The sequence below is a fragment of the Halomonas sp. GFAJ-1 genome, from assembly GCF_000236625.2.
GTDB lineage: Bacteria > Pseudomonadota > Gammaproteobacteria > Pseudomonadales > Halomonadaceae > Vreelandella.
In genome coordinates this window covers 1-56473 of the sequence record NZ_AHBC01000027.1, presented here as the reverse complement: position 1 = coordinate 56473, position 56473 = coordinate 1, and the positions used below count along the sequence as shown (strand labels likewise).

The following is a 56473-nucleotide window of genomic DNA, read 5'->3' as shown; positions in this document are numbered from 1 at the left end:
TGGGTTGAGTGGGATCTGCCCCGACATATACACCGTATTACCTGCTTTAATCGCCTGTGAATAGGGGCCAATGGCAGCGGGTGCTTTCTCAGTGTTTATAACGGCTTTATTGCTCATAGGTGCTCGTGCTCCTTAATGGTGTGAACATGATTATTTTACCCATCACCAGCGCTGCCAGCATTTAGCCGGCGGCTCACTGATACGGGCTATTAATTCGCCATTCGGGTAATTTTGCCGACGTTGGGCAAGTTGCGGATACGCTTGATAATACGGGCGAGATGGACACGCCCTTTCACCGATAGGGTTAAATTAATGGTGGAGAGGCGTGCGTCACGCTCCTCAATGCCGATGCGCTCAATATTAGCGTCAGCATCGGTCACTAGCCCGGCCAGTTCAGCCACCAGCCCGCGACGGCTTTCAATTTCTATGCGCAGCGCAACGGGGAAGTCATCTTCGATCGTTTCCGACCACTCAAGGGTAAACAGTTTCTCGGGGTCGCTTTTCAGATCAGTGAGATTTTTACACTCGCTGCGGTGCACCACTAAACCTTTGCCTACCGAGAGATGGCCCACCACCGGGTCACCGGGCAGCGGGTGGCAGCAGCGGGCAAAATTAATCACCATCCCTTCACTGCCGCTAATCACGACGGCTTTATCGTTTCCCTCGGTAAGCGTTTGGTCACAGCGGTCGCTGTGGGCGACATCCACTAACCGCCGCGCCACCACGTGGGCCATCCGGTTACCCAGCCCCAGCGACTCCAGCAGCGAATCCAACGAGGGAACATCTAACTCGCTAAACGCCTGGCTAAACACGTTTTCATCCAGCTCTTCCAGGCTGGTTTCAAAGGGCGTCAGCGCCTTATTCAACAGCCGGCGGCCCAGCATAATGGCCTCAGCCTGCTGCTGATGCTTAAGCGCGTGACGAATGGCCGAGCGGGCTTTCGCCGTGGTTACAAAATTCAGCCACGCCAGGTTGGGCTTAGCCCCAGGGGCGGTGATGATTTCCAGGGTTTGGCCGCTTTCAAGCCGGGTGGACAGTGGCGCTAGATGACGGTCGATACGACAGGCAATACAGTTATTGCCAATATCGGTGTGCACGCTGTACGCAAAGTCGATCACCGTGGCGCCCTGGGACAGCTCCATGATGTCGCCTTTGGGGGTAAATACGTAGATATCGTCGGGGAACAAGTCATTTTTAACGTGTTCAATAAATTCTAACGAGTCCCCTGCGTGGCGCTGCATCTCTAGCAGCCCTTTTACCCAGGCGCGGGCGCGGGCATGACTACCTTCGGCAATCGGGTGATCGGTTTGCCCTGCTTTATAAAGCCAGTGGGCGGCAATACCGTTATTGGCCATGGCTTCCATTTCACGGGTGCGGATCTGCACCTCAATCGGCATGCCTCGCTGGCCAAATAGCGTGGTGTGCAGGCTTTGGTAGCCGTTTGCTTTGGGTATTGCGATGTAATCTTTAAATCGCCCCGGCACCGGCTTATATAGGTTATGCACCACCCCTAAAATTCGATAGCAGCTGGCCACGTCCTCGGTAATGATGCGAAAACCGAACACATCCATGATTTCTGCGAAGGGTTTGCGCTGGTCGCGCATTTTCTTATAAATCGACAGCAAATGCTTCTGGCGACCAACCACCGTTCCCGGCAGCGCTTCGTCATCTAGACTCTGCTGCAGCGACGACTGAATTTCCCGCATGGCGCTGCGGCGATTACCGCGGGCGCTGGCCACGGCACGCTTAATACGCTCGGCGCGCATGGGGTGAATGGCCTGAAAGGAGAGGTCTTCTAGCTCAATACGGATGGTATTGATGCCCAGACGCCCGGCAATACGCGCATAAATTTCCAGCGTTTCCCGGGCAATACGGCGCTTTTTATCGGGGCGTAGCGCGCCCAGGGTGCGCATATTGTGCAGCCGGTCGGCGAGTTTAACGATAATGACGCGAATATCTCGCGACATCGCCAACACCATCTTCTGGAAGTTTTCCGCCTGGGCGACGGCTTTGTCTTCGAAGGTGATCTGGGTCAGCTTGGATACACCGTCCACCAGCTCAGCAACCGGTTTACCAAACTGCGCCACCAAGGCTTTTTTCGAGACGCCGGTGTCTTCAATGACATCATGCAGCATAGCGGCCATCAAGCTTTGATGGTCCATGTGCATGTTGGCAAGAATATTAGCCACCGCTAGCGGGTGGGTAACGTAAGGCTCGCCAGAGCGGCGACGCTGGCCATCGTGGGCCTGCTCAGCGTAGTAGAAGGCGCGCTTGACCTGCTGGATCTCATCCGGTGGTAAATAGCCGCCGAGTCGGTCGGCCAGGTCATCAATGGTGAACATTTACCGCGCCCCTAATCGGTTCGTAGCCCTAGTCGTTCGGTTCTTAACCTTAGTCGTCGATATGAGGCGTCATTGCAGGACGCGCACGCACCGGGGCTTCAACCGGCTCATCCAGTACCGTATGGTCAACCAGACCCGCGGCTATTTCACGCAGCGCCATCACCGTGGGCTTATCATTTTCCCAGGGCAGCTGCGAATCCCGAGAACCACGGGCCAACTGACGCGCGCGCTGGGTGGAAATCATCACCAGCTTGAAGCGGTTTTCAACATTTTCCAGACAATCTTCAACGGTTACGCGAGCCATGGGGGCCTTCCTGTAATAACGACGCCGGGCCGGCGTTGTTGGACAACGTCGCCGACCAGCGAAAAAAAGAGTGGTAATAGAACCTGATAGATTACTCGACGCTAGGCGCCTGTGACAAGAGCGCGTCGAGCAGTGGCGCATGACGCTCTTGCATGGCGGCCCGTGTTAAGCGGCGGCTAATCACCAGCGACTGCAGTTCTTGCAGCGCAGTAGTGAAGTCATCGTTAATGACCAAGTAGTCATACTCATCAAAGTGCGACATTTCGCTAACCGCATCGCGCATGCGCCGGGCGATCACCGCATGCTCATCGGTGCCACGGCTGGCAAGACGGCGCTCTAACTCACTGCGCGATGGCGGCAGGATAAAAATCGACACCGCCGAGGAAAACTGTTGGCGTACCTGCTGGGCGCCCTGCCAGTCAATCTCTAAAATAACGTCCTGCCCCGCATCTAGCAGCGTTTGTACTGCTTGGCGCGAGGTGCCGTAGTAATTATCAAAGACCTTGGCATACTCAAAAAAGTCACCACCCGCGATCTTTGCTTCAAAATCGGCCACAGGAATAAAGTGGTAATTGACGCCGTCCACTTCCCCTTCGCGCTTATTGCGCGTGGTGTGCGACACCGACACTTGAATACCATCAAGGCTTTCGATTAGCTCGCGAACCAAGCTGGTTTTGCCAGCACCCGATGGGGCAGACACGATAAAAAGCGTACCCTGGGACATGAAGCGCTTCCCTAGTTAGCAAAAAGCGAGTGAAAAGTTGCTCAAGCTGTTGGCAAAACAGGCGATAAAAATAGCCGCGCCAACGGTTTGTCATTATTGGCAGCGCTGCTACTGTCTGCACTTGCCCTACACAAACATGCATAAAGTAACGTGCAGTATCGCACACCCATGGCGTGGGCTGTAGGGTTTCGCGCAGAGCGATAAGGAGATCAGCATGCGTAGTACGATAATGATTTTATGCTTCATTGCCCTCGGGGTAGCCTTACAGAAGGGAGTCATCGAAGTTCCCCGCCATTGGGCACCTTGGGCGCCGCTTTATGTCGATGACCCCATCACGCCCATCACTCAGCTTAAGCTCAAACGCTTAAACGATAACCGTCAAGCCTGCTTAGCCGCACTGGATACAGTGCCCGAGAGTGAACTTCGCTATACCCCTCTGGCCGACTACGCCCCCACCGACAGCTGCCCACTCAGCAACGTGGTACGCATGCAGTCCAGCAGCGTGCGTTTCAACCAAAGCTTTGTGGCTACCTGCCCGCTGGCCCTGGCTTGGGTGATGTATGAACGCCACGCCCTTCAGCCCGCCGCAGAAGAGATTATGGGTAGCCGAGTGGCCCAGGTGAATCATGTGGGCAGTTTCGCCTGCCGCAATGTGTATGGTCGCGAGTCAGGCAGGCGCAGCGAACATGCCACCGCTGAAGCGTTGGACGTAACGGGGTTTCAGTTTGAGAGTGGCCAGCGCGTAACACTACTTAATCACTGGGAAGATGATGGTGACGTTGGTGAGTTTTTGCGGGCAGCCCGGGATGGCGCCTGCGATACCTTTGGTAATGTGCTGGGGCCAGACTACAACGCCGCACATGCCGACCATTTTCATTTAGGCATGCGCGGCTTCCGGCTTTGCCGATAAGGGGCCTGCTCGTTAATCCAGGCTGATATCGTCTTCATCCGTGGCAGCACCGGTCGCGGCACCTACGCCACCACCAATCACCGCGCCCTGGCCAACGCTTCCACCGGTGGCGGCAGCAGCACCTGCGCCAACAGCGGCACCCACTCCAGCACCGCTGGCAGCACGTTCGCCAGTGGTTGAACCGCAGCCAGCTAGCACCAGCATTAACGCGGCAATGGCACTCAGGGTTAGTACGCGTGAAGTCTTCATTACTTGAGTATGCATAGCGTCACCTCCTTATGAGTTGCACCCTTATACCCTAGAAACGATTAGCCCTTTTTGCCACCTTTTATAAGCAACGCTATTAGCCCTAAACTCTTATTTAAAGAGGCCGAGAATGACAGCTAAGGACACAGCCGTTAGCAAAATTGAAAAAGCCATGGCGGCGCTCGCTGAGGCCGATGCCGATATTGCCCGTGCCTATCCCCTAGTGGGTGCGCCCTTGCCCCGCGAACGCGACCCTGGGTTTGCCACCTTCTTCTCAACCATCGTCAGCCAACAGATCTCCACCGAGGCGGCCCGCGCCATTATGGGCCGGGTCAATACATTACTGCCGGAGTTACACGCCAAGGCTGTGCTGGAAGTGGAGGGCCAAGCGCTGCGCGAGGCGGGGCTCTCATGGCGTAAGATTGAGTACGCTAAGGGGCTTGCTGAAGCGGAGTTGGCAGGCACCTTTAGCGCTGATGGGCTTGAACAGCTAAATGATAACGAAGCCATTGCCGCCATTACCGCGCTACGCGGCTTTGGCCGTTGGAGTGCAGAGATCTACCTGATGTTCTCACTGCAACGCCCCGATATTTTCCCCGCCGACGACCTCGCCCTGCGAGTTGCGCTGGGCCGCTTGAAGGGCATGGATAACAAACCCACGCCCAAGCAAGCCCGCCAGTTGGTAGAGCACTGGGCTCCCTGGCGTAGTGTAGGCTCGCTGTTTCTGTGGCATTACTATCGCGGCGAACCCCTGTAGGAGAGTGGTCTTCAGAGCGTTAGCCCGCCAAATTTGCCGTTCTGATAGTCCTCAACCGCCTGGACGATTTCTTCGCGGGTATTCATCACGAAAGGGCCATGGGAATAAACCGGCTCATCAATCACCTCGCCGTGTCCAAACAGCAGCCGCGCGTTACTGCTGGCGCCGATGTCCAGGCTATCACCGTCGCGATTCACTTCAATCAAATGGTGGGACTTAACGGGCTCGCCGCCTACCGTCACATCGCCATCTACCACATAGAGAAATACCTGCCGACCTGACGCAACGGGCAGTTGCTCGTGGCTACCGGCAGTCAGCCTTAGTGTCGACATAAACACGCCCGTCAGCGTGTCGATAGGGCCCGCGCTTCCCTGCCACTCACCGGCAATCAGGTTTAGCTCCCCGCCGCCCGGCAGCGCGATAGCGGGTATGGATGCTTGCTGCAGCCCCACATAGCGCGGCTCACTCATTTTCAGGTGCGACGGCAGGTTGACCCACAGCTGTAAAATCTCCAGCGAGCCGCCGTCGCGTAAAAACTCCGGCGGCGAAATTTCCGCATGCACAATACCGCTGCCCGCGGTCATCCACTGCACGCCGCCCGCGTGAATCACGCTTTGATGCTGGGCGCTGTCGGCGTGGGCAAGCGAGCCTTCTAAAATAAACGTCACCGTCTCAAAGCCCCGGTGCGGGTGTGGGCCAAACGGCAGACCGCGATTATTGGCCGGGTACGTCTGCGGGCCGTGGTGATTCAAAAACAGAAACGGATCAAGCTGATCCAGCCCTGGCCCCGGCAGTGGCCGCCGGGTGACTAAATCGCCGATATCATCGCGCTCGGCCGGATGCTGGGCGATCACGCGACGTGCTGTTGGGGTAGTGTCTGGTGGCATAATTTACTCCTTATCAACACTGCCCAGCGTAAAACCTACCGCAGCGGATAAGGAGCGAATAATTTGCCGCGCTTCATTGAAGTAAATTGTTATAAACCCAGCCTCACTCCCCGTTACTACTTAGCGACCCCACTACGTTCAGCACCTGCCCCTCTGGGCGTACAACGGCCATATCACCCGAGCGCACTACGCCCCCAATAAGTGCCGTAATATTGACCTGATGCGTTACCAACATCAGATTGCCCGGCCCTTGCCACGCCATAATATTGTCGCGCAGGGCCTGGGTTAGCGCTTCCCGCTCGCCCGGATTGCGAAAGAAAGAGTCTAACCACGGCGTTGGCTCAACGTCTCCCAACGCTAGCTGCTCGGCGGTCTCTAACGCCCGGCACCAGCGCGACGAATATACCGCGTCAATGGGCACTTCCCGCTCACGAAACGCCTGGCCTACCCTCACTGCCTGAGCACGCCCCTCCGCCGATAAATTACGCTGGGTATCGCACTCTTCAAGCTTGAACGCTGGTGGGTCGCCGATTCCTGGCGCCAGCGCATGGCGCATTAAGATCACCAAGCCACCTTCTTGGAGGGCTTGCCAGGTGGCGGTGTTGGCGTGGGTGGTGAGGGGGAGCATGCTCAGCATACCGAGCAGGAGAGCGAAAGAGAGGTAGCGCAAAGTCAGCATGGCAGGGCATCCTCAATCAAGGTAGAAGCACCATTGCCTAGCGTGTTGCTAGTACCAGCGGCAAAGCTAGTTGGGTGCTAAGTTAACAGTAGCACTAGATGCTAGCCTTGCACTGCCTACCTATGGGCCGAGAATACCTCTCCACGGGGCTTTAGCCGTTAGAAAACTCAGCACGACCTACCACCAAGGGATCAGTTGCCCCAATGTTATTAATATCTTTACCTTCATAATCGAAGGCATTTAATACGTAGCGCATGGCATTTAAGCGCGCACGTTTTTTGCAGTTCGACTTGATGACCACCCAAGGGCACTCAGAGTGATCCGTATGGAAGAACATGGTCTCTTTAGCAGCCGTGTACTCATCCCATTTTTCCAGCGATGCCAAATCAATCGGGCTCAATTTCCAACGTTTGAGTGGATGTAGTTCACGCTCTTTAAAACGACGCTGCTGCTCTTCACGACTGACCGAAAACCAGAACTTGATGATATGCACTCCGCTGCCCACCAAGTTGCGCTCAAGTTCAGGCGCTTGACGTAAAAAGTCCTGGTGCTGCTGGTCGGTGCAAAATCCCATGACCCGCTCAACGCCCGCCCGGTTGTACCAGGAGCGGTCAAACAGAACGAGTTCACCGTGCGTCGGCAAGTGTTTAATATAGCGCTGGAAATACCACTGCCCCTGCTCTGTTTCTGTCGGCTTTTCAAGCGCTACGACCCGGGAGCCACGCGGGTTTAGATGCTCCATAAAGCGCTTAATGGTGCCGCCCTTTCCTGCAGCATCGCGACCTTCAAAAATAATGACGACACGCTGACGCGTTTTTTTAATCCACGCTTGAAGCTTTAGCAGTTCCACCTGAAGGTAGTATTTCTGCTTTTCGTACGTTTTACGAGACAGCCGGTGCTTGTAGGGATACGGCGCGGAGCGCCAATCGTCGACTAACGCTTCATCCTTTGAAACCGTGCGACCTTTTTCGAACTGTTTCCAATGCAGCAGCGCTTTTTTCAGCTCAGCCACGTCATCCAATGACGCACCTTCGATAATATCAGCAACCGCTTTTAGCGTTTCTTCATGAGGCTCAGGAAGCGGGCCTTTTAACCCCAATATATCGGCAATGGCAACTGCCTGCGCCTCTTGGGCACCATGAGTCTTCTTCACAACGCTAAATTCATCAACCCATGAGGGTTGCCCTTTGGATAGCGTGTCTGCCGTTTTGTTATCGCAGCTTGTTTTGTCCATTGTACTTCTCTCTTATCAACGTTCACGACAGCGGGGCTAAACATCATATAAAATGCTAATGCGCCCTACCGTGATACGCATCAAAAACGCCAAACAGAACAGCTGTGTAAACCTACTTTTTTTGCACCTGAGCGAGGCCACCTGCTGGCGACGGCAAAAACCAGATAACGCAAGCACGCGGGCAGGTACGCCAAGCCGTGAATACGGCCATGGTGCAGAGCTACTGGGAAGTAGGTCGCTTAGTTGTCGAGCACGAACAGCAAGGCTGTCGTCGTGCCAAGTATGGTAAGAAGCCGCTACAGCAGCTCTCACAACAGCTAAACGAAGTTGTGTAAAAGCTTTGATGTCCGCAACCTACGCAATATCCGCCAGTTTTATCAAAGCTTTCCGAAACGGAACGCAGTGCGTACCGAATTGAGCTGGGTGCACTATCGAACTCTACTACGGGTGGAGAATGCCCAAGCCCACCACTAGTAGTTGCTAGAAGCTATCCATCAAAGCTGAAGCGCCAAACTCTAGGACTATGTTCCCGTAATTCAATTAAAAATAGGAATATAGCCCTATTACTGGTGATTGTATGGCTAAGCGAAATTTACACAGCGTGCTGTTTCCAAAGCAACGCAAAATTCTCACTCATTTTGGTGAGGATTTGTTGCTAGCGACGAAGCAACGTGGGTTAACCAAAAAGATGCTCTGCGAGCGCACGGGCTTTGATCATAAAACCGTGAACAAGGTGTTTGCTGGTGATCCTGGTGTGGCAATTGGCACCTATTTAAAAATTATGGCCGTGCTGGGCATGGAAAGTAACTTCTCTGAAGTGGCCGCACATGACGAGTTAGGCATCAAACTGCAAAATATCAAGCTTCTGGAAGGCTCAAAATGAGCCGTGAATTGGTAGAGGTGTATGCGGATTGGCATCCCATTGAGCAACCACTGTTAATTGGTCAGTTGGCTTATAGTGACTCAAGCCGTGGCGGCGTCCTTATCAATGCAGCAAAACCAATACTTTATCACTCAATATTCTGAATCTGCTCCCGCATCTGCTCAATCAGCACCTTCAACTCCACCGCACAACGCGTTGTCTCTGCCACCACGGATTTCGACGAGAGCGTATTCGCTTCACGGTTAAGCTCCTGCATTAGAAAATCCAGGCGGCGGCCTTTGGGGCCTTTCTGGGCGAGCTGGTGGCGCACTTCTTCGATATGCGCAGTTAGGCGGTCTAACTCTTCGTCCACATCAGCTTTTTGCGCTACTAGTACCAGCTCGGCTTCCAGGCGCTGGGGGTCGAGTTCGGTCTTGGCGATTTCTAAACGCTCTAGAAGCTGAGCGCGTTGGCGCTCTAGTATCTGCGGCAGCAGGCTGCGTACGGTGGCTACTTGCTCGCTGACAGCGTCTAGGCGGGTGGTGATCATCTCAGTGAGCTTTTCGCCTTCCCGGGCGCGGGCGTCAATTAGCCCGTCCAGCGCTTGGTCAAATAGCCCTTTGGCGGCGGCTTTGATGGCGTCTTGGTCTAAGTGCTGGGTTTCCATCACGCCGGGCTGGTTGAGTATCGCCAGCGTATTAGGCGGTATAGCACTGGGTACTTGCTCTTGAATAGCTTCTAAAGCGTTGGCGATCTCTTTGAGCCGTTGGGCGTTTACGGCGGGGGCTAGATTGGCTTCGGCAGCCTCAAAGCGCAGGCTGCACTCTACTTTGCCTCGTGCTAGTCGGGTGCGTAGGGCGTCCCGCAGCAGCGGCTCTAAATCACGCAGCGCATCAGGCAGGCGAAAATGCGGCTCTAAATAGCGCTGGTTTACCGAGCGGATTTCTACCTGCAGCGTGCCAAAAGCGGCTGCCTGCTCGGTGCGGGAAAAGGCGGTCATGCTGTGTACGCGGCTGGAAGTGGCCATAGTGCATCCTGATAGTGGGCAACGGTTATTCACCAGTCTACCCGATAGGCCAATCAGCGTGCGCCTAGACGTGTACAATGGTCGGCTTTTCCCTGAAACGCGTTTATTGAGAGGTGCTATCTGTGAGCAGTGCTAAGCGTCCTGATGTTGTTCGCCCCAGCGGTCGCGAAGCTGGCCAGCTCCGTGAAATTCGTTTAACCCGCGACTTCACCCGCCATGCAGAAGGCTCCGTGCTGGTGGAATTTGGCGATACCAAGGTGCTGTGTAATGCGAGCGTGGAAGCAGGCGTACCGCGCTGGCTGCGCGGTAAAAATCAGGGTTGGATCACTGCTGAGTATGGCATGCTGCCCCGCGCCACTCACTCGCGCAGTGTCCGTGAAGCTACTCGTGGTAAACAGGGTGGCCGGACCTTGGAAATTCAGCGGTTAATTGGCCGCAGCCTGCGCGCCGCAGTGAATTTGAAGAAGCTGGGTGAGTTCACCATTACCGTAGACTGCGACGTTATCCAAGCCGATGGGGGTACGCGTACCGCCGCGATTACCGGCGGCTGCGTGGCCCTAGTAGATGCTATTCGCTATCTACAGCGCGAGAAGAAGATCAAAGGCGACCCCTTTAAACAGCTAGTCAGCGCGATTTCGGTGGGTATTTATAAAGGTGTGCCGGTATTGGATCTGGACTACCCGGAAGACAGCAAAGCCGACACCGACCTGAACGTGGTGATGACCGAAAGCGGCGAGCTAATCGAGGTGCAGGGCACTGCGGAAGCGGGTGCGTTTAATCGCGCTGAGCTAAACGCGATGCTTGATCTAGCCGAGAAAGCAGGCGATGAGCTGCGCGAAAAGCAGCGTGAGGCGCTAGGGATTCGTGGTTAATCACGCAAAGTATTAACGCGCGCATACGCAAACAGGCCAGCTTATAAGCTGGCCTGTTGCTTGTTACCATGGCGGAGCGACGCGGGAAGTAGCTAACGCTTAGAGCGCTAAATCATACTCAACGATTAGCGGTGCGAACTCAGAGAAGGTCGCATCGTAATCAATCCACGCGTCTACCACATGGCGACGGAAGTTGGGGCCGACCAGTTGGTAGTCAATCCGCCAGCCTTCTTGGCGCTCACGGGGCACGTCTTGATTGAGCTTGGGCCACCAAGTGTATTCACCCGCATCGCGATTAATTTCGCGGAAGGTGTCAATAAAGCCCGTTGGGCCAAGCACTTGATCCATCCAGGCGCGCTCTTCCGGACGGAAACCAGAGGTCAGCTGGTTGTCCGACCAGTTAGCCAAATCGACCGTTTTGTGGGCAATATGCCAAGTACCACAGATGATGTATTCACGACGTTTGCGTGACATCTTCGTCAGATACTCTTGGTACTGTTCCATAAACGCTTGTTTGGCTTTTTGATCACTCCCATCAGGCATCAGGAAGGTAGCAATACTGAAGCGGTCATAATCCGCCTGCAGAAAACGCCCTTCGTGGTCGCACTGAGGAAACCCCAAGCCGTACATAATGGCCTTGGGGATTTTGCGGCAATAGAGTGCCACACCAGAGAAACCATCTTCTTCGGCATCCAGGAAGTAGCCTTCGTAGCCTTCCGGATAGAGAATATGATCACCCAGTTCAAAACTTTTTGCCTTGATGTTCTGCACGCAGACCACGTCGGCGTCCTGCTGAGCCAGCCAGTCCAGGAAGCCACGGTCGACGGCATCACGTATACCATTGACATTGATGCTGGCAATTTTCATAAATCGTCCCTTTTGCGTCGCTGCTGTATGATACCCGACGTTTAGACGTTTGGGTAAATAGACAAACAAAATCTTGCTATTTAACCCCGTTTTATTATTGCGTTTGACTTACATTCCTATCGACAAGAGAAGACCGCTGTGGCTACCACTCTACAACCCTACCAACGCGATTTCATTGCCTTCGCTATTGAACAGGGCGTGCTCAAGTTTGGCGAGTTCACGCTTAAGTCGGGGCGAGTAAGCCCTTACTTCTTTAATGCGGGCCTGTTTCAGACCGGCCGCGCCTTGGCCAAGCTGGGCCGATTCTACGCCCAAGCGATTGTCGATAGCGGCCTAAAAGCCGACGTGCTGTTTGGCCCGGCGTATAAGGGCATACCGCTGGCAGCGGTTACGGCAGCCGCTCTGGCCGACCACCACGACCGTGATATGCCCTACGCGTTTAACCGCAAAGAGGCCAAAACCCACGGTGAAGGCGGTAATATTGTCGGCGCGCCGCTTGCTGGCGATATTTTGATCATTGATGATGTGATTACCGCCGGTACCGCGATCCGCGAGGTAATGGGCCTGATTAAACAGAGCGGTGCCCGTGCAGGCGGCGTGATCGTTGCGCTAGATCGCCAAGAGCGCGGCCAGGGCGAGCAGAGCGCCATTCAGGAAGTTCAGGCCCAGTTTGCTATCCCGGTCGTCAGCATCGTCAATCTAGAGCAAGTGCTGACGTACCTGGAAGAGCATGCCGGGGGCGAAATGCTAGCTTACGCCGAGGCTGTGCGGGCCTACCGCGACCGTTATGGCATTTAACATATCGTTATCTACCCCACATTTTTTAGAAGCAACTGTATAGATTAGGAGCAATCGATGCCACGTTGGACACCTCTGCTAGTCGGAGTAACTGCACTGTGGGCGGCAAGTACTGCGCAAGCAGGAAGTTTTGATCTTAACCTTGGCAATAACGCCATCGAGCTTAACCTTGCCGCGCCCATTGCCGAGGGTATCGCCATTGGTGCGGGTGTACTGCATAGTGAATACCGCGAAGATGCCACCATGCTGCATGGTCAAATCATGGGCGTCGAGCGTAATCGCCGCATGGACATCGGTGTAGGGGCGCGCTGGACGCAGTTTAATACGGATTACGGCAATGGTGGCGGGTTAGGCTTAGGCGGCTACGGCTATGTCTATTTACCCAATGCTCCTGCGGTTTCGGTTGGGGGTTACGGCTTTTTTACGCCCAGTGTGGCCACCAGCGGCAAGCTTGATGACAGTTTTCTAGCTGGCGCTCGTATGCGCTACGATTTTACGCCTACCGTTGATGGTTATGTGGGGTATCGTCGTATGACCGCTGATTTTGACGACCAACGTAGCTCGCGCACGCTTGATAATAGCGTGCACGTCGGGGTTAATTTACGTTTTTAGTCGCCTGCGCCAGCAAATTCATGCTGGCGCCACGCTTCATAGCTAACGATAGCCACCGCGTTAGAAAGGTTCAGGCTACGGTTATTGGGCTGCATGGGAATGCGCAGCTTCTGTGCGGCGGGCAACGCTGCGTGCACCTCCGCAGAGAGCCCGGCGGTTTCCGAGCCAAACAGCAGCACATCGCCAGGGGCAAAGGCGGCGTTACTGTGGACTTGAGTCCCTTTAGTGGTAATCGCCCAAATAGTGCGCCCCTGCATCGCGGTTTGAAACGCCGTAAAATTCGCGTGGCGTGTCACGTTGGCTAAGTCGCGGTAGTCTAAGCCCGCGCGACGCAGCTTTTTCTCTTCGAGATCAAAGCCTAGCGGTTCAATTAGGTGTAAACGACAGCCGTTGTTGGCCACCAGGCGCATAATGTTGCCCGTATTGGGGGCCATTCGCGGTTCAAATAGCGCTACTTCAAACATCACCACCTGCCTATTATTGCTCATTGTGCATTCGCCAGCGCCGCTGATTGTAATGGAATTTGCCCAGAAACACTTGTAGAGGTCACCCTTCGCCATGACGCCCCAACCGCCAATGAGCATCCTTAGCCGTATTAAAGGGCTCAACCCGCGCCAGCAGGAAGCGGTGCGCTATATCGATGGCCCCTGTCTTGTACTGGCGGGCGCAGGTTCCGGTAAAACCAGCGTGATCACCACCAAAATTGCCTATTTGGTGCAAGAGTGTGGCATGAGCGCGCGTAAAATTGCCGCCGTGACCTTTACCAACAAAGCCGCTCGGGAAATGAAAGAGCGCGTTGGGCAAATGCTGAAGGGTAAAGAGGGCCACGGGCTAACGGTGTCGACATTTCACAACCTGGGCCTGACGATTATTCGCGGCGAGCTAAAAACCCTGGGTTACAAACCGGGCTTTTCGCTGTTCGACCCGGAAGATGCCAAAGCGCTGCTGCGCGATTTGATGAACAAAGACGCCCAGGTAGACGCCGAGCAGATCAACGCAGTGCAGAGCAAAATTTCCACCTGGAAGAATGATTTAGTGCTGCCCAGCGATGCGCTCTCATTTGCTGCGGATGATGACGAGCACTTTGCCGCCAGGGTCTATGAAGCCTATGTGCGCCACCTAAAAGCCTATAACGCGGTAGATTTCGATGACCTCATTCTATTGCCAGTGGTACTGCTAAGCCGCGACCCGGAAGCGCTTGAGCGCTGGCGGCGTAAAATTCAGTACATGCTGGTAGATGAGTACCAGGACACTAACGTTTCCCAGTACCTGCTGGTGAAACTGTTGATGGCCGAACGGGCCACGTTTACCGTGGTCGGCGACGACGATCAGTCGATTTATGCTTGGCGGGGTGCGCGGCCTGAAAACCTGGTTACCCTTGGAGAAGACTTCCCACGCCTGAAGGTCATTAAGCTGGAGCAGAACTACCGCTCCACCGGCACTATTTTGCGCGCGGCTAACACGCTAATTGCCAACAACCCCCATGTGTACGATAAAACCTTGTGGTCGGATATGGGCGATGGCGCGCCCATTCGCGTGATCGTCAATCGCCATGAAGACGCAGAATCCGAGCGGGTCGCCAGCGAGATGCTCACTCGGCGCATCAAAGAGAAAGCCGAATGGCGTGATTTTGCGGTGCTCTATCGGGGTAACTTCCAGGCGCGCTTATTAGAGCTCAAGCTCCAGCACTATCAAATCCCTTACAAGCTCTCCGGCGGGACGTCGTTTTTCTCCCGCAACGAGATCAAAGACACCATGGCCTACCTGCGGCTGCTGATTAACCCCGCCGACGACAACGCCTTTTTACGCATTGTGAACGTACCGCGGCGAGAAGTAGGCCCCGGCACCGTGGAAAAACTCGCTAACTACGCCACCGAACGCTCTATTTCGCTGTTTGCCGCCTGTCATGAGATGGGGCTAGAGCAAACGCTGCCCACCCGGGCCGTGGAGCGGCTAGCGCGCTTTACCCATTTTATCGACAGTGTCCGCAAGCGCATGGATCAAGACGATGCCATCGCCGCCATTCGTGACATGCTGCGGGATATGGATTACGAAGCGTGGCTCTATCAAAACGCCAGCGCGCCCACGGTGGCTGAACGGCGTATGGCCAACGTGTGGATTTTAATTGATCAGTTGGAGAAGTCGCTTAACCGAGAACCAGAAGATGCCAATGATTCCACGGCTACCGAAACAGACGGCGTGGAAGCAGCAATTTCCCGTTTAGTACTGCGGGATATTCTGGAACAGCAGGCTGAAGAGGATGACTCCGACCGGGTACAGCTACTCACCATGCACGCCTCAAAAGGGCTGGAGTTCCCCCATGTCTATTTAATGGGTTTAGAAGAAGACTTGCTGCCCCACCGCAACGCCATAGAGATGGGCACCGTGGAAGAGGAACGGCGACTAGCTTATGTTGGCATTACCCGGGCGCGGCGCACACTGACATTGACGCTTGCACGCCAGCGCAAAGCCTACGGAGAGCTGATGGACTGCCAGCCCAGCCGCTTTTTAGACGAGCTGCCCAGTGATGATTTGGAGTGGGAGGGTCGCGCGGATAAAGAGGACCCGGAGAAAAAGCAGGCGCGGGGCAAGGATGCTATTGCCGGGCTACGCTCGCTGTTGGGCTAAGTGACCCGTAGCGCTATCAGTAAAAGTGATAGGCAAAAAAATATCCACAGGCGAGTTTAAAACCCGCCTGTGGATAWCGCACTCTACCGCTGGCTGCTATGAATTACTCAGCTTCAGCAACCATGTAATCGACAATGGCCATGACTTCTTCATCTTCAAGACGCATGTTGCCACCTTTGGGCGGCATAGCGCCGATACCCCCAATAGAGTTGGCATACAACGTATCGATGCCTTTATCGAGACGCTCTGCCCACGCATCTGCATCACCTAGCACGGGGGCACCCGCTACGCCGTTGTTATGGCATGCTGCACAACCAGAGGTGCCGTAAAGCGCTTCACCGTCTAAGCCGTTACCAGCACTGGCGACGTCTTCTTCGCTAGCGGCGGTGGCCTCATCAGCAGCTTCTTCGGCAGCAGCTACGTCTTCACTAGCGCCTTCCTCAGCCGTGGTTTCTTCAGCCGCTGCATCATCGGCTGCATCACCACCGCCTAGCTCGGGCACATCCATCACTGGCTCAAGTAGATAGGCCGTTGAGGCTTCCATCTCTTCATCAGAAAGGTTGGGGTTACCGCCACGGGCAGGCATTGCGCCAATACCGTTGATGGAGTGTTCCAGCAGCGTGGCAAAGCCTTGCTCGATGCGCTCAGACCAAGCCGCTTCGTCACCACGAACCGGTGCACCGGCGGCGCCTGTTTCGTGACACGCCATACAGACACGGTCATAGATGCTGGCGCCATCAATACTGTCGCCGCCATTGCTAGCGGCCGCTGGGGCTGCTGCCGTACCACACTCTTGGCCCTGTAAACAGAGCTGGCCTACGGGTGCTAGGCGCTGGGCCATTGCGTCACGTGCGGCATCGTCGGCATAAGCACCGGATGTGCCTGCCATGACGCCAAGGGCTGCCAGCCCGCTCATGATCAGCTTAGATTTCACTCTCACCACCTCTTGAGTATTGTCATAAAACGTTTGTGCTTAACCCCTGCGCGCACCGACCCGTTGCGTCGAAACGCCAAGACATGCGTATCGGGCTAGTATACCGAGAACCCAAAGAGTAAGAAAATGCTACTAAGCGCCGCAATTTAACCTACTTCAACCTTATTCACGAATGCTCTCCCAAAAGTGGCTCATTCCGGCCACTCTTCAGGATGCCAGGCTAATAAACGCTGTTGGGCATAGCACCTAAATCCGCAGCGTTCATAAAGCCGCTTGGCAGGCACGTTGCTAGCATCCACCGTTAATACTAACTCGTTAGCCCCCGTTTGTGCCGCCAGCGCAAAGGCGTGCTTGATGATTGCCTGGCCTAGCCCTTTTCCCCGCCACGCAGGCAGTAGCCCCATCAAGAGTAGTTCACAGCGCGGGGTGGTAGGGTAAGGCGCCAGCAGTAAGACGCCTACACACTGTTTTTCAACCCCTTTTTCACACGCTTCTTGATAGTGCACCTGATACCAATGAGCAGGCGCTTGGGGCGCTTTGGTATAGAAGCCAGCCAGCAGTTCATCTATTGAAAGCAGCTGGTGCAAAGCAGGGCAGTCTAAAGAGTCCTGGCTAACGGCCTCGACTAAGGTTAGCTGCTGTGCGGACGTTAGCGCGCTGAAAGGAACTAGGGTTATCAACGGTGTAGAAGGCTGCTTGCCTCCTGTGCTACACCGAAGATGCTCAAGTTCGGCCATAGGCCGCATACCTTGGGCTACCAACGGCGCTTGCCACGCAAACTGCTGCGGCGCTAACAGGGTATGGCAGAGCGTAATCCTTTGCTGCTTTGCCCATTGGCACGCCACGTTTATTAGCGCAAGGCCCGTGCTATCCAGCATCTTCGGTAACCATAGCTGAGCGGTACGGTTGGCTAACGGTTGAACCCACACCGCCGCTGCAATTCGCCCAGCCTGCTGGGCTATCCATAGGCCTTGCCAGTTAAAAGTAGGGGTCTTCTTCACCTCCGCTAGCGCTTCCTGCAATCCAGGCTGCAAGGCGGCATCGTGTACTGCGGCTAAATGCAGCAGCGCCTCCCGCCGCTGGGCGGCGGGGCATTCGACAAGCGTAGCGTTCAAAAAACACCTCGCTGTGGAACTTGGAGTAATTACTCGACAGTTACGCTCTTTGCCAAGTTACGGGGCTGATCCACGTCGGTACCTTTTAGCACGGCAACATGGTAGCTGAGGAGTTGCAGCGGTAGGGTGTAAAGAAGCGGCGCCAGCGCTTCATGCACTTGGGGCAGCTCCAGTACACGAATATCATCTTGCTCGCTGATACCCACGCTGTGGTCGGCAAACACAAATAGCTGGCCGCCTCGGGCGCGTACTTCCTGCAGATTGGATTTAAGCTTTTCAAGCAGGTCATCGTTAGGCGCAACCGAAATGACCGGCATTTCACTATCTACCAACGCCAATGGCCCGTGTTTAAGCTCGCCAGCGGGGTAGGCTTCGGCATGAATATAGGAAATTTCTTTCAACTTAAGCGCCCCTTCAAGTGCGATGGGGTAGTGGGCGCCACGGCCTAAAAACAGCGCGTGGTGCTTTTCAGCAAACGCCTGCGAGAGTGCTTCAATTTGGCTATCCAGCGCTAAAACCTGTTGGCAAAGCGCGGGTAGCTGACGCAGTGCCGTGACGATCTCAGCGATCAAGTCGGTTTTTTCGGGCTGACCTTTGGCTTTGCTCACCGAGAGCGTCAGCAGCATCAGGGCGACTAACTGTGTGGTGAACGCTTTGGTAGAAGCTACGCCAATTTCCGGGCCTGCCCGGGTCATCAGCGCCATATTGGACTCACGCACCAACGAGCTGCCTGGTACGTTACAAATCGCCAAGGTACCTAGGTAGTTGAGCGTTTTGGCAAAGCGGAGCGCGGCCAAGGTATCGGCGGTTTCTCCCGACTGAGATAGGGTGACAAAGAGCGTGCCTTCGGGCACTACAGGGTGGCGGTAGCGATACTCAGAGGCCACTTCTACCTGCACCGGAACCCCAGCGTAGCGCTCAAGCCAGTAGCGCGCCACTAACCCCGCATGATAGCTGGTGCCGCAGGCAATAATATGAATATGGCGGGTGTTTTCAAACAGCGCCTGAGCCTCTGGGCCGAAGCTTTCCACCAGCACGCTGCTAGCACTTAAACGGCCTTCAAGGGCAGCGTTGATCACCTCCGGCTGCTCAAAAATCTCTTTCAGCATGTAGTGGCGGTAATCGCCTTTACTAGCGGCGCCGTCACCGTGTTCAAAGGTATGAATGGGCCGTTCTACCCCATTGCCCTGGTGATCCACAATGCGAATAGACCCTTGCTCGCCAAGTTCTACTAAATCGCCCTCCTCTAGGTAGATAAAGCGGTCGGTGACCTGCAAAAGCGCCAGCGGGTCAGAGGCTAAAAATGCCTCATCAATTCCCACGCCCACGACGAGCGGGCTGCCCTGGCGTGCGCCAACGACGATGCCCGGCTCAGCAGCACTCATTACGCCCAGTGCATAAGCGCCGCCCAACCCATTCACAACCTGCTGGATGGCCTCAAACAGACCCAACCCGCTTTGCAGTTTATCTGCCAGCAGGTGGGCAATAACTTCGGTATCGGTTTCTGAGGTAAAGGTATAACCGCTCGCTTGAAGCGTTGCCTTAATGTGTTCGTAGTTCTCGATAATACCGTTGTGCACCACGGCAACCTGGTCGCTACTATGGTGCGGATGAGCATTGGCTTCAGAAGGCTTGCCATGGGTAGCCCAGCGGGTATGGGCGATACCGGCGACGCCGGGCAGCGCCGACTTGGCTAGCTGCTCTTCAAGGGCTACCACTTTCCCCAAAGCGCGATGACGGGTTAGCGCGCCGTCATGAAGCACCGTCATGCCAGATGAGTCGTAACCGCGGTACTCTAGGCGTTTAAGCCCTTCTAGCAAGATTCCTTGCACATTACGTTGCGCAACCGCAGCGACGATGCCACACATAGACGATTCTCCTTGGCGTTTTAGCGCGCTTTTAGAACACTAATAAAGTAAATAACCGGCCGAATTAATTGGTCTTTTTCACCGGACGCGGCCAGCCAGCTTTTTCCAGCTGCCGGCTACGGGTGACAGCCAGCGCCTGATCGCTAACGTCTTTAGCGATGGTGGAACCAGCACCCACGGTAGCCCCTTTACCCACGGTGACCGGCGCAACAAGCGCACTATTGGAGCCAATAAAAGCGTCATCACCAATCACCGTGCGGTGCTTATTGGCGCCATCGTAATTACAGGTAATCGTACCTGCACCGATGTTAACGTTTTTGCCTAAATGGGCATCGCCAACGTAGCTTAAATGGTTGATTTTGCTGCCTTCTCCCACCTCGGTATTTTTGGTTTCAACAAAGTTGCCAACCTTAGCTTTGACCGCTAATCGCGTGCCGGGGCGTAGCCGTGCATAGGGACCTATCTGGTTCAGCCCGGCGGCTACCGTTGCTTCAATAACGCTGTGGCTCTCGATCACGCTTTCGGCGCCAATCGTGCTGTTTTTAATCACACAGTAGGGACCAATCCGCACACCTTCACCAAGCGCTACTTCCCCTTCAAACACACATCCCACGTCAATAAATACATCGTGACCACAGGTCAGCTTGCCACGTATATCAAGCCTTGCCGGGTCAGCAAGGGCAACCCCTTGTTCCATCAGCTTATCGGCCAGCTGCTGCTGATAGGCACGCTCTAGCCGGGCCATCTGAGCGCGGTTGTTCACCCCTTCAACCTCTACTGCGGTGGCTGGTTGGGCGGTACATACTTTAATGCCATCTTTAGCGGCCATGGCAATCACATCGGTTAAGTAGTATTCACCCTGGGCGTTTTCAGCGGAAAGCTGGGGGAGCCAGCGTTTTAGCTGGGCGCTGGTCATCGCCATAATACCGGTATTGCATTCGGTAATCGCCAGCTGTGCGGGAACGGCATCCTTTTGCTCAACAATAGCTACCGCGTCACCTGCCTCGTTACGCACAATGCGCCCATAACCGGAAGGGTCGTCTAGAGTGACGGTTAACAGCCCCATATGCTGCTCATCCACCTGGGCTAACAGGGCATTTAACGATTCGCGTCGAATCAGCGGCACATCCCCATAAAGCACCAGCACGTTACCACTACCTAACTGGGGCTGCGCTTGGGCAACCGCGTGGCCAGTGCCTTTTTGCTCAGCCTGAATGGCAAAGGAAACAGCACTTTCAGCGAGCGCTTCGCGCAGCTGTTCAGCGCCATGACCAATCACGACGTGGGTACGCGTTGGGTTAAGCCCAGCCGCCGTATCCAGCACGTGTTGTACCATGGGCTTGCCTGCCAAGGTGTGAAGTACTTTGGGCGTTTGCGAGCGCATGCGGGTGCCTTTTCCCGCGGCAAGGATGACAATATCGAGGTCTTGCATCTTATTCACCTGTGGCCGTTTGGCGTGGGGCAGACGGGTCTTCCCAGGCATCAATACCTAGTTCCTCCACCAGCGCGTCACCGAAATAGTTGATAAATGCGGGGGTGCCAAGGCTTTGCCATTGGCCTTCATCAATTTTAATTAACAACAGCGCATTTAGATCGTGCTCCAGTGCCAGCTGCATACCGGCTTCACTGCCGGTTACGGTTAGCGCGGTGGCCCAGGCATCGGCCCACGCATTAGAAGGGTGAAACACGGAAACAGACGCTAAACGGTTATTGACCGGGCGGCCGGTGCGCGGGTCGATGGTGTGCGAGTAGCGCTCGCCATCTTCCTCAAAATAGTTGCGGTAATCGCCTGAAGTCGCCAACGACATATTGTCCAGTGGCAGTATATGTTGCGCCTCCTGCGGCCCCGTATGAGGTACTTCGATGCCGATACGCCACGGTGTTTGCTCATCAGGATGGCGATAACCACGCGCAATAATGTCTCCCCCTAGGTTCACCAAGTAGTGCTCGATGCCCTGTTGATCAAGGTAGGCAGCTACGCGGTCGACACCGTGGCCTTTAGCAACGCCAGACAGGTCGGCGAATACATCACGCGTACGCCGCGCCTGCATGCTTTGGGTGTCTACGTCGATCGCGTCATACCCTACGATAGCTAAGCGCTCGTTTAGCTCGTCCTCAGAAGGCACTTCTTCCGGGCGGGCTTCTGGGCCAAAACTCCATAAATTGACCAAACCGCCCACGGTAATATCGAACGCACCGCCACTCTCCTCGGATACCGACCGACTAATAGAGAGCACTTCAATCAATTCATTAGAGAGGGGCTGCCACTCGTTGAGGGGTGCCTCGTTAAAGGCAATCAGCTCTGCATCGTCACGATAGGTCGACATCGCTTGATCAACGCTCTCAAGCTCTGCCAGGAACCCCTCTTCAAGCGCGTTAGCCTCGCCTTGGGTCAACGGATCCATCACCGTTACCTGATAGAAAGAGCCAAAGATAGCGCCTTCAAAACGAACGGGAGCATCCAGGGGGCGATCGTTTTCTGAACAGCCTGCAAGTAAGAAAGTGGCTAGCAGCACTACGCCGACAGCACCTGACAAACGGTGGTAGCGATTCATTATATTTCCCTTGAACAATTAGGTATGCGTATTAAAAGTGGAAAAACCACAGTAGCCAAGCACCAAACAGCACCCGGTACACTACAAACGGCTGCATCCCCAGCTTTTTAATAATAACGAGGAAGTAGTGTATGCAGAGGTAAGCACTGATGCCTGATAGCAGAGCGCCCATCAACATAGCCGGCCAATCGATCAGTTCGGGGTTTTGAATCAGCCCGACCACTTCCAAGCCACCTGCCAAAATAATCACTGGAATAGAAAGCAGGAAAGAGAAGCGTGCCGCCCCTTCTCGGCTCATGCCCACCAGCAGCGCAGCGGTAATGGTAATACCGGAACGCGAGGTGCCTGGAATCAGCGCCAGCGCCTGGGCAAAGCCGATAATCAGTACATCTTTCAGGCCCAGGCTATATTCACTACGTGTCCCGCGCTTTTTCCAGTCGGCATACCCTAACAGCAGTCCAAAACCAATGAGACTGATGCCGATAATCAACGTTGAGCGCATCTGGTCTGCTATCAAATCACGGCTTAAAAAGCCTATGACACAAACGGGTAATGTCGCTAGCGCCACCCAGAATCCTAACCGGGCGTCTTCATCGACCCCTTTACCCTGTAGAGCGGTGACGCTGCTTTTGAGCATCCGCAAAATTTCATATCTAAAGTAAAGAATAACGGCGGCTAAGCTCCCTAAATGAAGGGCAACATCAAAAGCTAAGCCTTGGTCTTCCCAGGCAGTGAGCACCGGCACTAGAATTAGGTGGGCTGAGCTTGAAATTGGCAGGAACTCGGTCAATCCCTGAACTACCGCTAATACAACAACTTGTAGCCAATCCATACGGCATCCCAATGTCAGTGAATAGTAAGCGAGAATGGACACAAGAATACACGTCAGATGAGGTGCTGTCCGCCTGCAAATTTTAAAACATTGACATCGTTTGTGGGGGCTTTTAGCATGGCGCTGCTTTTTAGTAGTGTTTTTAAATAAAGCAGTATTAAAAAGCTCATCGCTACAGCGTCTAACTTATAGACGATTACCTTTCTAATTGATTAACGAGGTTACGAGAGCAGCCCATGGAAGATCCCAGTAGTCGATTATGCATGCGTGAGGCAGCCTATAGGCTTGGCCCGTTAGCGCATACGACTAGCCTTTAAGCGCTCTCTGCTCTTTCAGGCTATCGTAGCCTGACACCTCTTATTTTGCCTACCTTACTTGCTGCCTCGCGCTCATCGCGAGGTAACTGTGTTACTCGCCATTACCAATAATTGATCGTACTGCGTTTAAGATGATGCATAGTGATAGTTAAGCCCATGATCACAAGAAAGATCATTGCTAACTATCCTAACACTCCCTTAAGCGCCGTGGATTTATAACACTCTTATAACGCTTGCAAACTTATAAGCGTTATAAGACAGGGTTGTCTCGCCTTTAAAACGGATATTCCGGAGGCGACACATGAGCTATGCCGTATTAGCTGCGTCATTACGCAGCGCTATGCAGCGCAATGACCAAAGCGCGATTTCCCACGTTGTTTCAGAAATGCAGCCTGCTGATATTGCGGATTTTGCCCGCTATGAACCAGCCTATACCGTGCTCTCTCTGCTGATGCTGCTACCCGAGGAGCAGCGTGGCTCTACATTTGGCTACCTAGAGGCCGAACAGCAGCGCGATATTGCTGAAAAAATGACAGATGAGGAGCTCGCAAAATTAGTCTCTTCAATGGATGCAGATGAGCGTGCTGATCTGTTTCACCTTGTGGAGCCTGGCCGTCAACCGGCCATACTTCGCCAGCTCTCTAAACGTGAGCGCGATGATCTGCGCAAACTAGCCAGCTATGAGGAAGGCACCGCTGGTGCGGTAATGACGTCCGAGTATGTAGCTGTCCCTGACAACATTGACGTTGCTGAAGCGTTAAGCCTACTACGTGCTAGTGCGCCGGATGCAGAAACGATCTATCAGATCTACTGTGTGGACACGCTAGGGCGCTTAAAAGGAGCGGTTTCACTGCGCCAGCTGATCTTAGCGGCGCCTCACCTGCCCATCACGGAGCTGATGGTTGAGGATGTAGTCTTCATCACTGCGGATACGCCCCAAGAAGAGGCAAGCCGACTTATTGCGCGTTACGACTTGTTGGCGCTGCCGGTGATTAACGGAGGTGAGCGCCTAGTCGGCATCGTCACCTACGATGATGCGATGGACGTCGCCGAAGAGGAAGCCACTGAAGACATACATAAAGGCGTCTCAGTGGGCAAACTGGAGGGCAGCCTACGCTCAGCTAGTTTTTTTGAGCTCTACCGCAAACGCGTGGTGTGGCTTGTGCTGTTAGTGTTTGCCAATATTTTTTCCGGCGCGGGCATTGCCCATTTCGAAGAAACCATTGAAGCCTATATTGCGCTCGTCTTTTTCCTTCCCCTGCTGGTTGATAGCGGCGGTAACGCAGGCTCGCAGGCTGCCACGCTGATGGTTCGTGGGATGGCAACCGGCGATGTACGCACCCGTGACTGGGCAAAAATGCTAGGCCGTGAAGTAGGCGTGGCACTCGGGCTTGGCTTGACGATGGCGTTAGCAGTATCAGTCGTAGGTGTTTTCCGTGCAGGGACGGAAATCGCCATGGTGGTGGCGCTCTCCATGGTACTGATTGTGATGGTCGGCAGCCTAATCGGTATGATTCTGCCCTTCATTTTGCAGCGGTTTAATGTTGATCCAGCGACCGCCTCGGCGCCACTGGTCACATCTATTGCTGACGCGTCAGGGGTGCTGATCTACTTTGCGCTAGCTACCGCTATCCTGGGCCTGCCCAGCTAATGAATCAGGAGGTCAGCTGATGACCTTATTTGCTCAACTCTCAGCTCAATTACAGCCACTATGGCCGCTAATGCTAGCGGCCGTTCTGGGCGCTTCCGTTGGGCTGGAAAGGCAATGGCGGCAGCGCATGGCGGGGCTGCGCACCAATGCACTGGTGGCGCTAGGCGCCGCCAGTTTTACCCTTATGTCGATGATGGTGGAGGGTGAAATCAGCCCAACACGCATGGCAGCTCAAGTGGTATCAGGCATAGGTTTTCTTGGTGCGGGTGTGATAATGAAAGAGGGTGCCAATATCCGCGGCCTCAATACGGCAGCGACGCTTTGGTGCTCAGCGGCTATCGGCGTCATGGCGGGCGCCGGGTTTTATGTGCCTGCCATCTTCGTTGCCGTCTGTATTCTGGCCGTCAATATTTTGCTGCGCCCGCTGGTTTTGCTGATTAACCGGCAGCCCATTGAAAGCAGTCAAGAGGAGGGAGATTGGCAGTACGAGTTAAACATTACCTGTCATAATGATCACGAAGCGCATATTCGTGCGTTGCTACTTCAGGGGTTACTAGGCGATGCGTTACAATTGCAAAAATTGGAAAGCGTCCATCGAGAAGATGAGCGCACAGTTCGCGTAACGGCCAAACTCTTGGCAACAGAGCGTCACGATGCCTTAGTTGAAAAAGTAATCGGACGCCTGAGCCTGGAACCATCAGTCAGCACGGCTGGCTGGGACATCTCATGACACAAATGATTGAGCAGCACCATAGCCAGGAAGCGAAACGGGTTACGTACATCGGTGCGTGGCTAGACGGTATTCTTAGCGTGGTCAAGGTCGCCATCGGCTTTATGGTGGGTTCAGCGGCGCTGATCGCCGATGGCATTCACTCCCTTTCTGACTTAGTGACTGACGGCTTCGTGCTGGCAGCGATTCATTATGGGCGCCAAGAACCGGATATTGACCACCATTACGGCCATGGCCGTATCGAAACCCTGACGACTCTGCTGCTCGGCAGTGTATTGATCTTCGTTGCAGGCGGGATTGCCTGGTCAAGCTTAGACCGCCTGTTCAGCGGCACCGAGGTGGGTGCCCCTGGTATGCTGGCTATCATAGTGGCCATTTTAGCACTGCTGAGCAAAGAGTGGATCTTCCGCTACACCATGCGGGTCGCCAAGCGTGTCAACTCAAAGCTGCTTGAGGCCAATGCCTGGCACTCACGCAGCGATGCGCTCTCTACAGCAGTGGTGCTGGTGGCACTCATTGGTGCCCAGTTTGGTTTTGGCTGGTTAGATGCGGTGGCCGCGATTGTGGTTGGCTTGCTGGTCGGTAAAGTCGGTTGGGATCTGTTGTGGGAGTCGGCTAGAGAGCTGGTCGACACTGCCTTACCCGAGGATGTCCAGCAGCAAATGCACGATGTCGCCTGCAGTGTCCCTGGCGTTGATAGCGTGCATGATTTACGTACTCGCCAGTCGGCTGGCTGGGTGATGGTCGATTTGCATGTGGTCGTGGGCCCTAAAATCACCGTATCGGAAGCCCATGAAATTGGTAACGAAGTAAGCCGCCGCCTGCGAAATGGGTTTCCACTGCTCACCGATGTTATTTTCCACGTAGACCCCGAGGACGACGCTGGGGAGGGCGACCCCAGCCGTTTACCGGGCCTGCCACTGCGCCCTGAAGTGGAAGCGGCATTGAATGAGCGCTGGTATCGCCATCCTGTATGGCGAACATTAAGTGAGCTACAGCTGCACTACTTGGACGATAAAGTATCGGTTTCTTTGATTATTGGTGACGCGGTGAACCAACCCCCCCAATGCCTTGCCAGCCAGCTTAAAAGCTTAGCCAGCGATATCGAGTGGCTGGGCCATGTAGAGATCCTCTTCATTACTCGCGCTGCGAGTAATGCACCTTAATACGCTTATAAGCAGGTGGCTTAGCCAGTGGCAGCTGCCTCCCTGGCCGGCATTGTTACTACGCGTAGCCTTTTATAGCGGCCTGTGGTGGGTCATCACGGAAGGTAACGGGCATATCGGGTTAGGCGTTGTGTTAGCGCTTCTCATCGCCCTGTGCGCACCGCTCAATATAGCCACTTGGCCGAAGCAGCTACGCTGGTGGAAGCTGCCGGGTTTTATCGGATTTGTACTCAAACATAGCCTTTTGGGTGCGCTTGAAGTGGCACGATTAGCATTAGCCCGACGCTATCAGGCCAATACGCACACCCAGCACTATCGCTTTCGCCGCTTAACGCATCACCCTCAGCAGTTGCTCATGGCCAACCTGGTCAACCTAACCCCTGGCACTCTGACGCTACGGCTTCACAACGATACGCTCGCGATTCACATCCTCCACCATCACCCGCAGGTAGAAGCGCAGCTTCAGGTGCTTGAAAGCCGCATCGCAGCGCTCTATGGTCTGAGTGATGAACCTTGAAACAGGATTTTTAAAGAGGGGTTAACCATCGTTTATTTACTGGCCAGCGCTGTGCTGCTGGCAAACGCTGTGGTATCGCTTTGGCGGCTCTACCGGGGGCCTACCAGCGCTGACCGGATGCTGGCGGTGGAGTTTTTTACAACGTCGGCGCTGGCCATCATACTGCTATTTAGTGCCTACTTTACCCTCCCGGCCTTAGTGGATATTGCCCTGCTGTTTGCCCTACTGGCCGCGCTGGGCACCGCAAATTTCGTTGTGCGGCACCACCCGCCCCAGCGAGAGGAGCCAGATAACGATGCGTGAGCTGCTGGGCGCTGGGTTTATTCTCCTGGGTATCCCCTTTTTTATTGCTAGTACAGTGGGCCTACTGCGCTTTCCTGATGTTTATACCCGCCTACACGCCCTTACCAAGGCAGATAACATTGGTTTAGGGCTAATCTGTTTAGGCCTTGCCCTACAGGCCAACAGTGTCGCCGTCGCCCTTAAGATAGCGCTGATTTGGGGTCTGATTCTGTTAGCATCAAGCACGGGGGCTACCTTGATTGCGACCTCCGCCATACGCCACGGCCCCGCTCCTCTGCGCCGTAATGACGAAGACACCCATGCTGGCCGTTGACCTGCTACTCGCCCTAGCGGCACTCGCCACTGCAGGCCAGTGCCTACTGCTACCCGGTCTATTTCGGGCAGTGGCCAATTTGATGGCGTTTGGTCTTGTAATGGCGCTTATTTGGGTGCGTTTAGAAGCCCCTGATGTGGCGCTAGCCGAGGCTGCCATTGGCGCAGGCATTACCGGCGCTTTGCTGCTCACCGCCCTTGGGCAGCTGCCTGCGTCCCAGCGCAGTATTCAACCTACGCGCGACCGTCCTTTACGCCTACTCATCCCCATAACGCCGTTGGTGCTGTTAATAGCCGGTGTACTCTGGGCAACCGTATTGGCTCTCCCTAAACCCGGTTTGGTTGAAGAAGTAGCAGCGGTACTGCCAAAGAGTGGTGCTGAGCATACGGTGACCGCGATTCTGCTCAACCTGCGAGGAATCGATACCTTACTGGAAATCGCCGTTATGCTTTGCGCGGTTGCCGCTATTTGGTCACTCCAACAAGCGATTCCTCCGCCAGCCCTAGGCGGCCACTACCCAGGCCTGCCGACGCTGGCGCGCTGGCTACACCCTTTGTTTTTATTGATGTTTAGCTATTTTCTCTGGCAAGGAACCCATGCGCCGGGGGGGGCTTTTCCCGCTGGCGCCGTACTGGGTGCTGGAGGCGTGTTGCTGCTGTTAACCGGCAGCATCACCTGGATGCATCAACGAGATTTTAACCTGCTGCTACGCTGGCTGCTGGCGGCGGGGTTATTGCTCTTTCTAGCCACCGCGTTAGGCGGTTTACTAATGACCGGTACGCTCTACGGTTTACCGCCTCAATTAGCGGGCTACTTTATTATGGCGATTGAAGTAGCGACGGCCCTCTCTATCGCGCTCATGTTGATGGCCTTTTATCTTTTTGGGCGGCCAGGAGCCCCGCGATGACACACCTGTTCAGCAACATAGCGCTGACCACCGAAACGCTTTTTGCCTTGGTGGCTTCTCTTCTGGTGGCGCTCGCGCTGACGAGCGTGTTTACCGCGCGGCACCTAATCCGGCGCTTACTGGCGCTTAATATCCTCTCAAGCGCGGTGTTTTTGCTGCTGGTATTAATAGCACGTACCGCCGATGGTACTGATCCCGTTCCCCACGCCTTGGTGCTAACCGGCATTGTTGTGTCGGTTAGCACAACAGCCGTGGTGCTAGCGCTCTATCTGCGTCGCTACCGCATGAAGCCACCATGCTGACGCAGCCTCTTCCCCTAAGCGCTAGCAGCATACCTGCGCTGTTAGTCATCGTCCCTTTATTGCTGTGCATAGCCGCATTTACCCAGCGTTTACGGGTTAAGCATCAGTTGATTATTGGGATATCGCTAATCGCGCTAGGCAACGCCTTAGGGGCCTGGCAGCTTAGCCTTAGCCCCGAGTGGACGCTAGGCGGTTGGGCACTACCCATAGGCATACGTTGGCACCTTGACCCCGCGGGGCTTGCGCTACTTAGCTTAACCACCGTGGTAGCTAGTGTCGCTAGCCTGACGGCCTACGGTGAAAAAGCCAAACAAGGCGAATACTGGACGCTATGGTGGTTAATGTGGGCGGCACTTAATGCCCTATGGCTCACCCAAGATCTGTTTAACGCCTATGTGGCGCTTGAGCTATTAACCTTAAGCGCCGCTGGCTTAATAGCGCTGTCACCCAAAGACCCCTACGGCTTTTCCGCGCTTCGCTATGTGATGGTGGCGCTTATTGCGTCGCTTTTGTACTTGCTGGGGGTGGGGCTTATGTATGGTACCCACGCCACGCTAGACATCAATTTACTCAGCGAGCGGGCGTCTTCTGACATGCTGCATGGAATGGCGGCACTGTGCATGACGCTTGGGCTAATGATGAAAGCGGCGCTGGTGCCAGTGCACAGCTGGTTACCCCAAGCCCACACCCGGGCCACCCCGCCGGTCAGCGCCATGTTGTCCGCAGTGGTGGTCGCGGTCGCGCTTTATTGGCTGTGGCAACTCTGGCAAGGGCCTTTCCAAGGGCTTTCGATGCAGCCACTGTTTGCCTTTTTAGGCGGACTTTCACTGCTCTGGGGAGGGTTTAATGCACTCCAACAAACGCAGTTAAAGCGCTTAATTGCCTACTCGACAATTTCTCAGATGGGCTATGCACTGCTGATCCTGAGCCTTTCCCCTGAGCTGAGCACTTACCCCCTCGCCCAGCAAGGGGCGACCACGCTGCTGGTTGCCCACGGTTTGGCTAAAGCTGGACTATTTTTAACCGCCGGTTTCCTGGTGGCTTATCACCAAAGCGACCAGTTGCGGCAGCTTACCGGCAGTGCCTATCAGCTGCCTTGGCTGTGGGCAGGCTTTGCCCTCTCAGCGGCCAGCTTAATAGGGCTACCGCCCAGCGGCGGTTTTGTCGGTAAATGGTGGCTTTTTATAGGGCTTTTAGAGCAACAACGCTGGTTAAGCGCCATCGCTTTTCTCCTGGGAACACTGCTGACCGCCGCTTACTTAGCCCGTGTGCTTACCATTGCGTTGCGCCCGGCAGCGGGCACTCCAATAACGCTGGCCCCTAGCGTCCTCTCTGCACTCGCTCCCTTACTGCTCGGCGGGTTAGCGTGGTGCGTGGGGATTATTTTATTAATTCATCATGATTACTTTTCACTGCCTCACATTGACCGTACCAACGGTTTTTTTGCGCTACCGGCACTGCTGATTTGGCCGTTAGTGCTCGCTTGGCAGCACTGGCGCCCCTCACCACCCTCACACTTTTTCAGCGTACTGCTGTGGCTAAGCGCACTGCTCCATGCCGTTGCTCTGACTGCTCAAGAGTGGCTGACGTTTTATACCGCGCTGGCTTGGCTGGGAGTGATGGGGTGGCTGTTGATTTTACACGGCACAAACCGTACTGCTGCACAGGTCTATTTGGCCATGATGCTGCTCGCAGAGGTCTTACTGTTTGCCGCGACCGCCAGCCTGGTACTACAGGGAGCGCTCAGCGTTACAAACGCCACCTTTGCCACTCTTTCAACAGGCACAGCGCTGCTCATAGGGGGAGGATTAGCCATTAAAGCAGGCGTGTTAGGCGTACACGGCTGGCTACCCATTGCTCACCCTGCTGCACCTGCGTTGGCCAGTGCGCTGCTGTCTGGTGTGATGATTAAGCTAGGTATTTTAGGGTTACTGCGGCTGACACCCCCAAACGCTGAAGGTTTACCCATTGGCCAGCTGCTGTTTTATTGGGGGCTAATGGGCGCACTTTATGGCGGCATACGCGGCACGTTAGCAACACTGCCTAAAGCGGTATTGGCATGGTCCAGCGTCGGCCAAATTGGGCTATTAACAGCAGGGCTTGGCGCACTGCTCTGGATACCTGAAAGTGATGCCCTGCGTACCGTTCTTATGCTACTGGTGATTAGCCATGGCCTCGCTAAAGCGGCGCTGTTTATTGGCGCAGGGCAATGGCGTTACCTTGCGGGCTACCAGCGATGGTGGGTAGCTGCAGGCATGGTTATCGCTGCCCTTTCACTGGTGGGCGTACCGTTGAGCGGCGGGCTATATATTAAAAGCTGGCTGACATACGCAATGAACAGCCAAGGCTTAGCGGGAGAGCTATTAACCCTGGCCAGTGTGGCAACCGCAGGCGCCATGCTGCGGTTCGGTTGGTTACTTTTAAAACATCCGACTGAATCAACGCTCGACGGCAAAACGTCACCACACCGCTGGCTCTGGGGGGGATGGTTTATCCTCTGCGCCAGCGCTTGGCTAGTGCCGCTTATTTGGTGGTGGTGGCTGCCCTACCCCGGAAGCTGGTTAGCAGCCAACATGAAAGCCCTAGGGATAGTCATGGTTAGTGGAAGCGCTGCCATAGCAATAGCGTACCTGCGTATAACCAGCGCTTTTCAGCTGCCTCCATTGCCGCTGCCGCAACGCATACCACAATGGAGCCAGGCAAGCCGCGTTCGGCTTGCCTGGCGCATTGAGCGCCAGCTACGGCACTGGCCCGTCATCGGTCTTATGCTGCTCATCGTAGCTGGGCTTTTTATAGCGATATATTAACGCATAGCGTTTGAGGTTATAGCGGTTCGCTACATGCTTACATCAGCCAAAATGGCGGTGGCAATACTGAAGTAAATCAGTACGCCCGTGGCATCAATCAACGTAGTGACCAGCGGCGCTGATGCCGTCGCCGGGTCGACTTTAAAGCGCTCTAGCAAAAATGGCAGGCACATACCCATTATGCTGCCAAATATCACAATCGTGATCATACTAAGCGCAACGATCATACCTACTGCTTCACCACCGCGCATAACGCCTATCGGTGCTACTGCTAACGCCATTGTCAGGCCCAGTGACCCGGCTACCAGCAGCTCACGGCCAAGCATTTTGCTCCAATCTTTGACACCCACATCACCGGTTGCCATACCCCGCACCATCAGCGTTGCTGCCTGGGCACCCGCATTACCCCCACTACCAATCAGCAGCGGTAAGAAGAAGACCAGCGCCACTTGAGCAGCAATGGTGTCTTCAAAGTAAGCAATACCCGCGCCTGAAAACAGATTGGCAAACACCAGCAGTACTAGCCAGAAGACCCGTTTACGATAAAGGCTCCATAGCGGTACACGGCTAACGCCATCTTCCAGCTGGCCGATCGACATCCCCTTGTGGATATCTTCAGTGGCCTCTGATTCGGCGACATCCATCGCGTCATCGTGGGTGACAATCCCCACCATGCGACCGTCAGTGTCGACCACAGGTAAAGCGAGTAAGTCGTAGCGGGCGACAATACGCGCGACTTCTTCCTGCTCTTCATCAACGGGGGTGTGGATAACATCTTTAATCATGATGTCATCCACCAGCGCACCAGGGCGTGCCACCATTAGCTGACGCAATGACATCGTACCGATCAGTTGCCCTTCACTATCAAGCACATAAAGCTGATAAACCGTTTCCGCATCGGGGGCTGTTTGGCGCACCCGCATCATGGCTTGCGACACCGTCATGCCACTGGCTATTGCCACATAGTCAGAGGTCATGATGGCGCCTGCGGTGCCCTCTTCATAACTCGATAGACGCTTTAGGTCTTCCCGCTCTTGATGGGCCATACGGCGCAGCAGCGCCTCGCGGCGATCTTCATCAAGCAAGTTGAACAAGTCAGCCCGCTCATCAGAGCCCATCTCCCCAAGAAGCTTGAGCACCTGGGTATCCGACAGCTCACCGACGACTTCAAGCTGGCTTTCACCCGGTAAGTAACCCAGTACGTTGGCTGCTCGCTCGGTGGAGAGGATATCAAGTACTGACAGCGCTACCGGCAACTCCTCATCATCTTCGATGAGCTCTTCAAGCACTTCACCAATATCTGCCGAACGTATTTCCGAGAGCCGTTCGGAAAGCAGAGCTTTACTCGGCTCTTCTTTAACCAACTCGTCTAGAAGCTCATTTTTTAATTCCTGCAAGGTTTCATCATTCAATGACATCGCTATCTCCCTTTTTGCAGGCCCGTTTTAGCCGATAAAGTACTGCAGACAAGCTCAATGACTGCATACGCCGCTTATATTAACAGACAAAAAAAACGCCCCTTAAACCCTAACGGGTTCAAGGGGCGATTTATACACGCCAGAGGCGTGTTTTTAGCCTTTACCAGCCTTTTTACGCAGCTGCTGGATCGTTCGCAGCTGGGCAACGGCTTCGGCAAGTTCAGCAGCAGCACGGGTATAATCCAGCTCCGCTGACTTGTCGTTGAAGGCTTTCAGCGCCTGTTGACGCGCTTCTTCGGCTGCAGCCTCGTTGAGGTCACTGGCACGCGAAGCCGCATCGGCCAAAATCGTCACCACATCCGGTTGGACTTCCATGAAACCACCCGAGACAAAGAAGTTTTCTTCCTTGCCATCATCGTGGATCACGCGGATCGGACCCGGCTGAAGCTCAGTCAGCAGCGGTACGTGACCCGGCAAAATACCCAAGTCACCCATGACCCCAGAAGCCACAACCTGCTCTACCTTGCCCGAGAAGATAGACGCTTCAGCGCTGACGATATTGCAAGTGAAGCTATTCGCCATAGCGAATCCCCCTAATGGACGGGATTACTTCTTCATCTGGTTGGCTTTGTCGACAGCTTCGTCGATGGAGCCGACCATGTAGAAGGCCTGTTCCGGCAGATCGTCATACTCACCCGCGAGGATGCCCTGGAAGCCAGCAATAGTATCTTTCAGAGAAACATACTTACCGGGCGAACCAGTGAATACCTCGGCAACGAAGAACGGCTGCGACAGGAAGCGCTGGATTTTACGCGCACGAGATACGGCCAGCTTATCTTCATCAGACAGCTCGTCCATACCCAAAATCGCGATAATGTCCTTCAGCTCCTTGTAACGCTGCAAAACGTTCTGCACGCCACGTGCTGTGTTGTAGTGTTCTTCACCAACGACCAGCGGGTCCAACTGACGCGACGTCGAGTCCAGCGGATCGATAGCCGGATAGATACCTAGCTCAGCAATCGAACGTGCCAGTACAACGGTGGCGTCCAGGTGCGAGAAGGTGGTAGCCGGCGACGGGTCAGTCAAGTCATCCGCAGGGACGTAAACGGCTTGTACGGAAGTGATAGAACCGGTTTTGGTCGAGGTGATACGCTCTTGCAGAACGCCCATCTCTTCAGCCAGTGTCGGCTGGTAACCTACCGCAGACGGCATACGACCCAACAGTGCAGATACCTCGGTACCGGCCAGGGTGTAGCGGTAGATGTTATCAACGAACAGCAGAACGTCGCGGCCTTCATCACGGAATTTCTCAGCGATGGTCAAGCCAGTCAAGGCTACGCGCAAGCGGTTGCCGGGCGGCTCGTTCATCTGACCGTATACCAGCGCTACCTTGTCGATAACGTTGGATTCAGTCATCTCATGATAGAAGTCGTTACCCTCACGCGTACGCTCACCAACACCGGCAAATACTGAGTAGCCGCTGTGTTCGGTGGCGATGTTGCGGATAAGCTCCATCATGTTAACGGTTTTACCAACACCCGCACCGCCGAACAGACCGACTTTACCGCCTTTCGCGAAGGGGCAAACCAAGTCGATTACTTTGATACCGGTTTCCAGCAGCTCGTTAGAGGCTGCCTGGTCGGCATAGCTCGGTGCTTTACGGTGAATCGGCATGCGCTCTTGCTCACCGATGTCACCCGCTTCATCAATCGGCTCGCCGAGAACGTTCATGATACGGCCCAGCGTTTCCTTACCAACCGGTACGGAAATCGCGGCACCTGTGCTGGTCACGTCCAAGCCACGTTTCAAGCCCTCAGTAGAGCCCATGGCGATGGTGCGCACCACGCCGTCGCCCAGCTGCTGCTGGACTTCGAGGATGGTCTCAGCATTGGAGACCTTCAGCGCGTCGTAGACCTTGGGCACAGAGTCCCGCGGAAACTCTACGTCAATCACCGCGCCGATGATTTGTACGATACGTCCGCTCATCTTGGTTCCTCTCAAAAACCTGCAAATGAAACCTGTCTGCCGGGAGCCACCTAAGCATTGGCTAGCTCCCTAGGCGTTATACGGCAGAAGCGCCGCCGACGATCTCAGAAATTTCCTGGGTGATGGCGGCCTGACGGGCCTTGTTGTATACCATCTCCAGATCGTCGATCAGGTTGCCCGCGTTATCAGTGGCACTCTTCATAGCGATCATTCGGGCGGCCTGCTCGCACGCACCGTTTTCGACTACCGCCTGATACACCTGCGATTCGATGAATCGAACCAACAGGCTGTCTAGCAACGCCTTGGCATCCGGTTCATACAGGTAGTCCCAGCTTCCGGGACGGGCGTTTTCTTCGTCATGCTTCGCTTCAGCGCCCATATCGGGCGATAACGGAAGAATCTGACGTACAACGGGACGCTGTGTCATGGTATTAACGAATTCGTTATATACCACGTACAGACGGTCTAAACGCCCGTCGTCGTACGCTTCGAGCATGACCTTGATACTACCGATCAGACCCTCAACCGTCGGTGCTCCCCCTAACCCGCTTTTGGCGGCAACCAGATTGCCCCCGTAGTTACGGAAAAAGGCACCGGCTTTCGAGCCAAGGGCACAGAAATCCAGCTCAACACCCTCTTGTTTCCAGGCCATGGCATCTTTCAATACCGCCTTAAACAAGTTGACGTTTAAGCCGCCACATAGGCCGCGGTCGGTAGATACCACAATGTAACCGACACGGCTGACGGGGCGCTCCACCATATAACGGTGTTTGTCGTCCTGCTCAATATCAGCATCCGCAATGTGAGCAACCACGTTACGGATCTGATTAGCATAGGGCTGACTGGCCTTCATCAGATCTTGTGCTTTACGCATTTTCGATGCAGCCACCATTTCCATGGCGCTGGTAATCTTCTGCGTATTTTTAATGCTCCCGATCTGGGTGCGTATCTCTTTTGCAGCTGCCATAGCGATCTACCCTTCGTTCGTGGCTCTCAGAAAGCATGCTAGCCCGCCCGCAGGCGGGCCGGACATTACCAGCTCTGAGTCGCCTTGAACTTCTCGAGACCCGACTTCAAGCCGTCCTGAATCTCGCCATTGTAGTCGCCGGTCTGGTTGATCTTGTCGAGCAGGTCGCCGTGCTCAGACTTCATGTAGTCGTGCAGGGCACGCTCGAAGTCCAACACTTTATCGACGCTCACATCATCCAGGTGACCTTCGTTAGCGGCGTACAGAGACAGCGCCATTTGCGCCACAGACATCGGCGAGTACTGATTCTGCTTCATCAGCTCCGTAACACGCTGACCGTGCTCAAGCTGCTTGCGCGTTGCTTCATCAAGATCAGACGCAAACTGCGAGAACGCCGCCAGTTCACGGTACTGAGCCAATGCCAGACGCACACTACCGCCCAGTTTCTTGATGATTTTAGTCTGTGCAGCACCACCAACACGAGAAACCGAGAGACCTGCGTTAATCGCCGGACGAATACCGGAGTTAAACAGGTTAGTTTCCAGGAAGATCTGACCATCGGTGATCGAAATCACGTTGGTCGGAACGAATGCTGATACGTCGCCACCCTGGGTTTCAATGATCGGTAGCGCGGTTAAAGAACCGGTTTTACCTTTCACTTCACCGTTAGTGAACTTCTCTACGTAGTCAGCGTTAACGCGGGCAGCGCGCTCCAGCAGACGCGAGTGGAGATAGAAAACGTCACCAGGGTAGGCTTCACGGCCCGGCGGACGACGCAGCAGCAAGGACACCTGGCGATAAGCCACAGCCTGCTTGGATAGATCATCATAAACGATCAGTGCGTCTTCACCGCGGTCGCGGAAGTACTCACCCATGGTGCAGCCAGAATAAGCGGCCAGGAACTGCATGGGTGCCGGATCGGCAGCGCCAGCAGCGACAACGATGGTATGTTCCATCGCGCCATGCTCTTCAAGCTTGCGGACGACGTTAGCAATGGTCGACTGCTTTTGACCGATGGCTACGTAGACACAGGTAACGCCTTTGCCTTTCTGGTTGATGATCGCATCGATAGCAATAGCGGACTTACCAATCTGACGGTCACCGATGATCAGCTCACGCTGACCACGACCGATTGGTACCATGGCATCGATAGATTTCAAACCGGTTTGGATTGGCTCATCAACGGACTGACGGGTAATAACGCCGGGCGCTACTTTTTCTACCGCGTCGGTCATTTTCGCGTTGATGTCGCCTTTGCCATCGATGGGGTTACCCAACGCATCGACAACACGACCAATCAGCTCAGGGCCCACCGGCACTTCAAGAATACGACCGGTACACTGGGCGGTCATGCCTTCTTCAAGCTGCAGGTAGTCACCCAGGACAACGGCACCTACGGAGTCACGCTCCAGGTTAAGTACCATGCCGAAAATGCTGTTGGGGAATTCAATCATTTCACCAAACATCGCGTCTTCGAGGCCGTGAATTTTCACGATACCGTCGGAAACGCTGACGATGGTGCCCTGATTACGGGCTTCGGATGCGACGTCAAGCTTCTCAATTCGCTGCTTGATGATGTCGCTGATCTCGGAAGGATTCAGTTGCTGCATGCCATGTCCCTCAGACTCAAATGGTCAGCGCTTCGGAAAGGCGGTTCAATCGACCACGCACCGACCCGTCAATGACGGTGTCGCCGGCACGCAGGATGACACCGCCAATAAGCGACTTGTCCACCTGAGTAGTAATGGAGATTTCGCGATTCAGACGTTTCTTGAGCGCGGTTGCTAGCTTGGTCTTCTGCTTGCTGTCCAGCTTGTAAGCTGAAACCACAGTGACGTCGATACGCTTTTCATGCTCTGCGCGTAGGCGCTCAAACTGATCAGCAATAGCATCCAGCGTCGCTAAGCGGCGCTGATCAGCTAAGGTGGTCAGAAAGCGTTTGAACGCATCATCTGCGTTGTCGGTCAGCATTTCTGCCAACAGTTCCACTTTCTTTTCACTGCTGAGTTTAGGGCTACCTAACAGGCCAGCAACTTGACGATCTTTGACGATTGATCCCGCCATTGCCAGTGCCTGTGACCAAGCGTCAAGCGCCTGATGATCGCGCGCGTATTCAAACGCCGCGTTGGCGTAAGGACGAGCGACGGTAGATTGTTCCGCCATGGGTCACCTCCTTACAGTTCAGCGGCAAGCTTATCAAGCAAGTCGCGGTGCGCTTTCTCGTCAACAGAGGCTTCAAGAACACGCTCAGCGCCTACGATCGCAAGGTGGGAAACCTGTGCACGCAGTTCGTCTTTAGCGCGATTAATTTCTTGCTCAATTTCTGCCCGAGCGCCGGCTACCAAACGCTCGCCTTCCGCACGCGCTTGTTCGCGGGCTTCTTCGACCATTTGGGCAGAGCGCTTGTTGGCTTGCTCGAGAATTTGAGATGCCTGCTCTTTGCTTTCACGCAGCGTCTGTTCTGCACGCTCTTGAGCTAGCTCAAGATCACGGGTAGCACGGCTAGCTGCGTCCAAGCCATCAGCAATTTTCTTTTGACGCTCATGAAGCGCGTTGCTGATCGGAGGCCACACATATTTTATGCAAAACCAGACAAAGATCGCGAAGGCGATCGTTTGCCCGATAAGCGTCATGTTGATATTCACAGGGATGTACCTCTGACAAATTCGTGGCGACCGGAGTGAAACAAAACCGAGCGGATAGCCGCTCGGTTAAGCTGCATTAACCGGCAACAACGAAGATCAGGTACATCGCGATACCAACACCGATCATCGGAACGGCGTCAAGCAGACCCGCCATGATGAAGGTTTTGGTTTGTAGCTGGTCGCTTAACTCAGGCTGACGTGCTGTGTTGTCAAGCAGTTTGCCACCCAGCATGGCAAAGCCAAAGCCAGTAGTCAGGGCGCTAACACTGATGATGAAGGCGGCAGCAAGGTAGACGATTTCCATTTTAAAGCTCCTGATAGTGCGTTAGTTTCAAGGGTTAAGGGTATTGTGCAAAACGTTGCTCTGGTTCAGTGATGCTCGTGGGCGGCACTTAAATATACAACCGTCAGCGTTGTAAAAATAAAGGCCTGCAACGAAATCACCAAAATGTGGAAGATGGCCCAAGGCACATCCAACATCCAAATTGCCCAGAAGGGTAACAGGGCGATCAGGATGAAGATAACTTCACCAGCGAACATGGCGCCAAACAAACGGAAGCCAAGGCTGATTGGTTTTACCAACAACCCTACGATCTCAAGGATCAGGTTGAACGGTGCAAGCAGCCAAGTATTGAAAGGTGTCAGCGCTAGTTCTTTCGCAAAACCAGCAACCCCTTTCACTTTGCAGCTGTAGTAAATAATCATTAAGAACACACCGATTGCCATGCCTAACGTGGCATTGATATCAGTGGTCGGTACTATTTTCATATACTCGAAGCCAAGCTTGCCAAACATTTCAGGCAAGTAGTCCACCGGTAGCAGTTTTAAGCTGTTCATGAGCAAAATCCACATGAAAAGCGTCAACGCGATTGGCCCAATATTTTTATTGTGACCATGAAACGTGGAGCGTGTTAGGCCTTCGATGAACTCGACAACCATTTCCACTGCGTTCTGCAGACCGCTGGGGACGCCTGTCGTGGCTGCTTTACCCGCCTTATGAAATAGCCATAGGAACAGAGCACCCATGCCAATAGACCAACCCATCGTATCCAAATGGATAGCCCAAAATCCCATTTCAGTGGCTTCGGCAGAGGTGGACGCAAGCGACCAGCCATTTTCCGGATGCTTACCGAACGTGAGGTTCTGGAGGTGGTGCTGTATGTAATAGATGGCCGATATTTCGTTATCCGCTGCCATACTGCTTCCTCAAGTTTAAGGGGTTGACCGCTCACGTACGAGCCAAGGTGCTAGCCAGTACATGAGTTGGGCCACCACATAGGCGACAAAGAAAAAAGCTGGGTTTGAAGGGGGCACTGATACTAGCACAATCACGAATAGCGCCACCGTCAAACCAAACTTACCTGCAGCTGCCTGATAAAAATTCAGTACATTTTGTTTAGATTGCCGACCTGTGCGGCGTAGACCACGCCACACAAAATAGATGCCTGGCAATATGCTAACCACGCCACCCATCAAGGCTGATAGTGCTGCTTGGCTGCCTGATACGCCGCCAGCAAGTGCCATAATGAGGGCTGTTACTATTAACTGGGCTTGAAATAGCCTTTTAAAATCTAACGTGCGGCGTTTAGCAGTAGAGACATTTTGCACGTTGATCACTACCCCCTACTGCTTTTACCAGCGTTGAGCGTTATTGCCTGACGCCTATCGTCCCACATAACCTTTTAACAAACACCGGCGGATTATAGGGAAGCGCTATCACACCTTCAACCGAAGTTGCACGGATTTGACGCGTTTTAGCAACTACTTGCGACCAAAGGGTTAAAGAAATGGCTATATAACCCGCCTATTTTATAAGCCTGCTATTTAATGTGCGCCAAGATACCGTCTAATTCTTCGAGACTGGTATAGCGAATAGTGACTTTGCCTTTGCCTTTCTGCCCGTGATCTATCGAGACAGGCGCACCTAATAGCTCACCTAAATGAGTTTCTAATCTTGCAACGTCTGGCGTTTTAGCTGTACGTGACTGAGGCGGGATAGGCGCTTGGCTAGTTTGAACCTTTTTGACCAACGCTTCGGTCGCCCGCACAGTAAGGTCATTATTGACCACCTCATGGGCAACCTGACGTTGCTGTGCGCTGTTTAGCGATAGCAGCGCCCGTGCATGCCCCATATCGAGATCACCGCGCTCAAGCAACGTTTGTACTTCAGGATCCAGCGCTAATAAGCGCAATAAGTTAGAGACCTGAGTACGCGATTTACCCACCGCATCGGCTATTTGCTGTTGAGTCAGCTCAAATTCATCACCTAAGCGTTTTAGCGCTAGGGCTTCTTCGATGGCGTTAAGGTTCTCACGCTGAATGTTTTCAATCAGCGCCAGGGCAAGGGCAACTTCATCGGTGACATCGCGAATAACCGCCGGGATTACATCCAGTTCTGCCAGCTGAGCAGCACGCCAGCGCCGTTCACCGGCAATAATTTCGTAGCGCTCCTTCCCTACGGGACGCACCACAATGGGCTGCATAACCCCTTGGGCGCGAATAGAATCCGCGAGTTCTTCCAGTGCTTCGGGCTGGATATCCCGGCGAGGCTGATACTTGCCGCGGGAAAGCTGGCCTAAGGGCAGACGCTCTAGGCGTTCCGCTGACGCATCATGGGAGGCAGCTGGCAATAACGGAGCGCCTGCGCTATCTAGCGTAGCACCACCGGTTAAATCTAAACTGTCACGACGACGGGCGCCCGCACCAATCAGGGCATCCAGGCCACGTCCTAGCGCGCGTTTACGCGTCATTCGCTTCCCCTCGAACTTTTAGCAATACGTAACTGCGACATCGTTATAGCGACAGTCGACGAATCATCTCTTTCGCTAGCACCCGATATGCCTGGCTGCCGCGTGAAAAGCGCGCGTATTGAGTCACAGGAAGCCCGTGACTAGGCGCCTCAGCAACTTTTACATTGCGCGGAATAGTCGTTTTTAACAACGCATCACCGAAAAATTCCCGCAGCTGTTTGTCAACTTCCCGAGTTAAGCTGGTGCGCTTATCGTACATGGTGCGCAAAATGCCAGAAATCGCCAGCTCAGGGTTAACACTCTGTTTGATCTGCTCCACTGTATCAAGCAGTGCTGACAACCCTTCCAGCGCGTAAAACTCGCATTGAAGCGGGATGAGTACGCCATCCGCTGCTGTCAGTGCGTTAACGGTAAGCATATTAAGCGACGGCGGACAGTCGATGAGCACCACATCGTAGTCATCGGCCACCGCGTTAAGCGCTAGCGATAAACGGCTTTGGCGCTGGTCGATGTCCAGTAGCTCTACTTCGGCCGCGGTCAAATCGCCGTTGCCGGGCAACACATCAAACTTTACCGGCAGGTTACGCACGATAACTTCGTTCGCAGTTGCCTCCCCCAGCAGTACATCGAGAACGCTTTTATCCAGCTCATATTTGTCGATGCCGCTGCCCATACTGGCATGCCCTTGTGGGTCTAAATCAACCAGCAGTACACGGCGATCCAGCGCTGCCAAGCTGGCCGCTAGATTTACGGCTGAGGTGGATTTGCCCACGCCGCCTTTTTGGTTGGTCAGGGCAATGATCTGGCTCACTACTCAACTCCTTTTGGGGTCAGAATCAACAGCTGCCGCTCGGCCGTTTCAAAAGGTACGCTCAACAGATGACGCTCTTGGAGCACGATACCTGGAGGTAATTGTTTCAATTCTTCATCGGCGCCGGGGCCTTTCATGGCTAGCCACTGTCCGTCTGCCGCCGGTAATGCTTGGGTGAGCGTGACAAAATCCACCAAGCTAGCAAACGCGCGTGAAATGACTTGGTCAAACGCCTGGCCGTTAAACTGCTCAACGCGCACTTGGGTGGGTGTGACGTTGTTAAGGGCTAACTCCATCACCGCTTGGCGTTGAAAGCGTACTTTCTTACCGTTGCTATCAAGCAGCGTTACCTGCAGTTCAGGCTTGAGAATTGCTAACACTAATCCCGGCAGCCCTGGCCCAGCGCCTACATCAAGCAACCTTGGCCCATGCACATAAGGAGCCACAGCGGCGCTATCAAGCACGTGACGGGAGACCATCTCTTCCACATCACGCACTGCGGTGAGGTTATAAGCCTTGTTCCACTTATGCAACAAAGCCAACAGCGCCAGCAGCTGTTCGCGCTGCAAGGGGGTAGCGCCCACATTAAGCGCGGCCAAGCCTTCATCCAAACGGGGCGCAACGCCAGTGGGTAAGCTCTTTATCAGAGGCTGCAAAGGGTTCATCCGTTAACTACCTCAGAACTACTCACCAAACGACGCTTTTTCAAATGGACTAATAAAATCGATATCGCCGAGGGCGTTACGCCCGAGATGCGTGCTGCATGTGCCAGCGTTTCCGGTCGTGCTTCACTCAGCTTCTGGCGAATCTCGTTAGAGAGGCCCTCTACGCGGTCATAGTCTAGTCCAGCAGGTAGCGGCGTTGCTTCATGACGCTTTAGCTTATCGATCTCGTCCTGTTGACGCTCGATGTAACCCTGGTATTTCGCCTGAATTTGTACTTGCTCAGTAACGGCATCGTCTTCAACGCCAGCCTCTTCCAAACCAGGCAACGTTGAAATATCAGCGTAAGTAAGTTCAGGACGCTTGAGTAGATCGCTTAAGCAGTACTCACGTGGCAATGGCTTGCCGGTTTTTTCAGCAATTTTATCTGCTGCAGGGGTATTTGGCTGCACCCATACGGTGGCTAGCCGCGCTGTTTCACGCTCGATGGCTTCGCGTTTCTCGCTAAAGGCTGCCCAGCGGGTATCGTCTACCAGACCAAGTTCACGGCCTTTTTCGGTCAGGCGAAGATCGGCGTTGTCTTCGCGTAGCAGAAGACGGTATTCCGCCCGAGATGTGAACATGCGGTAGGGCTCTTTGGTGCCCATGGTGATTAAGTCATCTACCAGTACGCCCAGGTAGGCTTCATCACGGCGGGGGTACCACGCCTCAAGCTGTTTTGCGCGCCGTGCGGCGTTTAGGCCAGCCAGCAGCCCCTGGGCACCTGCTTCTTCATAGCCGGTAGTGCCGTTGATTTGCCCGGCAAAAAACAGGTTGTGGATAAATTTAGTTTCCAGCGAGTGTTTCAAATCCCGCGGATCGAAGAAATCGTACTCGATGGCATAGCCAGGACGCGTAATGTACGCGTTTTCTAAGCCTTTGATCGAGCGCACGACCTGTAGCTGCACATCAAAAGGCAGCGAGGTTGAAATGCCGTTGGGATAGAGTTCGTGGGTATCTAACCCTTCAGGTTCGATAAACACCTGATGGCTCGATTTATCGGCAAAGCGGTGCACTTTGTCCTCAATCGACGGGCAGTAGCGCGGACCAATCCCTTCAATCACGCCGGAGTACATCGGCGAACGATCTAAGTTACCCAGAATAATCTCGTGGGTACGCTCGTTGGTGTGCGCGATATGGCAGCTCACCTGCTGGGGATGCATTTCCCGGGAGCCGAGGTAAGACATCACCGGAGTAGGCGTATCGCCTGGCTGCTCTTCCAATTGGGAAAAATCAACCGTCTTGGCATCGATACGTGGCGGCGTCCCGGTTTTCAGCCGGTCAACGTGAAACGGCAACGCACGCAGCCGCTCTGCAAGCGCGTTCGAAGGTGGGTCACCCGCGCGGCCACCGCGGCTTTGATCTAACCCGATGTGGATAACACCACCCAGGAAGGTACCGGTTGAGAGCACGACAGATTCCGCGTGGAAGCGAATGCCTGTTTCGGTCACGACGCCGCGTACGGTGTGATTATCCACAATCAGATCACCTGCCGCCTGCTGAAAAATCGTCAGGTTGGGCTGGTTTTCCAGCATGCCGCGAATGGCTGATTTGTAGCGAATGCGGTCCGCTTGAGCGCGGGTTGCTCGTACTGCTGGTCCTTTGCGTGCGTTAAGCACACGAAACTGGATGCCGCCGAGGTCCGTGGCTAGCCCCATTGCACCACCAAGTGCATCGATTTCTTTCACCAGGTGGCTTTTGCCGATCCCACCAATCGCCGGGTTGCACGACATTTGGCCGAGCGTCTCGATGTTGTGGGTCAGCAATAGGGTTTGACAACCCATACGAGCAGAGGCCAATGCGGCTTCAGTTCCCGCATGGCCACCGCCGATGACAATCACGTCAAAGCGGTCGGGATAGTTCAAGAGACACCTCGTCTTGTGCCAGTTGGCACGGATGATGTGGTCAGTAAATCGATACTGACGAAATAAGCTCGCCAGTATAAACCTCCTGTGGGTAACCGTCAGGTTTTTCCACACCCCAAATAACTACTTCACCTATTATTAATAACAAAATAAAAATATATAAGAGAAGTTCTGTTAATGCTGTAATTACTGGTGTGGACAAAATCTGTGCATAACTAACTTTTTCCCAATAAAAACATTTATTTAAATTGTTGGTATTTAGGCGTTTAAACGGAGGAGTGCCTGCGTAGAAGCGGTGTTTGAGCTGTGGATGAAAAAGTGACTTACACACAGGGCCAGCTAATAAGAGGTTATCCACCTCGCCATACCGAGTTTGTTACCGCACCTGTGAACAAGGCATCAGCCGAACACTAGAAGTGCTGATAGGTGTCCATGGCAAGGGATGTAGAGCCGAAGAGTTACAAAACTAAAAAATAGTATCCACAGGCAAAAAAAATGGCCTGTCGCACTGACAGGCCATAAAACGGGCAGATATTAGTGGTTTTCGGTCCCCCTAATGCTTTAACACGCGTGCTAAAAATGATTGGGTACGCTCATGTTGTGGGGTATCGAAGAGTTGTTCAGGGGAACCTTGCTCGGTGATTTCTCCTTTGTGAATAAAAATAATCCGGTCAGCCACCTCTCGTGCAAAGCTCATTTCGTGGGTGACGATCACCATGGTCATGCCCTCTTTAGCTAGTTCACGCATGGCATCCAGTACTTCACCGATCATTTCAGGGTCAAGCGCTGAGGTTGGCTCATCGAACAGCATTAGCCGTGGTTCCATGGCCAACGCACGGGCTAGCGCAACGCGCTGTTGCTGGCCACCAGAGAGCTGGCTTGGGTACTTATCAGCTTGATCGGCAATGCCCACGCGCTCAAGCAGTCGTTGAGCCGTTTCTTGGGCGTCCTGGCGGCTCCAGCCGCGCACTTTCATCGGAGCAAGGGTGATATTGTCCCGCACGCTTAGGTGGGGAAACAGGTTAAATTGCTGAAACACCATGCCCACTTCGGTACGAATGGTTTGCAGCGCTTTGCCGCTTTTGCCGTGGGGTAGCAGTTCATTGCTATCCACCACTAGCGAGCCAGATTGAAACTCTTCTAGGCCGTTAATGCAGCGAATCAACGTCGATTTACCGGAGCCACTGGCACCAATCACGACGACCACCTCACCAGGAACAATCTCAAGATCAATATTATTGAGTACGTGCAGGCTGCCAAAATGCTTGTTGAGCTGCTGCATACGCACAATGGGCTGTGTTGCGTTATTCATTGCGCTTGTCCTTATTGTCCGACGAGGCCTCTGCGCTCTAATTGACGCAGCAAGATGGAGAGAGTCCAGGTAATGGCGAGGTACATTAGCGCCACCATGAAGTAGACCTCAAGGGCGGTAAACGTGGTCGCAATATAGATCTGGCCTTGGCGTACCAGCTCACCTACCCCGATAACGGAAAACAGCGATGTGTCCTTAATACTGATAATACCTTGGTTGCCCAAGGGCGGGATCATGCGGCGAAACGCTTGGGGCCAAATGACGTAGCGAAACGCTTGGGAGCGGGATAGCCCGAGCGAGAGCGATGCCTCGCTTTGGCCTCGTTCGATGGATTGAACCCCACCACGCACAATTTCAGAGATATATGCCCCTGAATTAATAGCAATGGCGGCAATACCGGCCACCAACGCGTTAATAGGGCTGCCCAGTAGCTGCGGCAAGCCATAAAAAATAAACAGCACCTGAACAAGAATAGGGGTCCCGCGAAATACTTCGACATAGAAAATGGCGGGCCAGCGTAACCAGCGATGGCGGCTGATGCGCAGTAGGCCGAATAAAATCCCGATAAAGAAGCCGATGGCGAGACCGCCAAACGAAATCATAAGCGTCCAGGGGATACCTGGCAGCAAGTGGGGAATTGAGCGAAACGCTGCCGCCCAATCAAACTGAAAAGTGACGTCCACGTGTCTTTCTCCTGAAAGGCAACCAAACAACGCAGGGCCGGGGGCGAGGCCGCCCGGCCCTGTATTAGTCATTCACTGTATAACGAAGGATTAATCGTCGCTGGGCGTTTCACCGAACCACTTTTCGTAGATTTCATCGTAGGTGCCATCTTCGCGCATGGCTGCCAGCGCTTCGTTAGCGGGTTCTACCCACTGGCTGCCTTTATGGAACACGATGCCGTACTGCTGGCCTTCATACAGCGGGCCGACCACTTTAGTGCGGCCTTCGCCCCGGGTTTGGGAGAAGTAGGCAACGTTAGGGGCATCGTAAAAGGCAGCGTCGACGTTACGGCCTAACAGCGCCATATACATATCGCTGTTACCGGGATAGGGGGTGATGTCGGCATCGTCACCCAGCTGCTCTTGAAGGAAGTCGTAGCTGGTGGAGCCGATACGGGTAGCAATGGTGAGGCCGGCGAGGTCTTCGATGGTTTCAACATCATCGTTATCCGCTCGGACAATGATTTGCAGACCTGAGTCGTAGTAGGGGTCGGAGAAATCGACGATCTCTGCGCGCTCTTCGGTAATCGTGACACCTGCAATGGCAATCTCTTGGCTACCGGTTTGCACGGCTGGAATAATTCCGGCGAATTCCATGGTAGTTAGGTTGACCTCAAAGCCTGCACGATCGGCGACTTCATTAATGATATCCATATCGAAACCGATCATTTCACCGGTTTCGGGATCCATCATTTCAAAAGGGACAAAGCTTGGGTCGGTGACCACGTTGACGGTGGGCGTCTCGGCCATGGCGGAGGTAGCCATGCTGGCAAGACCAAAGGTGACAGCAGTGGCAATGACCGACTTTTGAATAGTGAGTTTCATTAGTTTCCCCGTGTTTTATGTTGTTGTTAGCGATATTTAAAGAAGGTGTTTCTTTAAAAATCGGGTTAACAACCGTTATTGACCTTTTAACCTTGGCGAGAAACCGCCAAGGCGTCAAGTCACGGGGAGAGCTTGCTACCAACGTTGGTTAGACCATAAAAGAGGCGCCACAGCCGCAGGTGGTGGTGGCGTTGGGGTTTTGCACCCGGAAACGCGCGCCGGCAAGACCTTCTTCGTAATCGATGGTTGAGCCGACTAAATACTGATAGGAGAGTGGATCGACCACCAGAGTGGCAGTGCCAAACTCGATAAGCGTATCGTCTTCGGCGACGTTTTCAGCGAAATCAAAACCGTATTGAAACCCTGAACAGCCGCCGCCGGTCACGTAAACGCGTAGTTTCAGCGCTGGGTTGCTCTCTTCTTCAATTAACGCGTTGATACGACTGCGTGCGCTATCAGATAAAAGTAGAGGGGTTGGAACAAAAGCTTCTGCACCGCTCATGGGTACCTCCCGCGAGCTTTAAAGAACGAATAATCGGCATTAGAGAATTATTATGGGTAATTCCCAGCAAAAGGGTCAACTATTGCTGGGAATTAGTGAAGGCTTACGGCATTAAGGCGGGGGCTGTTAGGCCGGTATTCTCTTCAAAACCAAACATTAAGTTGAGATTTTGAATCGCCTGGCCCGAAGCGCCTTTGACCAGGTTATCAATTACCGAGAGCACCACGACGGTATTGCCGTTGCCCGGACGGTGGATAGCTAAACGGCAGGTATTGTTGCCTTTCACGCTGCGTGTTTCCGGGTGGCTACCTGCAGGCATTACATCCACAAACGGTTCGTTGGCATAACGCTGCTCAAACAGCGCCTGTAAATCGTCGGGTTCACTGGTGAGTGTGCTGTAGAGCGTCGCGTGAATACCGCGAATCATCGGTGTTAGGTGGGGGACAAAGGTGAGTCCTACCGGATGTTGCTGCATATCCCCCAAGCCTTGGCGAATTTCCGGTAAATGACGATGACCCGCCGCGCCATAGGCTTTCATGGATTCGCTGGCTTCAGCTAAAAGTGACGCCACTTTGGCCCCACGGCCAGCGCCGGTAACCCCTGATTTACAGTCGGCGATTAGCTGGCTTGGGTCGATTAGTCCAGCTTCTAAAAGCGGCAGGTAGCCAAGTTGAACAGCCGTTGGATAGCAGCCAGGTACGGCAATTAAGCGGGCATTTTTAATCGCTTCACGATGCATTTCTGGCAGGCCGTAGACGGCTTCTTTTAGAAGCTCTGGTGCGCCGTGGGGCTGGTCGTACCATTGGCTCCACTCCGCTGCATCGCGCAGGCGAAAATCCGCCGATAGGTCGATGACCCGCGTACCGTTATCGAGCAGTTCCCCGGCAAGGGCGTGGGCCACGCCGTGGGGTGTGGCAAAAAACACGGCATCCATCGCCCCTAGTGCGTTGGCATCGGGTTCGCTAAACGCCAGCGTATCGTAGTGGCCGCGCAGGTTGGGGTACATATCGCACACCTTAACGCCCGCTTCCGATCGTGAGGTAATCGCTTCTACGCTAACGTGGGGGTGCTGGGCGAGAAGCCTTAAGAGCTCTACACCGGTGTAACCCGTACCGCCGACAATACCAACCTTAATCACAAACCACTCCTTGCGCGTTGAGCACGTTATGTCTTAACAATAAAGCGCTAGTCATAAACAGCCTTATTAAATGGAAACAGGCTGTCGAAGCGTATCAAGCTATGATACACAAGAGGCGTCCCCCATAAGAGCGCTCAATGGTACGAACCCTAATAACCACTGTGTTAGCTAACTCGGGTACCCTGATAGAACCCTTCGTAACCTAAGCGCAAGGATGGTCGCTGTGGCACGCTTTTCCCGATCAGATTTCACCTTAGAGAGTTTTCGTCGCCAATTAGCGAACGTGGATGCCCTACCGCAGCTATGCGTGCTGGGGCTGATGTCAGGAGTGATTACTGGCGCGTTGATGGTAGCCTTTCGCTTACTGCTCGAGGCGGGCGCGGCGCTCTATATGCCTGAGGGTGACCCGGAAGCCTTTGAAGGTTTGGCACCATGGCTGCGGGCGCTACTGCCAATAGTAGCGGTAAGCCTCGTGGGCACGCTGCTATATCGTCAAAAAGCCACGGCACGTAAGTTGGGGGTAGGGCATGTCATTGAGCGCCTTACCTATCACCAAGGGCGTTTTCCCCTGCGCAACTGGTTAAACCAGTGGTGGGTGGGGGCAGTGTCTGTTTTAGGTGGGCTTTCTGCTGGGCGTGAAGGGCCTGCTATCCACTTGGGCGCTGCTGCATCCAGCGGCTTAGGTCTTAAGCTTCGCTTGCCTAACAATAGCCTGCGCGTATTAGTTGCCTGCGGTACCGCCGCGGGCATTTCAGCCTCGTTTAACACGCCGATTGCTGGGGTGATCTTCGCCATGGAGGTGGTGATGATGGAGTACACCCTGATGAGCTTTATGCCGGTTATTCTGGCATCGACCATGGGCGCGCTGGTGGCCCAAATGGCTTATGGCAACGAACCCGCATTTCGTATCCCCGAAGTGGCGTTGGGTTCATTGATGAACCTGCCTTGGGTGGTGGTGATAGGGTTGGTGATTGGCCTGTTGGCGGGGCTGTTCATTCACATATCTCGCAGCCAACAGCTGCAGGCGTGGCCACTATGGCTGCGCTTAGCGCTGGTGGGTGTTGCAACCGGCGCCGTGGCCTGGTGGTTTCCCGAAGTGCAGGGCATTGGTTACGACAGCGTTGCCGCGGCACTTAATAATCAGCTTGAACTCAATGTGCTGTTTGCCCTGATGATTGCCAAACTGCTGATTACCGCGATTACCGTCGCGGGGGGAGTACCCATTGGCATTATTGGCCCGGTACTAGTGATAGGCGCTGCCACTGGCGCGTTAGGGGGGATGTTAGGCGGTTGGCTATGGCCAGATAAAGCCGCAGACCCTGGGGTGTATGCCATGCTGGGGATGGCAGCGATGATGGGGGCGGTGCTTCAAGCGCCGCTGGCAGCGTTGATGGCGCTGCTTGAGCTAACCCACTCGCCGAACATTATGCTGCCGGGCATGTTAGTGGTCGTAGTGGCCTGCTTAACGTCACGCCAGCTAATAGGCTGTGAGGGCTTTTTTATTAGCTCGGTACGTTACGGTTTGCACCCCCTTCAGCAGCCGTTGATGCAGGCGCTTTCGCGGGTTTCTGTGCCCGCGGTGATGGAGCGGCAGCTGGTGCGTACTGAGCGCATGATAACGCCAGCCCATGCCCGTCGTTTGTTAGAAACTAGCCCCGTTTGGCTGGTGATTGAGCGCTCAAGCAGTGAAAAACCGGTGCTGGCGTTAAAGGCTGCGGAACTTGCCCGCTGGTTGCTGGAGCACGATAAAGCGCTTGAGGGAGAAACCCCACGAGAAGATGAATTGATCGACTTGCTTGAAGTTCCTGGGCAGCGTCTAGAGATGTCGCCTATCGCTTTGCAGGCAACGCTTTCGGAAGCGTTTTTAACATTGCAGGCGGATACCCTGGATGCGCTCTACGTGGTACACGGCAATCGACCAAAGCATCAGCGTATTTCAGGTATCATTACCCGTGATGCCATCGAGCGTTACTATCACTACGTTGACCCACTCAGTGTTGAAAATCACAGCACTGAAAAAAAGCACTGAATCCCATGCTGCTATTTTCCAGCAATGACCCCACCGCCTAAGGAGAGACCATGTATTTATGGATAAAAGCCATTCATTTAATGGCTGTTATCACTTGGTTTGCCGCGCTATTTTATTTACCGCGCCTATACGTTTACCACGCCATGGCCCGGGACAAAGGCGATGAACAGGCCATAGGCTATTTCAAAACCATGGAGCGTAAGCTGTATCGGGGCATTATGACGCCCTCAATGATTGTGGTACTGATCTTTGGCGGTTGGCTGCTCTATTTGGTGCCCGCGTGGTTTAGCCAAGGCTGGATGCACGCCAAGTTAGCGCTGGTCGCGCTGCTGATCGCTTATCACCATATATGTCTCATTTATTTAAAACAATTTGAACAAGCCCGCTGCACCAAAAGCCACGTGTTTTTCCGCTGGTTTAACGAAGCGCCCGTCATTGCGTTAATCGCAATTATTATTCTTGCGGTGGTGAAGCCCTTTTGATGCGCCAACCTCTTCCTCCCGTGGTATTAGTGCTTGCAGGCCACGACCCAACCGGCGGTGCTGGGCTAGTGGCCGATAGTGAAGCGATTAGGGCCTGTGGCGGTTGGGCGGTGACAATCCCTACCGCGCTAACCGTGCAAAATTGTCACGATGTGATGCGAATTTTACCCGCCGATCCCGGCGCCATGCGCCAAATGGCCGAGGCGTTAGGTGATATGCAGATTGCCGCGATTAAACTTGGCCTACTAGCCGATGAGCCAACGCTGCGTGCGGCAGAGCAAATTATTCGCCGGTTTCCAGGCGTACCGGTGGTGGCTGACCCGGTGCTTAAAGCAGGGGGGGGAACTGAGTTATCCACACCTGCTTTGCAGAAACTGTATGTGGACCGTTTATTACCCCTTGTGGATATTTTAACCCCCAACCGTTTTGAGCTTGCTGCGCTGACACCTGAGGTCACCGCGCCTTTTGACGATACGGCGCGTGCTGTGGTCTTACTATCAAAGGGTTGCCAAGCGATTTTAGTGACGGCAACCGACGACCCTCTGCCGGGCAACACGCAGCAAGTGATACATACCCTCCACTCACCAGATACCACCCGCCAGTGGCAATGGCCTCGCTTACCAGAAATCTTTCACGGCTCTGGCTGCACGCTCGCATCAGCAATTGCTGCACGATTAGCCGTGGGTGAGCGCTTACCATCGGCTTGTGAACAGGCGCAGCACTTTACCTGGGAAAGCCTGTCTCAAGGCTATCAGCCACCCAGTGGTCAGTGCTTGCCCAATCGCTTGCCATACCCTGTACGTTTTTGATCTCATTGGCGGTAAACCATTTATATTGAGGATGCCATGACCACATCTGCTGAACTGTTTGACCTCGCGAGTCGCCATATCCCGGGTGGCGTTAACTCGCCTGTCCGTGCGTTTAAAGGCTTACATCGCCCACCAGTATTTATGGAGCGTGCTCAAGGCGCTTATCTGTTTGATGTGGAGGGTAACCGCTACGTAGATTATGTTGGCTCCTGGGGGCCGATGATTACTGGTCATGCTGACCAAGACGTACTGGCAGCAGTGCGCGCGCGACTGGATAACGGCCTCTCCTTCGGTACGCCAACGGCGGTTGAAACCACCATGGCGGATCTTCTCTGCGAGATGATCCCCACCATGGAGATGGTGCGCATGACCAGCTCGGGCACTGAGGCGACGATGTCGGCCATTCGCCTAGCACGAGGTACGACAGGACGGGACAAGATTGTTAAATTTGAAGGTAATTACCACGGCCACTCGGACTCACTGCTTGTTAAGGCGGGTTCCGGCGCGTTAACTCACGGCGAACCCAGCTCGCCCGGTGTGCCCGCTTCACTTGCTGAACACACCATTACCCTCTCGTTTAACGACCCTGAAGGGGTTGAGGCGTGTTTTGCAGAAATCGGTGAGCAGATTGCCTGTATTATCGTGGAGCCGGTTGCGGGCAATATGAACTGTATTCCCCCCCAGCCTGGTTTCTTGGAAACGTTGCGCCGGGTGTGTAATGAATCCGGCAGCATCTTGATTTTTGATGAAGTCATGACTGGCTTCCGGGTCGCGTTAGGTGGTGCTCAAGCACATTACGGTGTCACGCCCGACCTCACCTGCTTAGGTAAAATTGTTGGCGGTGGCATGCCCGTCGGGGCGTTTGGCGGTAAACGCGAAATTATGCAAAATATCTCGCCGCTGGGACCGGTTTATCAGGCGGGTACGCTTTCCGGTAATCCGCTGGCCATGGCCGCAGGGGTTACTCTGTTAACCAAGCTCCAGATGCCAGGCTTCCATGATGCGCTGACTCAACGGGTGCAAACGCTTTGTACTGGTTTGCAAGAGCGTGCTAACGCAGCGCGTGTTCCGATGATGACCCAATCCGCAGGCGGCATGTTTGGCGTTTTCTTTACGTCGCAATCCCGTGTGGATAACTTTGCTCAGGCCACCGCTTGCAACCCTGACGCTTTCCGTCGCTTCTTTGGCGCCATGCTCGACCACGGTGTGTATCTTGCTCCTTCCGCTTATGAAGCTGGCTTTATGTCTAGCGCTCATACACCGGAAGATATTCAGCTCACCTTGGATGCCGCAGAAAAAGCCTTCTCTGTTATGTAACGCAAAGTAACGGAGGTCTGCTTCTACTGCTACACTGCAAGAGCCGCTCATTGTGAGCGGCTCTTGTGGTTAATGAGGTAGGCAAGCATGAAAGGGCAAACGGCTTGGCATGGTAAATTGTTTAATTACGCACTTTTAACCGCTGTAACTACCCTGGGTGTACCCTTAAGCGCAACTGCTGCACAGGAGCAAGCTATGACAAAGATTCACATTACAATGAGTGGCTCGCCAGGCGCTGAATTTTCCGCCGAGTGGCGTATCACTCATAACGATGAAACCATTGAACACCCCGAAACACGCGGCACAGTTCCTGCTGAATTTACCTTTGAAGGCTCCACCTTAGTAGGCACGGTAAAACTGCTAAGTGATGACGAGCGTTTAGAAGTAGATATCGTTAAAGGTAGTAACCGCTCGCGCTCCTCTACCCAAGGGAAAGGCGGCACCTTAACGGTAATGGTACGTTAACGATTAAATAAAAACACAAAAAACCGCCCCGATAGGGCGGTTTGAGAGCATTGGTTAACCAAGGATTAGTACTGGATGGTAGAAGCCCGGTTGCCACTTCCCATTTGATTAACAGTAGCAGAGGCATTGGCTGCGCTATCTTGGGTTATAGTGGAAATGTTATTCCAACCAGAACCTACGTGCTGTTGAGTAACGGAAGCAAAATGACTGGCGCTGCCGGTTTGTAAAATATGCGATTCATTGATAGTGTTATAGACGCCATTGCCAGATTGTATAACGTTGGCTTCATGGCCGTCACCAAACTGTAGGATGTTTGATGCGTCAAATCCTCCTGATTGAGAAACATCAGCAACGTTATTATCGCCCCGTTGGTAAATAGTAGAAAGTGCATCATTACCACTTTGTGTGACTGTTACTTCGTTACCACCGCCGACTTGGTCTGCGTAAGAGTCGTTATCGCTGCCTGATTGCGTGATAACTGCTGAGTTGCCTGCGCCTGCATTACGACTATCTTGGAAGACGTAAGACTCATTGTCATTGCCAGTTTGCATTAAATATGCATCGTTATCGTTACCACGTTGACGCATCATGTTTAGACCATCATTTCCGTGCTGCTGTGCGTCAGCATAGTTATCTTGGCGGCCTTGTTTAATGAAGCTTTCGTTAGCTGCACCACTTTGCTCTGACCATGCAACGTTACCAGAGGCTCCGCCCGTTAAAATCCCTTGCTCAATAATCGATTTATGATCAGCACCTGTTTGTGAAATTTGAGCACGGTTTTGATTTGCTCCCAACTGAGTTACACGTGCTTGGTTAGCATTGCCGTCTTGGAATACGTTAGCTGTTGCATCATAGCTTAAGTCTTGCTCAACAGAGGAGACGTTGTCGTTACCTTGTTGATCAACATAAGCGCTTAATGCATCACCCGTACCGGTTTTATTTTGCGTTACTGTTGATTGGTTGTCAGTGCCACCGCCCTGCAATACACTTGCAACGTTGCCAGTTGTACTTGATAAAGTTGTTGTCTGATTAATGGTTGACTCATTACCATTAGCTGTACTTCCGGTCATAGCATCTAGATCACCCTGAAAACCACTGAACTCACCGTTACGAGGTATAGGGAAACCTGACGTTGTCCATGCATCATTATCGATGGGGGTGTTCAAGTTATCTAGCCCCCACCCTCCCCCTTGAGCTGGTGATGTAACACTATTGTATTGTAAGTTATTTTGTTCTTGTACCGTTTGTTGAGCAAAAGCAGCACCACTTAAAGCAAGGCTAACAGCAGCGGCGAGTGCGGTCATTTGAAGTTTCATGGTCTTTCCCCTTTTTTCGATCGTCTTGCTTTGGTTGTTTACTGAGAGACTTTTGTCAACTCAGTAGGTATCGATAGCGACTGGCCGTGCCTGCCCCGAGAAGTTCTGTTGTTCGACGCTGATGCTACGTAAGCCGCTGCCCGATTGTGAAAGCGTAATATCACTGCTAAAACCGATTTGGTGAATATTGGCATCTAATGAAAAGCTATTGCCAAGTTGTTTAATGTTAGCAACATGGTTGTTGCCTACTTGCAATATAATGCCGATATTGCTGCCATTCTCTTGTTGAATACTGGCTTGGTTTTGATTTCCCCGTTGATAAATATGAGCAAAGTTACCTAGCTGGT

General features: G+C 53.9%; 61 protein-coding genes and 1 pseudogene (1 of these 62 cut by a window edge). 23 read left to right on the top strand and 39 right to left on the bottom strand.

The genetic code is table 11. The features are described from left to right. From MOY_RS07265 to gmk, 4 genes are all read right to left on the bottom strand, one after another. Positions 1-117, bottom strand: partial view of a RidA family protein gene (locus MOY_RS07265; RefSeq protein ID WP_009098185.1) — the 5' portion only. The gene continues 273 nt to the left of window position 1, outside the view; only the first 117 of its 390 coding nucleotides appear in the window; the start codon lies at positions 115-117; the stop codon falls past the left edge of the window. A 92-nt stretch (positions 118-209) separates the two neighbouring features. Continuing rightward, entirely contained in the window at positions 210-2342 is a 2133-nt protein-coding gene (locus MOY_RS07260) for a RelA/SpoT family protein (protein WP_009098183.1), read from the bottom strand. A 49-nt stretch (positions 2343-2391) separates the two neighbouring features. Beyond that, positions 2392-2646: a DNA-directed RNA polymerase subunit omega gene (rpoZ, locus tag MOY_RS07255; protein WP_009098181.1), complete on the bottom strand. Its 255-nt coding sequence runs from the start codon at positions 2644-2646 to the stop codon at positions 2392-2394. Between the two features lie 91 nt (positions 2647-2737). Continuing rightward, the gene (gmk, locus tag MOY_RS07250; protein WP_009098179.1) at positions 2738-3370 is read right to left on the bottom strand and encodes a guanylate kinase; all 633 of its coding nucleotides are present in this window, start codon (positions 3368-3370) and stop codon (positions 2738-2740) included. 214 nt (positions 3371-3584) lie between these two features. Between gmk and MOY_RS07245 the strand changes: the two genes are divergently transcribed. Continuing rightward, a complete protein-coding gene (locus MOY_RS07245; RefSeq protein WP_009098177.1) occupies positions 3585-4280 on the top strand; it encodes an extensin-like domain-containing protein in 696 nt (231 codons plus the stop codon). A 12-nt stretch (positions 4281-4292) separates the two neighbouring features. Here the strand turns inward: MOY_RS07245 and MOY_RS07240 are convergent, their stop codons facing one another. Next, entirely contained in the window at positions 4293-4544 is a 252-nt protein-coding gene (locus MOY_RS07240; protein WP_009098174.1) for a hypothetical protein, read from the bottom strand. 112 nt (positions 4545-4656) lie between these two features. Here MOY_RS07240 and MOY_RS07235 point away from each other — a divergent pair, with 112 nt between their 5' ends. Further along, on the top strand, positions 4657-5283 hold the full coding sequence (locus MOY_RS07235) for a DNA-3-methyladenine glycosylase family protein (RefSeq protein ID WP_009098172.1): 627 nt from the start codon (positions 4657-4659) through the stop codon (positions 5281-5283). A gap of 11 nt (positions 5284-5294) precedes the next feature. On the opposite strand, the gene MOY_RS07230 is transcribed toward MOY_RS07235, so the two are convergent. The 3 genes from MOY_RS07230 to ppk2 form a co-directional block, all read right to left on the bottom strand. Continuing rightward, positions 5295-6170, bottom strand: coding sequence for a pirin family protein (locus tag MOY_RS07230; RefSeq protein WP_009098170.1), 876 nt, complete (start codon positions 6168-6170; stop codon positions 5295-5297). Positions 6171-6273: 103 nt separating this feature from the next. Further along, on the bottom strand, positions 6274-6849 hold the full coding sequence (locus MOY_RS07225) for a histidine phosphatase family protein (protein ID WP_009098168.1): 576 nt from the start codon (positions 6847-6849) through the stop codon (positions 6274-6276). A 151-nt stretch (positions 6850-7000) separates the two neighbouring features. Next, the gene (gene ppk2, locus MOY_RS07220) at positions 7001-8083 is read right to left on the bottom strand and encodes a polyphosphate kinase 2 (protein WP_009098166.1); all 1083 of its coding nucleotides are present in this window, start codon (positions 8081-8083) and stop codon (positions 7001-7003) included. A 197-nt stretch (positions 8084-8280) separates the two neighbouring features. On the opposite strand from ppk2, the gene MOY_RS17670 reads away from it, so the two are divergent. The 3 genes from MOY_RS17670 to MOY_RS07215 all read left to right on the top strand — a co-directional run bounded on the left by MOY_RS17670 (position 8281) and on the right by MOY_RS07215 (position 8966). Continuing rightward, positions 8281-8418 (top strand): DUF1016 N-terminal domain-containing protein, encoded by a 138-nt coding sequence (locus tag MOY_RS17670; protein WP_009098164.1) that lies wholly within the window; start codon positions 8281-8283, stop codon positions 8416-8418. Beyond that, positions 8411-8557, top strand: a complete 147-nt coding sequence (locus MOY_RS17665; protein WP_250645363.1) for a DUF1016 N-terminal domain-containing protein — start codon at positions 8411-8413, stop codon at positions 8555-8557. The genes MOY_RS17670 and MOY_RS17665 overlap by 8 nt, the downstream gene beginning before the upstream one ends. A 103-nt stretch (positions 8558-8660) precedes the next feature. Then, entirely contained in the window at positions 8661-8966 is a 306-nt protein-coding gene (locus tag MOY_RS07215) for a helix-turn-helix transcriptional regulator (protein ID WP_009098163.1), read from the top strand. Between the two features lie 127 nt (positions 8967-9093). Here MOY_RS07215 and MOY_RS07210 read toward each other — a convergent pair whose 3' ends face one another. After that, on the bottom strand, positions 9094-9972 hold the full coding sequence (locus tag MOY_RS07210) for a YicC/YloC family endoribonuclease (RefSeq protein WP_009098161.1): 879 nt from the start codon (positions 9970-9972) through the stop codon (positions 9094-9096). A gap of 122 nt (positions 9973-10094) precedes the next feature. On the opposite strand from MOY_RS07210, the gene rph reads away from it, so the two are divergent. Further along, complete coding sequence (rph, locus tag MOY_RS07205) at positions 10095-10844, top strand: ribonuclease PH (RefSeq protein ID WP_009098159.1); 750 nt, start codon at positions 10095-10097, stop codon at positions 10842-10844. Positions 10845-10943: 99 nt separating this feature from the next. On the opposite strand, the gene MOY_RS07200 is transcribed toward rph, so the two are convergent. Next, positions 10944-11711: an exodeoxyribonuclease III gene (locus MOY_RS07200; protein ID WP_009098157.1), complete on the bottom strand. Its 768-nt coding sequence runs from the start codon at positions 11709-11711 to the stop codon at positions 10944-10946. A 138-nt stretch (positions 11712-11849) separates the two neighbouring features. Between MOY_RS07200 and pyrE the strand changes: the two genes are divergently transcribed. Next, entirely contained in the window at positions 11850-12509 is a 660-nt protein-coding gene (gene pyrE, locus MOY_RS07195) for an orotate phosphoribosyltransferase (RefSeq protein ID WP_009098154.1), read from the top strand. 57 nt (positions 12510-12566) lie between these two features. Then, positions 12567-13121: a YfaZ family outer membrane protein gene (locus MOY_RS07190; RefSeq protein ID WP_009098151.1), complete on the top strand. Its 555-nt coding sequence runs from the start codon at positions 12567-12569 to the stop codon at positions 13119-13121. On the opposite strand, the gene MOY_RS07185 is transcribed toward MOY_RS07190, so the two are convergent. Continuing rightward, positions 13118-13585 (bottom strand): tRNA (cytidine(34)-2'-O)-methyltransferase, encoded by a 468-nt coding sequence (locus MOY_RS07185; protein ID WP_009098149.1) that lies wholly within the window; start codon positions 13583-13585, stop codon positions 13118-13120. The genes MOY_RS07190 and MOY_RS07185 overlap by 4 nt on opposite strands. A gap of 94 nt (positions 13586-13679) precedes the next feature. Between MOY_RS07185 and rep the strand changes: the two genes are divergently transcribed. Beyond that, positions 13680-15749, top strand: a complete 2070-nt coding sequence (gene rep / locus MOY_RS07180) for a DNA helicase Rep (protein ID WP_009098147.1) — start codon at positions 13680-13682, stop codon at positions 15747-15749. A 103-nt stretch (positions 15750-15852) separates the two neighbouring features. On the opposite strand, the gene MOY_RS07175 is transcribed toward rep, so the two are convergent. From MOY_RS07175 to MOY_RS07150, 6 genes are all read right to left on the bottom strand, one after another. Continuing rightward, positions 15853-16683 carry a c-type cytochrome gene (locus MOY_RS07175; protein WP_009098145.1) on the bottom strand — a complete coding sequence of 277 codons (831 nt, stop codon included), beginning with the start codon at positions 16681-16683 and terminating at the stop codon, positions 15853-15855. 191 nt (positions 16684-16874) lie between these two features. Next, complete coding sequence (locus MOY_RS07170; protein WP_009098143.1) at positions 16875-17798, bottom strand: GNAT family N-acetyltransferase; 924 nt, start codon at positions 17796-17798, stop codon at positions 16875-16877. A gap of 29 nt (positions 17799-17827) precedes the next feature. Beyond that, a complete protein-coding gene (gene glmS / locus MOY_RS07165) occupies positions 17828-19666 on the bottom strand; it encodes a glutamine--fructose-6-phosphate transaminase (isomerizing) (protein WP_009098140.1) in 1839 nt (612 codons plus the stop codon). 64 nt (positions 19667-19730) lie between these two features. Continuing rightward, the gene (gene glmU / locus MOY_RS07160; protein WP_009098138.1) at positions 19731-21098 is read right to left on the bottom strand and encodes a bifunctional UDP-N-acetylglucosamine diphosphorylase/glucosamine-1-phosphate N-acetyltransferase GlmU; all 1368 of its coding nucleotides are present in this window, start codon (positions 21096-21098) and stop codon (positions 19731-19733) included. A 1-nt stretch (position 21099) separates the two neighbouring features. Continuing rightward, entirely contained in the window at positions 21100-22221 is a 1122-nt protein-coding gene (locus MOY_RS07155) for an FAD:protein FMN transferase (protein WP_009098137.1), read from the bottom strand. A gap of 31 nt (positions 22222-22252) precedes the next feature. After that, positions 22253-23053: an undecaprenyl-diphosphate phosphatase gene (locus tag MOY_RS07150; protein ID WP_009098135.1), complete on the bottom strand. Its 801-nt coding sequence runs from the start codon at positions 23051-23053 to the stop codon at positions 22253-22255. Positions 23054-23671: 618 nt separating this feature from the next. Between MOY_RS07150 and mgtE (MOY_RS07145) the strand changes: the two genes are divergently transcribed. Genes mgtE (MOY_RS07145) through MOY_RS07105 form a run of 9 tightly spaced genes read left to right on the top strand, consistent with a single transcriptional unit; the run spans position 23672 to position 32066 of the window. Further along, positions 23672-25021: a magnesium transporter gene (gene mgtE, locus MOY_RS07145; RefSeq protein ID WP_009098134.1), complete on the top strand. Its 1350-nt coding sequence runs from the start codon at positions 23672-23674 to the stop codon at positions 25019-25021. A 19-nt stretch (positions 25022-25040) separates the two neighbouring features. Then, positions 25041-25751, top strand: a complete 711-nt coding sequence (locus MOY_RS07140; protein ID WP_009098132.1) for an MgtC/SapB family protein — start codon at positions 25041-25043, stop codon at positions 25749-25751. Further along, positions 25748-26917 carry a cation diffusion facilitator family transporter gene (locus MOY_RS07135; protein WP_009098129.1) on the top strand — a complete coding sequence of 390 codons (1170 nt, stop codon included), beginning with the start codon at positions 25748-25750 and terminating at the stop codon, positions 26915-26917. Before MOY_RS07140 ends, MOY_RS07135 begins: the two co-directional genes overlap by 4 nt. 52 nt (positions 26918-26969) lie before the next feature. Further along, complete coding sequence (locus tag MOY_RS07130) at positions 26970-27434, top strand: Na+/H+ antiporter subunit E (protein WP_035540371.1); 465 nt, start codon at positions 26970-26972, stop codon at positions 27432-27434. 51 nt (positions 27435-27485) lie between these two features. Next, positions 27486-27737, top strand: a complete 252-nt coding sequence (locus tag MOY_RS07125; RefSeq protein WP_009098125.1) for a monovalent cation/H+ antiporter complex subunit F — start codon at positions 27486-27488, stop codon at positions 27735-27737. Next, positions 27730-28050: a monovalent cation/H(+) antiporter subunit G gene (mnhG, locus tag MOY_RS07120; RefSeq protein ID WP_009098123.1), complete on the top strand. Its 321-nt coding sequence runs from the start codon at positions 27730-27732 to the stop codon at positions 28048-28050. Before MOY_RS07125 ends, mnhG begins: the two co-directional genes overlap by 8 nt. Next, on the top strand, positions 28022-28957 hold the full coding sequence (locus tag MOY_RS07115) for a hydrogenase subunit MbhD domain-containing protein (RefSeq protein ID WP_035540339.1): 936 nt from the start codon (positions 28022-28024) through the stop codon (positions 28955-28957). The genes mnhG and MOY_RS07115 overlap by 29 nt, the downstream gene beginning before the upstream one ends. Continuing rightward, a complete protein-coding gene (locus tag MOY_RS07110) occupies positions 28954-29259 on the top strand; it encodes an NADH-quinone oxidoreductase subunit K (protein WP_009098120.1) in 306 nt (101 codons plus the stop codon). Before MOY_RS07115 ends, MOY_RS07110 begins: the two co-directional genes overlap by 4 nt. Further along, on the top strand, positions 29253-32066 hold the full coding sequence (locus MOY_RS07105; RefSeq protein ID WP_009098118.1) for a proton-conducting transporter transmembrane domain-containing protein: 2814 nt from the start codon (positions 29253-29255) through the stop codon (positions 32064-32066). Before MOY_RS07110 ends, MOY_RS07105 begins: the two co-directional genes overlap by 7 nt. 29 nt (positions 32067-32095) lie before the next feature. Here the strand turns inward: MOY_RS07105 and mgtE (MOY_RS07100) are convergent, their stop codons facing one another. The 20 genes from mgtE (MOY_RS07100) to argC form a co-directional block, all read right to left on the bottom strand. After that, positions 32096-33484, bottom strand: a complete 1389-nt coding sequence (mgtE, locus tag MOY_RS07100) for a magnesium transporter (protein WP_009098116.1) — start codon at positions 33482-33484, stop codon at positions 32096-32098. A gap of 153 nt (positions 33485-33637) precedes the next feature. Next, positions 33638-34066, bottom strand: a complete 429-nt coding sequence (locus MOY_RS07095; protein ID WP_009098114.1) for a F0F1 ATP synthase subunit epsilon — start codon at positions 34064-34066, stop codon at positions 33638-33640. A 24-nt stretch (positions 34067-34090) separates the two neighbouring features. Continuing rightward, complete coding sequence (atpD, locus tag MOY_RS07090; protein ID WP_009098112.1) at positions 34091-35470, bottom strand: F0F1 ATP synthase subunit beta; 1380 nt, start codon at positions 35468-35470, stop codon at positions 34091-34093. A gap of 76 nt (positions 35471-35546) precedes the next feature. Beyond that, complete coding sequence (atpG, locus tag MOY_RS07085) at positions 35547-36437, bottom strand: F0F1 ATP synthase subunit gamma (protein WP_009098110.1); 891 nt, start codon at positions 36435-36437, stop codon at positions 35547-35549. Between the two features lie 65 nt (positions 36438-36502). Next, positions 36503-38047, bottom strand: a complete 1545-nt coding sequence (gene atpA, locus MOY_RS07080) for a F0F1 ATP synthase subunit alpha (protein WP_009098108.1) — start codon at positions 38045-38047, stop codon at positions 36503-36505. 16 nt (positions 38048-38063) lie between these two features. Then, complete coding sequence (locus MOY_RS07075; protein ID WP_009098106.1) at positions 38064-38600, bottom strand: F0F1 ATP synthase subunit delta; 537 nt, start codon at positions 38598-38600, stop codon at positions 38064-38066. 11 nt (positions 38601-38611) lie between these two features. Beyond that, on the bottom strand, positions 38612-39082 hold the full coding sequence (locus tag MOY_RS07070) for a F0F1 ATP synthase subunit B (protein ID WP_009098104.1): 471 nt from the start codon (positions 39080-39082) through the stop codon (positions 38612-38614). A 76-nt stretch (positions 39083-39158) separates the two neighbouring features. Further along, positions 39159-39386, bottom strand: coding sequence for a F0F1 ATP synthase subunit C (atpE, locus tag MOY_RS07065; RefSeq protein WP_009098102.1), 228 nt, complete (start codon positions 39384-39386; stop codon positions 39159-39161). A 65-nt stretch (positions 39387-39451) separates the two neighbouring features. Continuing rightward, positions 39452-40279 carry a F0F1 ATP synthase subunit A gene (atpB, locus tag MOY_RS07060; RefSeq protein WP_009098098.1) on the bottom strand — a complete coding sequence of 276 codons (828 nt, stop codon included), beginning with the start codon at positions 40277-40279 and terminating at the stop codon, positions 39452-39454. Between the two features lie 15 nt (positions 40280-40294). Further along, positions 40295-40699: an ATP synthase subunit I gene (locus tag MOY_RS07055; protein WP_009098096.1), complete on the bottom strand. Its 405-nt coding sequence runs from the start codon at positions 40697-40699 to the stop codon at positions 40295-40297. A 203-nt stretch (positions 40700-40902) separates the two neighbouring features. Beyond that, complete coding sequence (locus MOY_RS07050) at positions 40903-41832, bottom strand: ParB/RepB/Spo0J family partition protein (RefSeq protein ID WP_009098094.1); 930 nt, start codon at positions 41830-41832, stop codon at positions 40903-40905. Positions 41833-41875: 43 nt separating this feature from the next. Next, a complete protein-coding gene (locus MOY_RS07045; RefSeq protein ID WP_009098093.1) occupies positions 41876-42643 on the bottom strand; it encodes a ParA family protein in 768 nt (255 codons plus the stop codon). After that, entirely contained in the window at positions 42643-43308 is a 666-nt protein-coding gene (gene rsmG / locus MOY_RS07040; RefSeq protein WP_009098090.1) for a 16S rRNA (guanine(527)-N(7))-methyltransferase RsmG, read from the bottom strand. The genes MOY_RS07045 and rsmG overlap by 1 nt, the downstream gene beginning before the upstream one ends. Further along, the gene (gene mnmG / locus MOY_RS07035; RefSeq protein WP_009098086.1) at positions 43305-45209 is read right to left on the bottom strand and encodes a tRNA uridine-5-carboxymethylaminomethyl(34) synthesis enzyme MnmG; all 1905 of its coding nucleotides are present in this window, start codon (positions 45207-45209) and stop codon (positions 43305-43307) included. The genes rsmG and mnmG overlap by 4 nt, the downstream gene beginning before the upstream one ends. Positions 45210-45249: 40 nt before the next feature. Continuing rightward, entirely contained in the window at positions 45250-45567 is a 318-nt protein-coding gene (locus tag MOY_RS07030) for a hypothetical protein (RefSeq protein ID WP_035540336.1), read from the bottom strand. A gap of 195 nt (positions 45568-45762) precedes the next feature. Further along, complete coding sequence (locus MOY_RS07025; protein WP_009098085.1) at positions 45763-46521, bottom strand: amino acid ABC transporter ATP-binding protein; 759 nt, start codon at positions 46519-46521, stop codon at positions 45763-45765. A gap of 11 nt (positions 46522-46532) precedes the next feature. Continuing rightward, positions 46533-47204: an amino acid ABC transporter permease gene (locus MOY_RS07020; protein WP_009098083.1), complete on the bottom strand. Its 672-nt coding sequence runs from the start codon at positions 47202-47204 to the stop codon at positions 46533-46535. Between the two features lie 90 nt (positions 47205-47294). Further along, positions 47295-48068: a transporter substrate-binding domain-containing protein gene (locus MOY_RS07015; RefSeq protein ID WP_009098081.1), complete on the bottom strand. Its 774-nt coding sequence runs from the start codon at positions 48066-48068 to the stop codon at positions 47295-47297. Between the two features lie 148 nt (positions 48069-48216). Continuing rightward, positions 48217-48570 (bottom strand): iron-sulfur cluster insertion protein ErpA, encoded by a 354-nt coding sequence (gene erpA / locus MOY_RS07010; RefSeq protein WP_009098079.1) that lies wholly within the window; start codon positions 48568-48570, stop codon positions 48217-48219. Between the two features lie 103 nt (positions 48571-48673). Next, on the bottom strand, positions 48674-49708 hold the full coding sequence (gene argC, locus MOY_RS07005; protein WP_009098076.1) for an N-acetyl-gamma-glutamyl-phosphate reductase: 1035 nt from the start codon (positions 49706-49708) through the stop codon (positions 48674-48676). Between the two features lie 223 nt (positions 49709-49931). Between argC and MOY_RS07000 the strand changes: the two genes are divergently transcribed. From MOY_RS07000 to MOY_RS06980, 5 genes are all read left to right on the top strand, one after another. Continuing rightward, a complete protein-coding gene (locus MOY_RS07000; RefSeq protein ID WP_009098074.1) occupies positions 49932-51737 on the top strand; it encodes a chloride channel protein in 1806 nt (601 codons plus the stop codon). 50 nt (positions 51738-51787) lie between these two features. Beyond that, the gene (hemJ, locus tag MOY_RS06995; RefSeq protein WP_009098072.1) at positions 51788-52219 is read left to right on the top strand and encodes a protoporphyrinogen oxidase HemJ; all 432 of its coding nucleotides are present in this window, start codon (positions 51788-51790) and stop codon (positions 52217-52219) included. Next, on the top strand, positions 52219-53028 hold the full coding sequence (thiD, locus tag MOY_RS06990) for a bifunctional hydroxymethylpyrimidine kinase/phosphomethylpyrimidine kinase (RefSeq protein WP_009098070.1): 810 nt from the start codon (positions 52219-52221) through the stop codon (positions 53026-53028). Before hemJ ends, thiD begins: the two co-directional genes overlap by 1 nt. A 36-nt stretch (positions 53029-53064) precedes the next feature. Beyond that, positions 53065-54345, top strand: coding sequence for a glutamate-1-semialdehyde 2,1-aminomutase (hemL, locus tag MOY_RS06985; RefSeq protein WP_009098067.1), 1281 nt, complete (start codon positions 53065-53067; stop codon positions 54343-54345). A gap of 195 nt (positions 54346-54540) precedes the next feature. Next, positions 54541-54810, top strand: a complete 270-nt coding sequence (locus MOY_RS06980; protein WP_235803678.1) for a hypothetical protein — start codon at positions 54541-54543, stop codon at positions 54808-54810. Positions 54811-54875: 65 nt separating this feature from the next. Here the strand turns inward: MOY_RS06980 and MOY_RS06975 are convergent, their stop codons facing one another. Both MOY_RS06975 and MOY_RS06970 read right to left on the bottom strand, forming a co-directional pair. Beyond that, positions 54876-56126, bottom strand: a complete 1251-nt coding sequence (locus MOY_RS06975) for a curlin-associated protein (protein WP_009098062.1) — start codon at positions 56124-56126, stop codon at positions 54876-54878. 60 nt (positions 56127-56186) lie between these two features. Next, positions 56187-56473: pseudogene (locus MOY_RS06970) on the bottom strand (hypothetical protein); the annotation flags it as partial.

Bases quoted from the DNA above. Each gene is read 5' to 3' on its own strand.
- MOY_RS07260 (WP_009098183.1), bottom strand. From the start codon at position 2,342: ATGTTCACCATTGATGACCTGGCCGACCGACTCGGCGGCTATTTACCA.
- rpoZ (WP_009098181.1), bottom strand. From the start codon at position 2,646: ATGGCTCGCGTAACCGTTGAAGATTGTCTGGAAAATGTTGAAAACCGC.
- gmk (WP_009098179.1), bottom strand. From the start codon at position 3,370: ATGTCCCAGGGTACGCTTTTTATCGTGTCTGCCCCATCGGGTGCTGGC.
- MOY_RS07245 (WP_009098177.1), top strand. From the start codon at position 3,585: ATGCGTAGTACGATAATGATTTTATGCTTCATTGCCCTCGGGGTAGCC.
- MOY_RS07240 (WP_009098174.1), bottom strand. From the start codon at position 4,544: ATGCATACTCAAGTAATGAAGACTTCACGCGTACTAACCCTGAGTGCC.
- MOY_RS07235 (WP_009098172.1), top strand. From the start codon at position 4,657: ATGACAGCTAAGGACACAGCCGTTAGCAAAATTGAAAAAGCCATGGCG.
- MOY_RS07230 (WP_009098170.1), bottom strand. From the start codon at position 6,170: ATGCCACCAGACACTACCCCAACAGCACGTCGCGTGATCGCCCAGCAT.
- MOY_RS07225 (WP_009098168.1), bottom strand. From the start codon at position 6,849: ATGCTGACTTTGCGCTACCTCTCTTTCGCTCTCCTGCTCGGTATGCTG.
- ppk2 (WP_009098166.1), bottom strand. From the start codon at position 8,083: ATGGACAAAACAAGCTGCGATAACAAAACGGCAGACACGCTATCCAAA.
- MOY_RS07215 (WP_009098163.1), top strand. From the start codon at position 8,661: ATGGCTAAGCGAAATTTACACAGCGTGCTGTTTCCAAAGCAACGCAAA.
- MOY_RS07210 (WP_009098161.1), bottom strand. From the start codon at position 9,972: ATGGCCACTTCCAGCCGCGTACACAGCATGACCGCCTTTTCCCGCACC.
- MOY_RS07200 (WP_009098157.1), bottom strand. From the start codon at position 11,711: ATGAAAATTGCCAGCATCAATGTCAATGGTATACGTGATGCCGTCGAC.
- MOY_RS07190 (WP_009098151.1), top strand. From the start codon at position 12,567: ATGCCACGTTGGACACCTCTGCTAGTCGGAGTAACTGCACTGTGGGCG.
- MOY_RS07185 (WP_009098149.1), bottom strand. From the start codon at position 13,585: ATGTTTGAAGTAGCGCTATTTGAACCGCGAATGGCCCCCAATACGGGC.
- rep (WP_009098147.1), top strand. From the start codon at position 13,680: ATGACGCCCCAACCGCCAATGAGCATCCTTAGCCGTATTAAAGGGCTC.
- glmS (WP_009098140.1), bottom strand. From the start codon at position 19,666: ATGTGTGGCATCGTCGCTGCGGTTGCGCAACGTAATGTGCAAGGAATC.
- glmU (WP_009098138.1), bottom strand. From the start codon at position 21,098: ATGCAAGACCTCGATATTGTCATCCTTGCCGCGGGAAAAGGCACCCGC.
- MOY_RS07155 (WP_009098137.1), bottom strand. From the start codon at position 22,221: ATGAATCGCTACCACCGTTTGTCAGGTGCTGTCGGCGTAGTGCTGCTA.
- MOY_RS07150 (WP_009098135.1), bottom strand. From the start codon at position 23,053: ATGGATTGGCTACAAGTTGTTGTATTAGCGGTAGTTCAGGGATTGACC.
- mgtE (WP_009098134.1), top strand. From the start codon at position 23,672: ATGAGCTATGCCGTATTAGCTGCGTCATTACGCAGCGCTATGCAGCGC.
- MOY_RS07140 (WP_009098132.1), top strand. From the start codon at position 25,041: ATGACCTTATTTGCTCAACTCTCAGCTCAATTACAGCCACTATGGCCG.
- MOY_RS07135 (WP_009098129.1), top strand. From the start codon at position 25,748: ATGACACAAATGATTGAGCAGCACCATAGCCAGGAAGCGAAACGGGTT.
- mnhG (WP_009098123.1), top strand. From the start codon at position 27,730: ATGCGTGAGCTGCTGGGCGCTGGGTTTATTCTCCTGGGTATCCCCTTT.
- MOY_RS07115 (WP_035540339.1), top strand. From the start codon at position 28,022: ATGACGAAGACACCCATGCTGGCCGTTGACCTGCTACTCGCCCTAGCG.
- MOY_RS07110 (WP_009098120.1), top strand. From the start codon at position 28,954: ATGACACACCTGTTCAGCAACATAGCGCTGACCACCGAAACGCTTTTT.
- MOY_RS07105 (WP_009098118.1), top strand. From the start codon at position 29,253: ATGCTGACGCAGCCTCTTCCCCTAAGCGCTAGCAGCATACCTGCGCTG.
- mgtE (WP_009098116.1), bottom strand. From the start codon at position 33,484: ATGTCATTGAATGATGAAACCTTGCAGGAATTAAAAAATGAGCTTCTA.
- MOY_RS07095 (WP_009098114.1), bottom strand. From the start codon at position 34,066: ATGGCGAATAGCTTCACTTGCAATATCGTCAGCGCTGAAGCGTCTATC.
- atpD (WP_009098112.1), bottom strand. From the start codon at position 35,470: ATGAGCGGACGTATCGTACAAATCATCGGCGCGGTGATTGACGTAGAG.
- atpG (WP_009098110.1), bottom strand. From the start codon at position 36,437: ATGGCAGCTGCAAAAGAGATACGCACCCAGATCGGGAGCATTAAAAAT.
- atpA (WP_009098108.1), bottom strand. From the start codon at position 38,047: ATGCAGCAACTGAATCCTTCCGAGATCAGCGACATCATCAAGCAGCGA.
- MOY_RS07075 (WP_009098106.1), bottom strand. From the start codon at position 38,600: ATGGCGGAACAATCTACCGTCGCTCGTCCTTACGCCAACGCGGCGTTT.
- atpE (WP_009098102.1), bottom strand. From the start codon at position 39,386: ATGGAAATCGTCTACCTTGCTGCCGCCTTCATCATCAGTGTTAGCGCC.
- atpB (WP_009098098.1), bottom strand. From the start codon at position 40,279: ATGGCAGCGGATAACGAAATATCGGCCATCTATTACATACAGCACCAC.
- MOY_RS07050 (WP_009098094.1), bottom strand. From the start codon at position 41,832: ATGACGCGTAAACGCGCGCTAGGACGTGGCCTGGATGCCCTGATTGGT.
- rsmG (WP_009098090.1), bottom strand. From the start codon at position 43,308: ATGAACCCTTTGCAGCCTCTGATAAAGAGCTTACCCACTGGCGTTGCG.
- MOY_RS07025 (WP_009098085.1), bottom strand. From the start codon at position 46,521: ATGAATAACGCAACACAGCCCATTGTGCGTATGCAGCAGCTCAACAAG.
- MOY_RS07015 (WP_009098081.1), bottom strand. From the start codon at position 48,068: ATGAAACTCACTATTCAAAAGTCGGTCATTGCCACTGCTGTCACCTTT.
- erpA (WP_009098079.1), bottom strand. From the start codon at position 48,570: ATGAGCGGTGCAGAAGCTTTTGTTCCAACCCCTCTACTTTTATCTGAT.
- hemJ (WP_009098072.1), top strand. From the start codon at position 51,788: ATGTATTTATGGATAAAAGCCATTCATTTAATGGCTGTTATCACTTGG.
- thiD (WP_009098070.1), top strand. From the start codon at position 52,219: ATGCGCCAACCTCTTCCTCCCGTGGTATTAGTGCTTGCAGGCCACGAC.
- hemL (WP_009098067.1), top strand. From the start codon at position 53,065: ATGACCACATCTGCTGAACTGTTTGACCTCGCGAGTCGCCATATCCCG.
- MOY_RS06980 (WP_235803678.1), top strand. From the start codon at position 54,541: ATGACAAAGATTCACATTACAATGAGTGGCTCGCCAGGCGCTGAATTT.
- MOY_RS06975 (WP_009098062.1), bottom strand. From the start codon at position 56,126: ATGAAACTTCAAATGACCGCACTCGCCGCTGCTGTTAGCCTTGCTTTA.